Source organism: Halocola ammonii, assembly GCF_049334165.1.
Taxonomy (GTDB): domain Bacteria; phylum Bacteroidota; class Bacteroidia; order Flavobacteriales_D; family Sanyastnellaceae; genus JBEGHD01.
Map to the genome: position 1 here is coordinate 230,687 of NZ_JBEGHD010000003.1, position 57,671 is coordinate 288,357.

Below are 57,671 nucleotides of genomic sequence, written 5' to 3' on the forward strand. Positions count from 1 at the left end.
CTTGGCTAACCTTACTTTTAAATCCATGCTTACTTAATTGAATTTCATCCAGCCATATCAACTTTCGGATCTTGACAAGATGCAGTCGCTCGTGGAGCACCGCAACAAGTTCAATCTTGATTTTTGTGAGCTGAATGTTTTCGAAACGCGCCAAAAGGCCAACGACTTTAAGTTGCAGTTTGGCGGTTTCACCATCACCTCGATGCTTCGTGGCAAAAAAATCATGCACCTCGAGGGGTTTGACGACTTTGAATACAAACCCGGAGAAACGGTTCTCGCTCCAGCGGACACGCTGATGAGGATCGACTTTCCCGAAGCGGAAATTGAAACTCCTACGCAGTGCACTGCCCTGGTGATTGACAACGACTATCTCGTGAAACAACTCGACAACATTAATGCTTCATGGAAAAATGAGTCTGAACATAGATCAGAATGGAAGATTGACCCAAAAGAACTGATCTTAAAAAACAACAATGCCATCGCGCAAATCAGCACCCGACTGCTGAGTGTTTTCACCAGTGACGACCCTTTTAAAGAATATCAAATTGATGTGATTTTGCGCGAGCTGGTTTTGAATATGCTCCGTCTGCAAAACCTGAATGTGGTCCGGAAAGAGCACAAGCTGCTTTCGAATAGGTCGCCTTTTCACGCAGTGTTGAACTACATCTCGAGCCAGTTGAGTTCGGATATTCGCATCGAAGACCTTTGCCGGGTGGCTTGCATGAGCAAGTCGAGTTTTTACAGAGCTTTCACTGAAGAGTACGGAGTCACTCCGGTTCAGCTTATTTTGGAAGAACGCGTGAACTACGCCAAACAGCTACTACACAACCCTGAACTGAGTGTAAAGGAAGTGGCTTTCGCTTCTGGATTTAACGACCCAAACTACTTCAGCCGCATGTTTAAGAAGCTGACCGGTAAAGCACCAAGTGAATTTAGAAGCTAACTTACTCTTCCGACAACCGTCTTCTTGTCCTTCTCTCGTTAAATTTCTTCTTGTTATACTGCTCCGACTTCCCCTTAGGAATCGTCAATGCATGCCAGTCTTCTCCGGCTACCATTTTTCCGATAAATACTATTTGCCCAATGTGATAGCTGTAATGCGCCAGCTGCCTGTTGATGGCTTCAGTCACTGTGTGTGGTTCGTTGCGGATAAGCACTTTTTTCGCTAGATCTTTATGCGCCAGTGAATCGAGCGTTTCAAGAAGACAGTCCCAACCTTTTTCCCAAATCTCGAGCAACTCTTCTTTCGATTCAATGTCGTTTTCAAATTCAGAATCTCTGTTACGCCAGCTTTTTTCACCATCCGATTCGAGAAAGTCGGTCCACCGTGAAAGCATGTTTCCCGACAAGTGCTTCACGATCGTGGCTATACTATTGCTCTCTTCACTGGCTTGCCAAAAGAGCATTTCTTCGGGAATTTGATCGAATGACTTTTCTGCGATTTTCTTGTAGTGCTTAAATTGGAGTTGCACACTGGTAAGGTAGTCGTTCATGGTTTTTAATTTTGGTCGTAGATGTTCGAAAAGCGTTTTTCATCGTGCGCTTTCAAACTTCTATTAAGTTAAGTCTATTTTTGCGATCAATCCAAAAATGGAAATGAGTAAGTCGATTTCGCTTCGTACGGTCAATGTTACGCGCTACATCACGCCTTTGCGTGAAGGTGGCTCCCTGCCTGCTTTGGCAGAGGCTGATGACGACTTCAAGTACGTACTCAAATTTCGCGGAGCGGGCCACGGAGTGAAAGCGTTGATAGCCGAATTGCTCGGTGGAGAAATCGCGCGAGCACTCGGTTTAAAAGTTCCTGAGTTGGTTTTCGCCAACCTCGATGAAGCTTTTGGCCGCAGCGAAGGAGATGAAGAAATCCAGGATTTACTCAAAGGCAGTCAGGGATTGAATCTCGCATTGCACTTTCTTTCCGGAGCCATTACTTACGACCCGGTGGTGAATTTGATTGAACCAGGGCTGGCGTCAAAAATAGTTTGGCTCGATGCCTTTACTACCAACATCGACCGGACCATCAGAAACACCAACATGCTGATGTGGCACAAGGAGCTTTGGCTGATCGATCACGGAGCGACTTTCTTCTTTCACCACTCTTGGGACAACTGGGAAAAGCATGCGGTGAGCCCTTTTGCCTACATCAAAGAGCACGTACTCTTGCCGCAGGCATCTGAGATTGAAAAGGCGGATGAGTTTTGTAAATCTGTGCTCACAGACGAAAAACTCAAAGAAATAGTGGCTTTGATTCCCGTGGACTGGTTGCAGTGGGAAGACGTGGATTTGGATCCGGAAGAAATTCGCGAGGTGTACCTCCAGTTTTTGCTTCGCAGAAAATCGCATTCTGAAACCTTTGTAAAACAAGCACGAGATGCCCGGGAAATACTTGTATGAATACGCAGTGATTCGACTGGTGCCGAAAGTCGAGCGCGAAGAGTTTCTCAACGTGGGTGTGATTCTCTTCAGTAAGCAGGCAAAGTATATCAGAGTGCTCTACAAAGTAGATCCGGAGCGACTTAAGGCCTTCGATTGCGAACTGGAAATTGAAGAAGTGGAAAAGAACCTTCAATCGTTCGACAAAATTTGCTGTGGAGACAAGGATGCCGGCCGCTTTGCCGACTGGGACCTGGCCGATCGATTCCGCTGGCTCACGGCTGTGCGGAGTTCTTCAATCCAGACCTCCAGACCGCACAACGGTTTTAGCTCAGACCTCGACAAAACACTCGAAAGGCTCTTTGAGGAGCAGGTGTTGTAAATTCCAATAATCTAGTCGAGCAATGAATCTGTTGCGAAAAGCAAAAAAAGGCCGCTCTAGTGAGCAGCCTTCAAGTAATCCTCTTTTCCAAATGTTATTTAATCGAATGGAATTCTAATTCCAGCATTTAGTTGCAGACCCGGATCAATGTTCACAGCTACAACCTGACCATTTACATTGTTCGGAGGCAACATAAACTTGAAATCAGCAAACAGGTATCCGAAGTTAATGTCGAACTCAGCACCTATTCCCAGATTTAGCGTTAAACTACTGACCTTTTCTTCATCCTCAAGCCTCAATTCGTAGGCATCCTCGTCATACTCGGTGAGTACTTCAGATTTTACAGTTCCGGAAATAAATCCTATTCCAGCAAATCCATAAAGGTTAAAGTCATCTTCATAATCTCCAGTAAAGTAGTACTTCATTCCTGCATGAACGTGAAACCAGGTAATTTTACCTTCCACTTCAACATCGATATTGCTAGGTGTCGTTTCAGAACTCAGTGCATGAGCATTAAATTCATAAACCGGTGTGTATGGGAGATAATAGTCGAAGCCTACTACGACTACCTTTTCATCATCAACAGCATATTCACCCTTCAGTCCAAGACCGAGGTGTTTCACATCACTACCTTTCATAAACTTCAAAAAGGATAGTTGACCGCCAGCACTAATTTGAGAGTAAGCATTACCCGAGAGTAGGGACAATAGCGCGACAAGGCTTAATAGCTTGATATACTTCATCTTAATAAGATTTTAATAATTATTTAGGTTATGGTTAAAAGAGAATTCAAATTTATGATGCCACTTTTGAGCAATGAACTTTCATAGTTTTTGAGAGGAAGAATAATTCATTCAGACAGCAGCATTAGTTTTTTAAGTCTTGAGCGCAATTTATAAAAATATGTTAAGATCAGGAGTGTCAAAGTAGCTGTGATCACCTATCGACTGGTTAAAAAGGCGATAATTAAATGATCAACAATGTTTTACAAACTACACTGTTTTAAATATTCATTTTTTGTGTAATTGATACTACTAAATTGAGGTTTTCACGTAAATACTTAATTTCCAGAGACCAGAAAGAATTAAAGCAATCCTAAACCGAATTTTGTATCTAAATTGATATCACAGGAAATAACCATCTAAATAGTGCAATTCTAGTTTCATCAAAGTCGGTTGACATTTAAAGTCTTCCAATAATTAAGAAGTATTTCAATCCAAGTCAGAATTTTCTTTGGTGTGAGACGACAAGAAAAATCTCACTCGTATTTCAAGCCAAAAACGAGGTAGCTCAATTTTGCATAGTTGCTGGCCCTCGCCAAAATCGGGTAATTTCGTCTACGACATTCAACCCTTCAGGTGAATAAGAACAAGCGCACCTTATTGATTTTTAGCGCACAGAAACCTCGGGAAGCATTTTTGTTCTTTCAGTCTTGAAAACAAAAACTAAAAATTATGTCAGCTACAGAAGAAAAAAACAAAGGAAAACAAGGAGGAGGTGCAAACACCAAAAACCCACAGACGGACGAGCACAAAGGAAAGAAAGGTGCTCACAACAGAAAGTCCAAGTACGCCAAAGAGTCTAAAAACTAGGATTCAGAATGATTCGCGAAAACAAAATCGTACTAAAAAAGCCGCTTCAAGATGAAGCGGCTTTTTTAGTAACAGGTGTTGTAAGTCTTCCACTCCAGAAATTCGACTTTAGCTTTTTACTTTATCTGAACAATTAACATAAAAAAACCACGCCTGCCATTTCTGACAAGGATGGTGACTTTAGGGACAAAAAATATTTCACAATTTGCAACTACATTAGATTTTCAAACCTAATGTCAATTGCACCCATTGATTCTTGTAACGCGGGGTTGATGTTGTTCCATCTCCATCATTGTTTTGCAAATCCCAACCAGCTCTTGCCGATATTACAAGGTGAGAAACAATGACATCTACTCCACCAACCAAACCCAGCACGTTCTTACGAATATTGTCATTTTCAAATTCCTGTTCCTGAGCTGTGCTGGAATTTCCAAAAGAATAGGAATCCTTCTGATGAAGGAGGTAAGAATACTGAGGACCAGCAACGAAGGTCAAATTCTCTGTAGGCTTCAACTGTAACTGAAGTGGAATATCGAGGTAAGTTGTTGTTCTGGAAAAAGAATAAGGGGCATCGAACAGCGTTCCTGAGCCTTTGAATCCTTTTTGCGAAATCAATATTTCGGGTTGAAACCCGAGAAACTCTCCAACGGGAACACTGAGGAAGAGTCCTCCAGCGAATCCCAGTTTGCCATCGGCTTCAAAGTCCTGACCGCGTTCGTCCCAAACACGTGAGAAATTGACACCTGCTTTGGCTCCAAATTCTAAGTTTTCGCGGTGATCACCGTCTGTGGCTTGGGCCTGAACGAAGGTCGCTGATGAAATTAGAATGATGCTCAGTATAATTGATTTTTTCACTTTGATTCTAAATTAGATAGTGAATGATTTTTCACTTAATCAAAGGTGATGAAGTTCTATGCATTTAGTAATACATAAAAAGCACTAAAGGTTACACATATCACACATCCCGCTTTTATTACTGATTGAAGAGAAGGACTTACAAAATCCCTAATCGATCTTCAGATCAACGCAAAAGATTCAGCGAAGAAATCGATGGCGTTAAAACCTAATTTTCAGCTAATTAATTTGTATTTTCACCTAAAGCAGAATTGAGTTTCTAAATGGAAAATCACCTCTGTAGAGACCTTTTACTTTTATGATTATACACATCAAATATATGGTGAGCCTCCGATGCAAAATGTTGGTTCGTGAAGAGTTGAAAAAAATCGGCTTGCACGCAGTGGCTATCGATTTGGGGAGGATTGAGATCATGGAGGACATATCTGACGGTCAACATCAATTGCTGAAGGCAAATTTAATGAAAGCCGGCCTGGAATTGCTCGATGACCACAAGAGCATTTTGGTGGATAAAATTTGCAATGTCATAATAGAGATGGTTCATCATTCTGAAGTGTTTCCGAAGATAAATTTTTCGGACTATATCAGTAAAAAGCTGGACTACGACTACACCTACCTCTCAAATCTTTTTACAGAAGTAAAAGGCACCACGATTCAACAATACATCATTGCTCATAAAATAGAGAAGGTAAAAGAACTGATCTTGTACGATGAGTTTAACCTAACAGAAATTTCTTACATGCTTCACTACAGTAGTGTCGGACACTTGTCTAACCAGTTTAAGAAGGTTACCGGACTTTCACCAACCTTCTATAAAAAGCTGGGCATCAAGAGAAAACAAAACCTTGAAGACGTTTATCCTGACCTGGATATTGAAGCCAATGTCGATCTAAAGAAGAGATGAAGTCTGAAGAGTTAAATACCGTTCGATTTGCACCCAGAGGAAAAGATAGTTTCCACCAGGCTGTCATTGGCGCAGTGCGCGAGTATTTTAAAAAGAATGAGATTTCTCCTTATGCAAATGCCGAAATGTGGATCAAGACAGTTGTCATGCTTGTGCTCTATTTCTGCCCTTACACCCTGTTGGTTACAGGATTGGCCGCCAACAACTTATTTCTGTTCTTCAGTATGTGGTTTCTGATGGGCCTGGGTATGGTCGGCATAGGCACCTGCGTAATGCACGATGCTAACCACGGAGCATACTCCCCTAAGCGAAAAGTGAATAATTTCATCGGGCATATTCTTGAAATCATTGGAGGCTATTCGGTCAACTGGAAAATCCAACACAATCAGTTGCATCACACCTACACCAACATTGCCGGACTCGATGAAGACATCGATTCTATGGTGTTTTTGAGATTCTCTCCGAATCAACCGCGTCATTGGTTTCACCGCTATCAACATGTTTATGCGTGGTTCTTTTACATGATAATGACGCTCTACTGGATGACTGCTAAAGATTACCTTCAGATAATTCGTTACAAACAGCACAATCTTTTAAAACAGCGTAAACTGCCTCTCCCACGGGCCCTGTTCAGAATTACTGTCTACAAGGTTATCTATTACTCTTACGTTCTGGTGCTGCCTTTGATTTTCTCAGGACAACCCTGGTACGCTGTGCTTCTAGGGTTCTTGCTCATGCATTTTACTGCGGGTTTCATCCTTTCTTGCATCTTTCAACCCGCGCACGTGATGACTACCTCTTCTTTTGCTCTTCCAAAATCTACTGACGGAATAAAAAAGATGGAAGATACCTGGGCGCAACATGAAGTAGCCAATACCACCAATTTTGCCACAAAAAATCGTTTCCTTACCTGGTGCATTGGTGGGTTAAACTATCAAATAGAGCATCATCTATTTACAGGCATTTGCCATGTTCATTATCCGCAACTGGCGCCAATAGTGAAAGCTACGACTTCGAAATTCAACATTCCATACAATGTGGAACCAACCTTTTTTAGCGCTCTTGCCGGCCATGCCAGAATGTTGAAAAAACTTGGCAGAGAGTAGTTTATCGAAAGTTCCCCAAACCGTACTTGAACGAAACGCTATACAATCGCCAGAGACTTCAGGTCAAAAAACAAACTCTTTCTCCCGAGAATCCAAAGAGAGCTGAAAATGAGTAAGTTTAAACGATTGCCTATTAATCTGGCTACATCGAACGAATTACACTAAAGCAAATGAATTTATCTTTCAAAAACATCTTCTTTGCCCTCGGTTCCATTTTTCTGATTTTGCTATCGCTCATTTATGCGAGAACCCTACTTATCCCCATTGCGTTTGCTTTGCTCATTTCATTCATATTGCTACCTCTAGTCAACAGACTTGAAAAATGGGGTGTTAATCGAATTATGGCTGCAATTTTCTCGCTGGTTGCAGTAATACTGATATTAACTGCCACAGTTGGCTTTATTTCCAGTCAGTTACTGCAACTTTCCCAGGAACTGACTACTTTCCAGGATCGACTCATCAAGATTTTCACTGAAGTCTCAGTCTATTTCAATGAGCATTTTAGCTTTCTGGGCGAGTTGAGCAAAGAGGATATTTATCAGCGAATTAAAAACCTTCTTGAGAGCTCTGCCGGCTACCTTGTAGGACAGACTTTTTCGAACACAGCCAGTTTTGTTGCCGGACTCGTTGCCACTGTCATTTACGCCTTTCTAATTCTGATTTATCGCAAGGGGCTGACAAATGCAGTAGCACACTTTTACACTGAAGAAAATCGTCCCAGGGCCATTTATATGTTTAAGAAAATTCAACAGGTTGGCCAAAAGTACCTGGTCGGCATGCTCACTCTCATTATCATTATAGGTGTGGTTAACAGTGTGGGACTGTGGATTATTGGCGTTGATAGTCCGTTCTTATTTGGATTCCTGGGAGCCTTGCTTTCCGTAATTCCTTATGTCGGTACCGTAATGGGAGCCGTCATTCCCATCCTTTACGTGTTCATTGCTCAGGATTCTCTTGGAAAAGCCATTGCCGTGGCCATTTTGTTTTGGGCTGTTCAATTGGTCACTGACAATTTCCTCAGTCCAAAAATAGTTGGTGGCAATTTGCGGGTGAATGCGTTGGCAGCAATCTTAAGTCTGATTATTGGAGCCCTCGTGTGGGGCGTGGCCGGGATGATTTTGTTTCTACCTTTTACAGCAATGCTTCTTATTGTGAGCGAAGAATTCAAAGAGCTCAAACCTTTGGCCCTGATGATTGGCACCTATGAATCGGATAAAAAGGCGCAAAGCGGCAACGCAGTGATTTGGATAAAAAAAATCATTTCCTGGGCCAAAAAAGTTTTTACTGGTCGATAGGAAAATTGAAAATCTAAGTATGGATTGGGTTTTGCTTCAAAACCAAAAAAAGCCACTTCATTTGAAGCAGCTCTTTCCAGGTAAGTTTAAAATATTTATTCTTAAGCGTTCACGCCAAGCACTTCTGCCATTTTCTCACCGATTTTGGCCGGAGAGTCAACAACGTGAATGCCGCATTCGCGCATGATTTTCTTTTTGGCTTCTGCCGACTCGTCTTCTCCTGAAACGATCGCACCAGCGTGACCCATGGTTCTTCCTTTTGGAGCCGTTACTCCAGCGATGAATCCAACAACCGGTTTAGTCGCGTTGTCTTTGATCCACTGTGCGGCCTTCACCTCGAGGTCTCCACCGATCTCACCGATCATCACAATTCCTTCTGTGTCGTCATCTTCCATGAAAAGCTTGATGGCTTCGAGAGTTGTAGTCCCAATGATTGGGTCACCGCCAATTCCGATGGCAGTAGACTGGCCCATTCCGGCTTTGGTGATTTGATCAACAGCTTCGTAAGTCAGCGTTCCCGACTTCGATACAATTCCGATTTTTCCAGGTTCGAAGATGAAGCCCGGCATAATACCAATTTTAGCTTCTCCGGCAGTGATGATACCCGGGCAGTTTGGCCCGATCAACGTGCAGTCCTTGTCGCTGATGTATTCTTTCACCTTCACCATGTCGAGCACCGGAATGCCTTCGGTGATAGTAACGATCACTTTGATTCCAGCCTCAGCTGCTTCCATAATTGCATCGGCAGCAAATGCCGGTGGCACGAAAATTATCGACACGTCAGCTTCGGTTTCTTTTACCGCATCAGCTACTGTGTTGAACACTGGCTTGTCGAGGTGAGTTTGTCCACCTTTTCCGGGAGTAACTCCACCAACCACATTGGTACCGTATTCTATCATTTGACCGGCATGGAAAGTTCCTTCACTACCGGTAAAACCCTGTACTATTACTTTTGAATCTTTGTTGACTAAAACGCTCATGGTTTCTATGCTATTATTGTCATGTTTTTTGGCCCGCCAAAGTTAGGTTTTTAAATTGTGGATGCAAATAATTTGGCCGACTTGCGAAGCAGACTGAAGTGCCTCCAACAAAGCTCGCAAGGCTGAGGACTTTTACTTGGACTCTCCTGCTGTTTAATAGCAATCGGCAAATTCCAAATCGCAAGCTCCAAATGCCAAGTCCCGCTCTGAAATTCCAAAATTCAAATCCCAAAACCCAAACGGGCTCCCCAACTCCTCAATTCCCAATTCGCAATTCTTCATTCGTAATTCGTAATTCATAATTGATCATTCGTAATTCTTAACTAACGCTCTCCTTTTGGAATCACTAATTTTGCGGACATGAATTTCGCCAAACAGGACGACACCATCTGCGCTCTTTCTACTGCTTCGGGAGTAGCAGCCATCGGAGTGATTCGCATTTCCGGAAAGGAAACTTTTCCGATCACCGAAAAGCTGTTTTCTAAAAAGCTATCGGACAAAAAGAGCCACACCGTTCATTTTGGTGTGATCAAAAAAGAAGACCGCGTAGTCGATGAAGTGGTGATTACCATTTTTAAAGGTCCGAACTCCTTCACCGGAGAAGACACAGTGGAAATTTCTTGTCACGGTTCGCCCTACATCGAAGAGCAGATCTTGCAGGCCTGCCTCGACACCGGTTGTCGAATGGCCGAGCCGGGTGAATTTACCATGCGCGGATTCATGAATGGCAAGATGGACCTCAGTCAGGCCGAAGCTGTTGCCGACCTCATCTCCTCCTCTAGCAAAGCTTCTCACCAACTGGCGATGCATCAGATGCGCGGTGGTTTTTCGAAAGACATTTCCGAACTGCGTGAAAAGCTGATCCACTTTGCCTCCATGATTGAGCTGGAGCTCGATTTTTCTGAAGAAGACGTGGAGTTTGCCGATCGCGGTGACCTCAAGGAATTGGTTGATGAAATCCGGAAAGTACTTCGCAAACTCGTGGATTCTTTTGCCACTGGTAACGTGTTGAAAAACGGAGTCCCAGTGACCATTGCAGGAGCTCCCAACATGGGAAAAAGTACCTTGCTCAACGCACTGCTGAACGACAATCGCGCAATCGTTTCTGAAATTGCAGGAACTACCAGAGATGTGATCGAGGATGAAATCTCAATTGGCGGAGTTGGCTTCCGCTTTATCGACACGGCCGGAATTCGCGAAACAGCCGACACCATCGAGACGATGGGAATTGAAAAGACTTTCGAAAAGGCCAACCAGGCCAGCATCGTGGTTTACATGGTGGATGCTGTGGACAGCACCCGCGATGAAATCCTCGAAGTGATTGAGCAGTTCAAAGAAAAGATCACCGACAAGGACAAAAAGCTGGTAATCGTGGCCAACAAAATCGACAAAGCCGAAAATGGCAGCGATGTGAAGACGAAGTTTGCGGGAATTGAAAACGTGATTTTCATGTCGGCACTCACCCGCGACAACCTGAGTGCACTTGAAGAAAAGCTCCTGGAAACCGTAAACACAGGAGTGCTCAACCGCGAAGAATCCATCGTCACCAACGCCCGTCACTACGAAGCTCTGAGCAAAGCCCTCAACTCACTGGACGATGTCCGCACCGGCCTCGACAACAACATCACAGGCGACTTCCTCGCCATCGACATCCGCAAGTCGCTCCACCACCTCGGAGAAATCACCGGAGAGATTACTACGGATGATCTGCTTGGGAATATTTTTTCGAAGTTTTGTATCGGAAAGTAATTACTTTTCTTTTGTTTGTTATACCCTTGCTATTACTGGGTTTCAACGATATTTCACTTCTTATTTTTGTTGCCCAACCCCTCTTTTTTGCTTATATTTGATGTACAGTTGTTGCCCATCATTGTTGCCTTTGTTTCTGGGCAACAGATTTTAAGGGGGTAGAGAAATCTTGCTACATAGAGCAACAAGTAGCTACTCCAGGCAACAGCCAGCGACATCAAGCAACATGAGCAGTAATATCCGAATAGAGAAAACTTGCCACCACTGCGGTGAGACCTTTGTTGCCAAAACAACGGTTACAAAGTTCTGCTCTGACCGCTGCGCGAAGATGAACTACAAGAAGCGCAAGCGCGAAGAAAAGCTGCAAAGTGCCATTGAGCGGGAGCAACACAAAGCCCCCGTTACCGGTATCGTTTCCAACAAGGATTTTCTGAGCGTAAAAGATGTTTGTGTGCTATTAGGTGCCAGCCGCTGGACCATCTACCGGATGATCGGAAACGGCCAGTTGAAAGCAGCCAAAATCGGCAGGCGCACCATCATTTCAAGAGAAGCCATCAACCAATTGTTTAAATAAGCAGCCATGAAAGTAACATTAAGACAACGGAAGAAAGGAGACAAAATCAGCCTTTACCTTGATTACTACCACCAAGGCAAACGCTCTTATGAATACTTGCAACTGTACCTCCACCCTGAGCCGGAGAAAGGAAAGCTCACCAAGGAGCAGAAGAAGGAGAATAAAGACACCCTCAGCCTGGCAGAGACAATCCGGGCGAAGCGACATTTAGAGGTGCAGAATGGTGTTTATGGAATGCAGGACAGCTCCAAACTCAAGGGAAGCTTTATCAAGTATATGGAGCACCTGATGGAGAAGCGCAAGGACAGCAAAGGCAATTACGATAATTGGGATAGCTCATTGAAACATCTGAAGAAGTTTGCCAAGCATGATGTTACTTTCTCAGAAATTGATAAGCAATGGTTGGAGGATTTCAAGGACTACTTGAAGCATGAAGCCGAAACACCGGCCAAGCGAAAGCTTTCCCAGAACTCCTGCTATTCCTACTTCAATAAGGTAAGAGCCGCTTTAAAGCAAGCTTTCAAAGATGGAATCATTGCCCGTAATCCTGCGGATCGGGTCTCAGGCTTTAAGCAAGCGGAGCCCCAGCGGGAGTTTCTTACCCTGGAAGAATTGCAAGCGGCTGCAAATACAGAATGCGAAATCCCCATTATCAAAGACGCTTTTATTTTCAGTGCGCTTACCGGCCTTCGCTGGTCTGATATTAATAAGTTGATTTGGTCTGAGGTGCAGCACTCCGAGAAAAACGGCTGGTATATCCGTTTTCGCCAGAAGAAGACCAAAGGAGCCGAAACACTGCCTATTTCGGAGCAAGCCCGAAATATCCTTGGTGAAAAGGGTGAACCAACAGAGCGCGTGTTCAGAGGATTACAGTACAGTGCCTGGCACAACCTGAAATTGCAACAATGGATGATGAAAGCAGGAATCTCCAAAACCATCACTTTCCATTGCGCCCGCCACACCTACGCTACTTTACAGCTTTCATTAGGCACTGATATTTACACCGTTTCAAAACTACTTGGCCACCGCGAGTTGAAAACCACTCAGATTTATGCTAAGATTATTGACGAGAAAAAGCAGGAGGCCGCCAACCGAATCAAATTAGACCTATAGATGAACCTCACAATATTTAACAGCATTCTACGGGGCGACTTGCGCCCCTGGAAGAACCAGCGAACAGAGAAATATTACCGACAGGTAATGACTAAACTTTTCTTCCAGCCTCAAAACTCAATGGATGAGTTTTTCGCTGTACTCAAAAAGATCTTCAGTGAGAACCCCGATCTGTTGAAGGATGAAAAGCTTACAGTTTATCTCCAGCTGCCACCCGGCAAGCTTGAGTTTAATATTACAGAGCCACTCATTGAAATTGACCTCCCGGAGCCATTCGACATTACCTCGCGATTTTATCACTACTTAATAAAGAACGAGACGACACGAACCACCGCCAACCTATTCAACGCAATTACCCGCGACCTGGACGACACCGACCGTCACTATTTAATTAACTCACTTCGTTCCGGAGTAATTGACAAGCTCCGGGACTTGGCAGAAATAAAATCAGACTTACAGGACGATCAACTTTCTGCTTACGTGCTGGACGTTCTGAAATGGTCGCTCATTCGCTTACTGCTTGAAACCGACAAACTCTACCCGCAATACGTTGACCCAATACCGGCCACTGATTCAGAAATCTTTGCCGAATATCTGAGAGAGCCAGTCCCTGAGTTTGACTACATCAAATCAACTGTAAAGGTGGATCAGCTTCGTGAACAACTGCAGGAAGTCATTAATCAGGAGGACAAACCCAAAAAGCCAAAACCTACCCTGAGAGCCAACGATGATTTTAGCTTTGGTTACATCGGTGACCCTAAGAAGCTTGAAAATGTAATTAAGCAACTGAACCTGAAGGTTGAATTGCTAAAGGATGGCAAGACCACACCGGAAGAACTTCTGCATGTGCTAACTGCAAAATCACTGACCTCCACAGCACCAGAAATTCACCTGGACTGTGAAACCACCCAATTCCGATACATTTTAGACCGCTTGGAGCCTCACTTCACCAATTTAAAGCCATCTACAGTTGATAAGGCAGGTAACTTTTACTCCAAGAAAAACACGCGGATCAACAAACAAAACCTCTACTCCAACAAGATCGCCAACCCTAAAAATCAACCCACTATAGACGACATTCTGAAAGAACTGCAATAAAAAACAGTGAGTTCAGGGAGCTAACTCAGTGAGATGTAAATATCTCACTGTTTACGGCCTCTCTATGCGCTCAATTTGCTCTTGATCATTCGCCTGAAACCAGTGCCTTGTTTCGGGCGAGTGAAAGGCACAAAAGAAACCCTTTTGTAAACTTTTAAAATCAAGAGTACCATGAACACTCAAGATAATATCATCGAAAGACTCGACAAGATCGAGCAGTTGATTGTTGAGCAGGGAATCCTTCAAAAAGAAGTCCTCTCCTTCAACGAAGCAAGCCAATACCTGGGGCTCAGTCAGAGCCACCTTTATAAGCTCACCAGCACCAAGGCTATCCCGCATTTCTGTCCGCAGGGCAAACGCCTCTATTTCAACCGCAAGGAACTGGATGAATGGTTGCAGCGCAACCGCCAAACCTCAGCGGATGACATCGAGAAGCGAGCCGCTGACTACTTGGTAACCAAAGGACGGAGGGGTTAGCCATGGAGAAGATCGAATTAAGCGACAGAGCTTTTAAAGCAATCATGGACCGCCTCAAAAACATTGAGGCGGCCCTTCACACCAAGCAGACCAATCTTAATGATGTCTTTCTCGACAATCAGGAATTTCTGCAACTCATGTACATCAGTAAGCGCACCGCTCAGTCCTGGAGGAATGAAGGGGTCATTGCTTACTCGCAGATCGGCAACAAGATCTACTACCGCATGAGCGACATCGTGAAAATGCTGGAAGAACACCGACAGCCTTCCAGAGCAGGTATTAACGCAACTTCAAAATCTTGAGACATGGCAACATCAACTATATTCAAGCACTTCACCCAAAAGGTGGAGGATAAATCAATTGTACTGATCACTAAAGACATCCAGGAAGGTGTTTATGAAGATCAAATTCACGAAATCCGCAAACTCCTTTACAGCGGAGATCGGGAAAACGCAGACCTTCAAAAGAAAAAGCTTCCTGCATTCACTCCTTCGGGAACCTTTGAAGGTGGCCGCGCAGCAGACAAGCTGCTTCGCTACAGCCAGTTCATCATTCTCGACCTCGATAAGCTTTCCGATCAGCAGCTCTCAGAAGCTTTTGACAAAGCTTCCGCTGAACCCTACACTTTCTGCTGCTTTCGCAGCCCAAGTGGCCAGGGCTTAAAAATCCTTATTGAAGTGGACAGCGAACAGGAGCACCACTCAGAAGCTTTTGAGCAAGTGGCCACTTATTATGAAGAGGCTCTCCAGCTAAAGCTGGATCGCTCCGGGAAAGACATCCCGCGCCTTTGTTTCTTTTCTTCTGATCCTGAATGCTACCGTAACTTGAATCACAAAAAGTTTCATGTTGAACTTCCGGGAACTGAGGCTGAAGAACCTGCGGTTCCACATCAGCCCACTCCGGTAAACCATCAGGAACAACCGGAAGAAATCACCACTTCCTTTGAGAATTGCATCCAGTTCACCGAAAAAAAGATGAGCTATGCAGAAGGCAACAGGAACAACTTCGTTTACCTGTTGGCCTCCAACTGCAATCGTGCCGGAATTGAGGAAATGGAAGCACGGGAACTGATCAGAAACCGCTATGATCTGAGCTTTAAGGAAATTGAAGCGGCTGTCAAAAGTGCCTACAATCACCATTCCCACGAGTTTGCAAAGTTTGCAAACGCTTCAAATGGTGTAAACCACGCCCGGCAGCAGGAGGAAGAAGATTACCTGCTACAGTCCCCTACCATTCCCGATGAAGTCTATCAGGCTTTGCCTGAAATCCTTCAGGAAGGAGCTTCCGGCTTTTCCGACTCTCGCGAGCGGGATGTCTTTCTGACCGGGGCACTCTGCATTTTGAGCGGTTGTTTGCCGAATGTCACGGGAATCTACGCCCAGAGAACGGTTCATCCGAACCTTTTCTCTTTCATTATTGCCCCAGCCGCAAGCGGCAAAGGCTCTTTGCTGTCCGCAAAGAACCTGGGCGACCGCATACATGAACACATGAGAACAGCCAGTGAGCAACGAATGAAAGATTATGAGCTGGAACTGGAAGATCACAAGATGGAGCAGAAAAGCAGGAAGAAAGGCGAACCGGCAACCGAACCACCGGAGAAGCCACAGTATGAAGTGCTCTATATTCCTGCCAACACCAGCAACGCCAAAATCCTTTGGCACCTGGAAGAAAATGGTGGCTCAGGTATTATTTGCGAAACAGAAGCCGACACCATGGGCAACATCTTCAAACAGGAATGGGGTTCATATTCGGATATGCTGCGCAAGGCTTTCCATCACGAGAAAATCTCATGCAGCCGAAAGACCAATAATGAATACGTGGAGGTGAAAGCACCGCAACTATCCGTTGCGCTTTCCGGTACGCCCAGCCAAGTGCCTAACCTCATCAATTCTGCTGAGGATGGTCTCTTCAGCCGCTTTCTATTCTATGCTTTCAAGACGCAGCAAATTTGGCGGGATGTATCGCCATTTGGTAATCAGGTAAACCTGACAGAACTGTTTGAAAGGCTTTCGAAACGCGTATTTGATATGCACCAGTTTCTGCAAGGTTCCGACACAGAAGTTCAGCTCTCCCGCGAGCAATGGGACCAGCTCAACGAGACCTTCGGTCTGTGGCTGAAGGAAGTGGATAACTTCATCAGCGATGAAGCTACCAGCGTAGTAAAAAGGCTTGGCCTCGTTTGTTACCGCATTACTATGATCTTTACTGCACTCCGCAAATTTGAAAACGGAGAACTGACCGTAAAGCAGGAATGCCTGGACGATGATTTTCAAGCTGCTTTGCAGCTTTCAAATATCTATCTGAAACACAGCCTTTTGATGTTTCACAACTTGCCCAGGCAAGAAGACCCGGAGCCCTTTCGCGGAGGCGATAACAAGCGAAAGCTTTTTGAAAAGCTCCCCTCCACTTTCAAACGGATGGAAGCCGTGGAGTTGGGCAAGCAATTAAACCTCAGTGCACGGTCAGTGGATTATTTTCTCAAGAAGCTCCAGCCCGATTATGTGGCGTGCCCGAAGACGGGATATTACAAGAAGGTGTAAATCTCTGTTGATAAGATTTGTTCTTCTTTAGCTGTTTTTCCCCTTTTATTTTCTTATAATTGTCAAATACTGACAAGTCAATAATTTGGAAGTAAATAGTCGTTTTGGACAGCGTATAAAGCAATTGAGGGAGGAAAAGAGCTTATTGCAACGGCAGGTAGCAGTCAAGCTTGATATAGACACTCCTATGCTTAGTAAACTTGAGCGAGGCGAAAGGAAAGCCAAGAGAGAACAGGTACTCAAGCTTGCTGAACTCTTTAAAGTGAACAGTGATGAGCTTTTGACTCTCTGGCTTGCTGATAAGTTGTACGAAATCATTAAGGACGAAGACTTGGCTACAAATGCTTTAAGAGTAGCGGAAAGTGAAGTCAGGTATTCAAAAAGAACTAAAGCACAATAGTGTTACAGCGTATTATGGAATTAGAAACCCTATATAGTCAACCATTACCTTCAAACCGAAAAGGAGCATTGTATAATGCATTTCCGTATCCCACCAAAATTTCACCAGAGGCGATTGCAATATACATAGCTTGTCATACAGAGGTAGGTGACAATATTTTAGATCCTTTTGCCGGTAGCGGAACTACTGGACTGGCAACCCTTCTTTGTGATACCCCAACTGAAGAAATGATTTCCCAAACTGAAAAACTGGGAGTCAAACCAAAGTGGGGCAAACGCAATGCAACACTAATTGAACTTAGTACCCTGGGGGCTGCTGTGGCTGAAGCAATGTGTAATCCACCTGACCCCCAAGCCTTTCGAAAAGCTGCTTTTCAGATAATTTCTGAAGTTGCTGGGGACTTGGGTGATATTTATTCAATAAAAGATCCGGAGGGTAATGTAGGGCATATCAGATATGTTATCTGGTCGGATGTCCTCAATTGCCCGAATTGCAAATCATCGACTACTTTCTGGGATGCTGCTGTAAACCAATCCCCTCTTTCTATTAAGGATCATTTTGAGTGTCCGAATTGCGGCTTCACTCAGCAAATGTCAACTATCAAAAGGATCCAAGAGAAAGTTCATGATCCAGTTCTGAACAAAACAATCACACGGAAAAGGAGAAGACCTGCTTGGATATACGGCAAGACAGGGAAAAAAACCTGGAATAGAGCTGCTGAACCAAGAGACTATAAGTTACTTCAGGATAAATTAGGTGCTCACTCTTTAGCTAATGTTCCTACCCATGCGATGAATTGGGGCGTACTGCATAGAAAAGGCTACCACTCTGGTATTACCCATCTTCATCATTTTTATTCAGACAGAAATCTTTTGGTTTTTTCTAAACTATGGGAAAGAACCCGGCAATTCCCTGACTCTTTAAAGTCAGCTCTTCAGACATGGCTTTTGAGTTATAATGCATCTCACTCTACTTTAATGTCTCGTGTAGTGGTGAAGAAAAACAGTCGGGACTTTGTAATAACCGGAGCGCAATCCGGTGTGCTCTACATTAGCAGTTTACCAGTCGAAAAAAATATTCTTGAAGGAGTAGAGCGTAAAATCAAGACTTTCTACAATGCTTTTGGAATGGTAAAGAAAAGTAACAGCAAGGTAACTGTTATAAATTCAAGTAGCACTGCCATTCCTCTCCTGGATGCCTCTCAAAACTACATTTTTACCGATCCTCCTTTTGGCGACTATATCCCATATTCTGAAATCAATCAAATAAATGAAGCCTGGTTAGGTAGAGTTACTGATAATAAGGAGGAAGTAATAGTCAACACCTCCCAGAAGAAGACAACTACGCAGTACGGAGAGCTTATGACACAAGTTTTCTCTGAGGCCAGCAGAGTATTAAAGCCCAGTGGATCCATGAGTTTAGTTTTTCATTCTGCTAAAGCAGAAATATGGCAAGCATTAGTGAAGTCTTTTCAGGAGAATGACTTCATGGTATATTTTTCTAACATTCTGGATAAAATGCAGGGAAGCTTTAAACAAGTTACATCAACGGTAAAGGTGCAAGGCGATGCATTGGTTCTCCTTAAAAAATCTGAAATGAGGGATGACGAGGAAGTATGTATAGAGTCAGAGAAGGAAGTTGATTTGATTAGACGGATTATATACAACTCACTGAGCAATGGCAGCAGTCATGATGAGAAAAAGCCGGAGAGAGTATACTCAAGATATGTTACCGCTTGCTTAAAGTCAGGTATACCCATTTCCATGGATGCCAGGCAATTTTATGATGTTTTAGCACAAGAAGCCCCTCAGGTATAAAAAGGATCAATTAGTTGAATGGAGTTAGCAGAAACCAGCATAAAACGACAAAAGCACCTCGGTCAATATTTTTCTGGCCCGTTGGTAGCTTCTTTGCTGGCATATTTGGCCAAACATTATGAAGCTAAATCAATAATTGATCCTATGTGCGGAACAGGTGATATGCTCAAAGCCTGTAATCCTACAAGTAATCCTTATAAAAATTTTGTAGGGGTTGAGATTGATAGCTCCGTTTCTGAGTATGCTCAAAGTCGCTTTGCTTCTGCGTCCAACGTCCATATTACTAATAGTAGTGCTTTCGACAAGGATATTCTCAAGGGGATCATGTCTTCTGAGTTTGACTTGGTAATTACCAATCCTCCATATGTTCGTTACCAAACCATCGCAGAAAGCAAGTCTTTAAACGAGGAAAGCCAGTCCACATCTGAAATAAAGCAAAACTTACTGTCAGCTTTGCTTTGCCACTCCAATTTACCTCCCCGGGAAAAAGATGTTTTTAAAAGGATAATTTCCAACTACTCTGGTTTAGCAGACTTGGCAGTTCCATCATGGATTTTATGCGCCTTACTTGTAAAGCAAGGCGGGAGAATTGCTATGGTTGTGCCTCAAACCTGGTTGAATAGGGATTATTCCGAGGCTATTCACTACTTACTTGTGAAGCTTTTTCAAATCGAGTTTATTATTGAAGATGCTAACTCCGTCTGGTTCCCTGATGCACAAGTTAAAACCACCCTACTCATAGCCAAGAGGATTGAAATCAAAGAATCCATTCTGGATTGGACTAATGAGAGCTTTTCTTTCTGTAGGATCTTTTCATCTGCCATATCTCGAAATAGCTTGGTTGGTAAGATTTTTCCAGATTCTTCAAATCCTGAAAAAGAGTTCTATAATGCGCTTGAATCTAATCAGTCCAAAGAAGGCATTTATTCAAACCAAAAGATATTAATAAATCATTTTTCAACAGACGCGGGCAAAAGACTTCAAAACTCAAAATGGTTCAATTTACTTGAACCCAACATTGATAGGCGTACGCTGAAAACAGCACATCTAAAGCCTTCCTCTTTATTATTCAAATGGCTGGAGGGCGCAACTCCAGATTTTTCTTGCCTACAGGAGTTAGGCATTAATGTCTCTCAAGGGCTTAGGACTGGAGCCAATTCTTTTTTTTATTTTAAGCTATGCTCTGAATCACCGGAAGGAGTAGAGGCCATGCCTAGTAAATATTTTTTTCAGTCCCCAATTACTATTCCCTCAGGATCTTACCGAAAAGTAATTACAAAGCAAAGTGAGGTCAGTGAGCAATATAGTACTGCTTATTTGAAGCCATTGAGTGTAGTGCTTTATCTTCAGGAAGCGGTAATTAAAGGAGATTTTGAGAACAACCTAAAAAAGGATATAGATTTAAGGAAGTGGTATACAGTTCTACCCGTACAGCTTTCAGCACATGTTGAAAATGCCCAGAGCATAAACGTTGGCACAATTGAGAAACCTAAGAGATACCCCCATCTCTCAGCAGTAAGCCCAAATATTAGGCAATGGAATCCATTGAAGCCAAATACCCCTCCCCGTTTTTGGTATATGCTTCCCAAATTTACAGATAGGCACTTACCTGACTTATTTATTCCCCGGGTAAATAACCTACACCCTCAAACAAGGCTTAATCTTAGACAAGAATTTGTTATTGACGCCAACTTTTCAAGTTTGTGGTTGGGGGAGAATAATAATAGGCATACACTTCATTCACTGTTGGCAGTACTTAATAGTAGCTGGGCGCACATTGCAATGGAAGAGTTTGGCACAGCCATGGGTGGGGGAGCATTAAAATTAGAGGCTACCCAGCTTAAAAAGCTACCTATCCCTCGATTTACAGCGATTGAAATTGACAAGCTCGATAGGCTGGGACGAAGACTTGCTCTATCCCACGAGTCACATGAAAAAGTGCTTAGTGAATTGGATAAATTTATAGTTTCCAAAATGGGCTTCGAAGCTAACCTAACCACGAAGTTGAATGAGCTGAACTCAATAAAACAGACGCTTCTAAATTACAGACAGAGTTAATGAAAGATATTACAGTTGACATACCAGCAGCGCAAAAGAGCATAGAAGATAGTTTAGCCCTGATAGTCGAAGGCAAGAAAGAGCAAGTTATAAGGGATAGCTTTACATCCTTCCTTAGGAAAATATTCCCTGAGCAACCTGGATGGGTAATAAGGCATATTCAAGGAAGTGAAGCATCCGTCAAGGTCTCTAAAGGTGAAAAGACAGGTACTGGCTTTGTAGATAACCTGGTGGATCTTACTGCAATAGAGTATGAAGGCAATTTAACTTCAAAACCAAAATTCGACACAGGCTATGGTCAAGTTCAGGACTACTGTGCAAGCCTAATCAATGATGGTCATGATCCAGAATTAGTTATTGGAATCCTTTCTGATACAATCAGGTGGTATGCCTACAAAATAGATGTTGAAAATCTTCCGGAGGGAAAAGTAGAAAGATCAAATATTCCACTGATTCAAATCGATTCAGTGGACTGTTCAGCTGGTACAGTAAAGGACGCTAAAGATTTGGTGAATTTTCTCATTAAGTATTTGGCTAGAGTTGGATCACGCACCGTGACCGCAAATGCAATAGCTAAAGATCTTGGTTTTGAAAGTCCTTTTGGCCAAACACACGTGAAATCTCTGACTGAGAATGTTGTTGGAGCATTTAAAAATAACCCGAAATATGCTGATCTCATTTCCGAGCTTTGGTGCAGCTTTGTAAGCTACCTCAGAGAAGAAGGCGTATCTGATCAATTCGATCTCACAACTTACGTTGACGAATACTATATCTTGACCCTTGGTAAACTTCTTTGCGCTAATTATATAGAAGGCCAAGCACTTAGCTCTGACAGAGATGAACTAGCTTCAATACTCGATGGAAGGTTTTTTGAAAACCGAGGACTTGTCAATTTTGTGGAATATGATTATTTCGGCTGGTTAAACTCTACGCCTTACATCGAAGAATTAATACCCGTAGCTGAAGCTATTCAGCAGGACTTGGTTGCCTACAACTTTAAAGAAGCGCCTAATGAGGACTTATTTGGTCGCCTCATGGCTCAATTAGCTCATAGATCTCAAAGGCTTCTTTTAGGTCAAGAATGGACACCAAGTTGGCTTTCGCACCAGTTGGTCAGTAATGTTGTAGATCAAATACCTGAAGGGCAAAACCTTTTTCTCCTTGACATGTGCTGTGGTTCTGGTTCAATGATTGTCGAAGCAATAAACATTGCTAAGAGCCGGATCACAAAAGATGAGGATGAGTTATCCAGTGAAGGAAAATTAAACTTGCTGGTACAATCCATAACCGGTTTTGACATAGACCCATTAGCTGTAATGCTGTCAAAAGTGAACTGGGTATTGACCACAATGGATTGGCTACAACCTCTGGGTTCGCATCAGGTCACAATACCAGTATATCATGCTGATTCTCTTTTTGCCATTACTCCTATTTCCCAAAATACAAATGATGAAGAAGACCCCGTTTTCTCCTTAAAAATTGCTGAGTATACCATAGATCTGCCGGACTTTCTTGTCTCCCCCGATTTTAAGTCTCTATTCGATGCGCTTATCGATATTACTTACAGGATCGTTATAGATGCCGCAGGCCAAGATCAATTAGAGTTAAGTGCCAGTGAATTAAAGGACTATTATGATGAATTAGTATCGCATGTTGAAATAGAAATCTCAGAGGATCAGGAATCTCAAATTTTAGGCTTCCTGGGTAAATTGATTGAGGCTATTGACAAACTCAATAGAGATGGACGGAATGGCATTTGGCCCTATATTCTAAGAAACAGTTTCAGGCCGGGACTGGTAGCTGGTCAGTTTAATGGACTTGTATCAAATCCTCCTTGGCTTGCCCTCAGTAAGGTTGCTAATAACCCTTATCAGGCGGTTCTTAAACGAAAAGCAATCAGCTATGAGATCAAGCCGCCCGGTTCGTCTCACCTTCATATTGAGCTTGCAACGATCTTCTTGCTACATGCAGTTGAAAAGTATTTAACCGAAAATGCGAAAGTTGGATGCATCGTGCCTGAAACGGTCTTGAATGGCCATCATCAGAACCCATTTCGGAAATTTCAGTTCTTCAACTCTCCCCAGGCAGTATCACTTGATATAACAGAGATATGGAAAATTGAGAAGCATGTTTTTAAGAACAATGCTGTAGTTCTATTTGGTGAGAAATCAAGCCCCAATCCAGATTCAACAGAACCTATCCCTGGCAAATTGGCTCTAAGCAACGGAAGCTTTGAAGACATTGTATTTTACCGAAACAAGCAAGGTGAAAGAACCGCTTGGAGCGAACAGGAGATTTCAGAAGAGGCAACCGGGTTTTATACTCCGGCCAATTTTAGACAGGGAGCTGATATAATGCCTCGCAAGCTTCTTTTTTATGAAGTCTCTCCAACACCAAATCCTGCTTTTGTTAAAGCTAAATCTATTGATCCTATTAAGAGCCCTCTTGCTTTTACGGTAAAAGATGCCAAGAAGAATAAAGATTTTAATCTCACAGAAAGGGTTCTGCAAACTGAATTGATCTTTGATGTAATCACCTCCAACCTGCTGACTCCATTCAATCTCGCTGATGTACAAAAAGCTCTCTTACCCATTAAAAAGGACGATACAGGTCATTGGGAAATGATTTCAGAAAGAGAGGTCAGACTTAAAGGTGCGCCAACTCGAAATACCTTTAGGGCAATTTGCAATGAACTTGATACCGATAACGCTTCTATCTCAGATCTTTTCGATTTAATCAATGAAAGAGGTAAGCTGGTTCAGCAGGTCCTTGAAAAGACGGGCTACTTGGTATTTACAGGAGCTGGGGGCGGTAGAGTGTGTTCTGCATATTTGAACATAGAAGATTGTGATTTCGAAAGGCTTGTCCTTGACCAAACCGTTTATTGGGCTCAGGTTGAGACCGAAGATGAAGCCATTTACCTCACAGGTTTGCTAAACAGTGAAGCCATTGGTTCAATAATAGAGGACTTTCAGCCAAGAGGTGCCTTTGGAAAGAGGCATATCCACAAATTACCATTTGGAGTAACACCACCTTTTGACCCATCTCAGGCTGGTCATCAAGATGTAGTCAATTGCACTCGTTCATTACTTAAAGAATATGAGGGAATAAAGGCAGGGCCGGCCGATCTTGTAAAGGCCCTTGACCCAAATTCGGCACCACTTCACATCAGGAGAAAAAAGATATGGGAATACATTAAAGAATTAAACTCTTATGAGGAATATGAAGAAGCTTGTAAAGCACTGTACGGTGTATAAAACCCTGTTTTGTATGTAATAAGAAAAACGATCCCTGCCTATGCCAGACCAGAAACTAAAGCTCAACATATTAAACTTTGAACATCCACAGGAGAAGATTGAAGTAAGTCTCTTTCGAGAGAAAGCTGAAGGGCTATCCCCTATTGCGAAGTATGAAGTTCCTTTGGAGATATATGATTCGAACCCGGAGCTAAAGGATGACGAGTTTGAATACTTGTACTCGGATTTCACCAACCGTGAAAATGCCGACTACTCTGTTACCGTTGATTTAAACAATAGTATCCGCTTCGCTAAACATTACTACACCTGGCGCATCAAACAATACTTCCGGGGAGTCGCCAGCATCACTACACCCAATTTTATTAAAGACATTGAACTTTGGTTTAAGGATCCTCAACGCAGCAACAAGCAGTGGACTACATTTAAAAAGTTTGCGCTAAAGGTTAACATTGGCCGGATTACCAAGTTTCCTGAGCTTTCTATTTCCTTCGAAAGCCATTCAAGGGTTTATAATACCAGTTTATTAGACCTCGATGTAGATACCGATCTGTTTAAGTGGATCATTTACAAAAGGGAAAAGATCAAGTTTGAAGAAAGACCCGAAGAAGTAAATCTGGACATGGACCAGGTTTATCCTGTTCTGAATAACCCTTTGAAAGCCGCATTAAACATAGACATCCCTTACGAACGGGTGCCCAATAAATATGAGCGTTACTACAATTGTATTTCTGATTTTTATGCCAATTACTTAGATACACCAGAGTTTCGCTCCATTATTCCCATTACATCTAACGGCTTCATTCCAGTCAAAGATTTTCGGATAGGCTACACCAGCAAGGGCAGCAATCAATTGATCTTTGGCAGGGACAAGCCAGGAATCCGCCCATTTGATGGAATCAAACAGTTTGGGCCTAACCACCCATCCCCTTTGTCGCATGTAAGGATGTTTTTCATCTGTCATGAAGACGATGCCCAGGACTCCGCCAATCTTCTTTATAGCCATTTACAAAATGGCTTTAAAAGTTTCCGTGGGCTGAAACGCTTTGTGCGTTTACCAATAAGCATTAAAAAAGATGAACAGATCACTTTTACTGATAAAGATGATCCTCTAACCGAGATCAGGCAGCATCTTACTCAAAAGACACTTGATCCACAGGTAAGCTATCTTGCCATGTATATTCACCCGCGGTCTAAGGAAGAACAGACAGAAGCTGACCGAAGAGCTTTTTACCAGGTAAAAGAGGAGCTACTGAAATTTGGTATAACATCCCAGGGAGTGGTGAAGAATACCATTTCCGACCCCGAGGCTCAGTTCAGCCTTTCTAATATTGCGGTCGCATTGCTTGCAAAGTTGGATGGTATACCCTGGCGATTGGAGAGATCAACCTACAGCGAGTTAATTGTGGGTGTAGGAGCATTCAAACCTCGCAGTGCGCAATATCGCTATGTGGGTAGTGCTTTTTGCTTCTCTAATGATGGACGCTTTCAGGGCTTCGAGTGCTACTCGGAAAACAGTACGAAAATGCTCGCAGGTTCCATTCGCAAGGCGGTAAGAACCTATTCCTCTGTTCACCCTGATGTGAAGCGGCTTGTGATTCACTTTTACAAGAACATGAGCAATGATGAATTGAAACCAATTCTGAAGGCACTCCATGATTTAGGTTTAGATATACCGGTAATTGTAATCACTATAAATAAGACTACTTCAAAAGACATGGTGGTATTCGATACTAAATCGAAAGGTCTAATGCCAGTCAGTGGCACTTTTGTAAATGTTGGTCGAAATCAGTTTCTGTTGTGCAACAACACCAGGTATTCTGAAAACACTGCAAAAATTGACAGTTTCCCATTTCCCGTTAAAATAACCATCCAGGCAGATAAATCAGTCCTGAATGATCAAAAAACGGTTCGCAACCTCATTGATCAGGTGTACCAATTTAGCCGGATGTACTGGAAGTCTACTAAGCAGCAGAATCTACCCGTAACCATCAAATACCCAGAAATGGTAGCGGAGGCTTTTCCCTATTTCAAGAGTAATCGTATCCCGGAATTTGGAGAAAATAATCTTTGGTTCTTATAAAATGCCTGACCAGCTCAGACCATATCAGAAAAACGGCATTACCCAAATTTTTGAGGCTTGGGACCCGAAGCGCAAGAACCTCATGAACGTTCTATTCCAGATGCCTACCGGCACTGGAAAGACTCATGTGTTTTCTGAAATAGTCAGGAAAGCCCATCTAAAAAAGAAGAAAGTACTTCTTGTAGTCCATAGGAAAGAATTGGTAGAGCAGATTGTTGAAAGGCTCCAGGATAAGTTTGAAGTGGAAGTTGGGGTAATTCTGGCCGGAACAAAGCCTGACCCTGATAAGAACATACAGGTTGCCAGTATTCAAACCCTTTCGAGACGCAAATTTCCTCCTGCGGATATTGTCATTATTGACGAATGCCACCACTCAAAAGCCGCCACCTACAAGAAGCTCTGGGAAATTTACCCTGATGCACGATTTCTTGGAGTGACTGCTACTCCTGTCCGATTAAACGGTGAAGGCTTCGATGATCAGTACCAAATTCTTATTCCTCTGGGCAAACTCAGTTACTTTTTTGAAAAAGGATATTTAGCCAGAATCAAACATCTCGTGGGAGCTATTCCTGATCTCAGTAAAGTGAAAAAGAAGATGAGGGATTACGACCTTCAGATGCTGAGAAACGTAATGTTAGCCAATCACTTAATGGCTGACTTGGTGAAGACTTACAAGAACAAAGCAAACGGAAAAAAGACTATCGTCTTTGCTGTTGATGTCGAACATAGCAAATCCATTGTACAGCGTTACAATGGCGAGGGTATTGCCGCTGCCCATGTGGATGCTAATACACCAAAAGAAGAACGAAAGTCTATTCTCGAGAAATTCAAAAAAGGGGAAATCCTCATCCTTTCCAATGTCGATATCGTGTCTGAAGGGTTTGATGTTCCTGATTGTGAAGCCGTGCAGCTTGCCCGGCCAACAAAATCGTTAGTTCTCTACCTTCAGCAAGTAGGACGGTGTATGCGCCCTGCCCCAGGAAAGGAATTCGGACTTGTTCTGGATAATGCTGGCTTATGGCTTGAACATGGATTAAGCTACGTAGACCGCGAATGGACATTGGAAGGAGTTAAAAAACGGAAAGGCACAGCTGCTTCCAAAGAAATTATAGTAGAGGATGAAGAGGGGATAGTCCGCAAAGTAAAGGCCCCTCATGAAGCCGAAGGCTTAGAATTGATGGAGTTAACAGAAGAATTAGAGCGGCTCCTTATTTTTGAAAGCTCTATCAGCTTTGCCAAGAGCAAGGATCATAAGTTGATCTCAGCCGTTTACAAATACCGGGAATACCTCATTGAAAGAAGGTTGGAATTGTCCGATACAGAGGCTTCCTATTGTCACAAACGCTTAGCCACCTTAGGCAACCCGGTCAAGAAAGGATTTTGGTATCACTTGAGAAAGGATATTCGCGAAGAAATAAAAGCGTCTCTAAAAGTTGAAGAAACCTCATTCTGAGACCTTCGGGCCTCCAGCAGCTACTTTTTGAAATCTCAAGACCTTTTCTTATTTTTGCCGACTGTGAAATGGCTATGCTACATATTGGCAGTTTATTTTCTGGGTCTTTCGTTCATAACCTGTGCGGATGATCTTAGCAATAATCCCTCTACTGAAAATCAGCAGGTTGTGATGAACAGTGATTCCCATTCCGGGCACGATAACGGGTCATCTTCCAATGATTTATGTAATCCAATATGCTCCTGCCATTGTTGTCATATCCATGTTATCTTCCCCAATGCAATGAGCAAAGCCAATCCACTTGGCAATCCATCGCATTACCCTTTTTATCATCAAAATTTCAAAAGCCTCGACCTCTTCGAGCTTTTTATTCCTCCAAGAGCCTAAACCCGGGCAATTTCAGGATAGTTATGCCTTTTCATCTCCTCAGAGGAGCTGATAGAGCAGCTATTTCAATAATCCTGATTTCATAAGCCTTTTTTGTGTCAGGCCGGAAAACGGCATTATCTGTAGCAAGAATTTTTAATTCAAGAAAAGGGCAGTTGAGTAAAAAGAAAAAAGGCAGCGAGAAAGTTACCTGGCAAAAAGTGCTAAAGTGGTTCTTAATTGCCATTGGTTGTATAATCCTGCTCTTAGCCACTATCGAACGGGTACATCATTACTTCACTGTCCATTTAAAATAACATCAAAGCATTATGATAGACAAAATCATTTCCTTTTCCATAAGGAATAAATTTATTGTGGGCCTGCTCACATTGGCCCTCATAGGAGTGGGTATCTACTCCATGTCCACGGTTAACCTAGGTTCGGTGCCGGATATCACCAACAACCAGGTACAGGTAATGACCGTATCCGAAAACCTGGCTACCGAAGATATCGAGCAGTTTGTCACTTATCCGGTGGAACTGGCCATGGGAAATCTTCCCGGAGTGGAAGAAATCCGTTCCGTTTCAAGGTTTGGCCTGTCGGTCGTCACCATCGTTTTTGAAGACGATATGGGTACTTATCTGCCCCGCCAACTGGTACAGGAAAAACTGAATGAATTACAGGAGACCATCCCCGAAAAGTTTGGCGACCCAACTATGGGTCCTATTTCTACAGGCTTGGGCCAGATCTATGAATATACCATCCAACCGAAACCGGGTTATGACACTGTCTACAGTCCAATGGAACTGCGAACCATTCAGGATTGGATCGTAAAAAGACAACTCACCTTGCTTAATGGTGTGGTGGAGGTCAACTCATTTGGTGGTTACATCAAACAATACGAAGTGGCTATTAATCCTGAAAAGCTCAACGCCATGGATGTGAGCATTTCAGAGGTTTACGGTGCCCTTGCCCGAAATAACGTAAATACTGGCGGTGCTTACATCGAAAAAAACCGGATGTCCAATTTCATTCGCGGGGAAGGACTGGTGCGCTCTCTGGACGACATACGGAGTATTGTAATCCGAAACGAAAATGGCATTCCCATCACCATTGATGACGTGGCCGAGAAAGTTCATTTTGGTCACCAGGTGCGCTACGGGGCTTTCACCCGTGATGGTAAAGAAGCCGTAGGAGGCATAATAATGATGCTGAGGGGATCCAACCCTAATGCCGTTATCCAAAACGTGAAAGAGCGCATGGAGGAAGTAGAAAAATCGCTTCCCGAAGGGCTCACGATTGATGCTTTTATCGACCGTAGCGCACTTATAGGGAGAACCACTGATACGGTAAAGAACAACCTGATTGAAGGCGCACTGATCGTAATATTTGCACTGGTAATCCTCCTGGGAAGTTTGCGCGGGGGTCTCATTACGGCCACTACCATTCCGCTTTCTCTGCTCTTTGCCTTCATTTTGATGAAGCAGTTTAACGTTTGGGCCAACCTGATGAGCCTGGGCGCTATTGACTTCGGGATTATCATTGACGGGGCAGTGATCATTATTGAAGGAACAGTTTACGAAATCCAGAAACGTATTCGGTCAGGGAAAATCAAGTTCAACCAGAGTGTAATGGATGAGGTAGCTTATGAGTCCGGCAGCACAATGATGGGTTCAGCCTTTTTCGGACAGATTATCATCCTGATTGTATTTGCCCCTATTCTTTTCCTCACAGGTGTGGAAGGTAAAATGTTCCAGCCCATGGCTTACACCTTTGGGTTTGCCATGATAGGTGCTATAGTCTTGTGCCTCACTTACGTTCCCATGATGTCTGCCCTTTTCATGAAACCCATCCAAAACAGAAAGAACTGGTTTGGGCGATTTGAACGCTGGCTGGAAAAAATCAGTGATAAAATCATTGGTGGCATTCATGGGGCCTATCTACCCTTACTCAAAAGTGCACTCAGGTTTAAAACAATGGTAATTATCGTTGCTGTTGTTCTGCTCGGCATAGCAGGCTATACCTTTTCCCGAATGGGAGGAGAATTTGTGCCCCAACTGGATGAAGGTGATATCGCCATGCAGGCATTGATAAGGCCGGGAAGTTCGCTCAGTGAATCTACAGAATTATCCTATAAAATTGAAAACCTCTTACTGGAGAATTTCCCGGAAATCAAAACGGTAACAGCCCGCATTGGAGTGGCCGACATTCCTACCGACCCTATGCCAATGGATATTGCCGATATGTACCTCATTCTGGAAAAAGACCGGGATAAGTGGACTACGGCAGAAACGAAGGAAGGGCTTATTGACGAAATCAAGGAACTGCTTGAAGAGCGGTTGACTGGTGTCAACCTTGTGTTCACACAACCTGTGGAACTTCGATTCAATGAACTACTGGAAGGTGTGCGTGAGGACATTGCTGTCAAGCTCTATGGTGAAGACCTGGATGTACTGGCTACCAAAGTGCAGGAAATGGCCGATATTATTGAAACCGTGCCGGGTGCTGGTGATGTAAATCCCGAACGGACTTCGGGTTTGCCTCAAATGACCGTGCGCTATAACCGTAAGAAAATGGCGCAATACGGCTTGGACATTGAAAAGGTGAACGAGTATATCAGTTCTGCTTTTGCAGGTGGAAAGGCAGGGGTGATTTTTGAAGGCGAAAAACGCTTTGATCTGGTCATCCGTTTTGATGAGGCCCACCGCCAGGGTATAGACGACCTGCGCACCCTGTATATCGACCTTGAGAACGGAACACAAATTCCCATCAAAGAAATAGCTGACATAAGCTACCAACCAGGCCCGATGCAGATTAGCCGCGACAATACCTACCGTAGGACTTACGTAGGTGTAAATGTGCGAGGCCGGGATGTGGAGTCGGTAGTGAATGATATACAAGTCAAATTAGATGAACAGCTGAATCTGCCATCTGGCTATTATATTACGTATGGTGGCGAATTTGAGAATTTACAGAGTGCCAAAAAACGGCTCACTATTGTAGTGCCCATTGCACTCTTTTTGATATTCGTGCTGCTCTATTTTGCACTAAAGTCATTTTCGCAATCCATTATGATCTACATGGCCATTCCCCTGGCAGCCATAGGGGGCGTTTTTGCCTTGTGGATGAGAGATATGCCATTTAGTATTTCAGCCGGTGTTGGATTTATCGTGCTGTTTGGTGTAGCTGTATTGAATGGTTTGGTTCTGATCAACCGCTTCAATTCCCTCAAAGAAGAAGGGGTGACCAGCTTAAAGGATCGAATTTTGACCGGTACCAAAGAAAGGATTCGCCCCATCATGCTTACGGCAACCACGGATATATTCGGTTTCCTGCCTATGGCTTTCTCGGCATCTGCCGGAGCGGAAGTGCAACGGCCTTTGGCCACCGTAGTAATTGGCGGTATGCTGTCGGCTACACTTCTTACGCTGGTTGTACTGCCTGTACTCTATACCTTCGTTGAGAAACGCAGGGAAAAGAAAATCGGAAACCAGGGGCATAAAACAGCTCTGAACACCATCGTTCTACTTATTGGTTTAGGTAGTTTTCTCGGGTTTTCCCAATCTGCAAAGGCGCAAGGAATAAACCCGGATACCTTGCAAAGCATTTCCCTTAAAGATGCCCAAAATCGGGCTGTTGAGTATTTCCCTCAGATCAAGGCCAAAAGGCTTCAAATAGAAAGCGAAGCAGCGCTGAAGAAAACAGCCTGGGACTTTGGGAACACCCAAATTTTCACGGGAGCGGAAGAAGCAAGCAGCAATACTGATGGAGTTTATACGCGGATAGGGGTTCAACAACAAAATATTGATGTTTTTGGAATTGCTCCACGACTGCGCTTGCAAAAGGAACGGGTAGCCCTTGCCGAAAGCGCTCTCGACCTGTCATTAACAGAGCTTAAACGAGAAGTGAAGTTGGCCTGGGGCCAGGTTTACACCGCTAAAAACACCTACCAGGTGTACAACCGTTTGGATTCGCTCTTTACCGATATAGAACGAGCGGCAGATGTGAGATTGGAAGTAGAAGAAACTTCTAAACTGGCCTATTTGGCCACTAAAAACCAGGCCAATGAAGTGCGCATCCAAAAGGAACAGGCCTATCGCGATTACCTGGGCGCTTTGCAGCGGCTCAACTTATGGCTGGTCAGCGATACCCTTTATACAGTACCGGATGTGCCCAGTGAGCAATTGACCGGAATCCTTAATTATGACTTGGATTCCCTAAGTACTCACCCTTTGCTTAATGTGTATCAACAGCAAATAAAAGTGGCCGATGCTCGAATAAAGGAAAGAAGATCGGAGTTTTTGCCCAAGTTACAAGGACAGTATGGCTGGCAAGAAGTTGGGGGGCAAACCGGGTTTTACACCTACCAAATAGGCATACAAATCCCCTTGTTTTTTGGGCCCGAGCTGGGCCGTACGCAAGAGGCTAAAATCCAGCGCGAAATTGCCACGGAAAATCTCAGGCAAAATCAGCTACAACTCAATGCCGAGTACCAATCCATGCGGGAAGAATACCTGAAATGGCGTAACTCATGGATTTACTATCGAGACCAGGCATTGCCGCTGGCACGCGAGCAAAGACAAGGTTCGATAACGGCTTACCGAGAAGGCGCAATAGACTATGTAAGTTTTTTGCAAAACATAAGGGACGCTATCCGCATAGAAGTGGATTCATGGAATGCCCTGGGCAATTACCTGGACAGCCGCTATGAACTCGAATACTATTTACAAACAACAAACTAAAACCGGTAACGGATAAAAATAAACGACATGAAAAATCAGATCATAAAATTATTTGCACTGCTATTTATAGCAGGTTTTGTTTCGGCCTGTGGCAACGAAACCGATGGCGATGGGCATAATCACGAGGAAGGTGAGCAGCACGAATCGCACGAAGGCCACGGTGAAGAAGACGGCCATGAGGGGCATGGCGATGAAGAAGGCGGGCACGAAGGCCACGGGGAAGAAGGCATGGGCGAAGTTCATTTGTCCAACTTAAAATTTAAGAGCCTGGGGATGAAAGTGGACACTATGCCCACTCGCCCCATATCGGGCGTGGTAGAAGCCAATGGCCAGTTGGAAGTGCCACCACAACACGAGGCCACCGTTACAGCGATAGTTGGAGGCAATATCACTTCCATCAAAGTGATAGAAGGGGATAAGGTCAGTAAAGGCCAGGTGCTGGCATACCTGTCTCACCCTGATCTAACCGAGATTCAAACCAAGTACATCACGGCCTACAACCGCAGTGAATACCTTGAGCAGGAATACAACCGGCAAAAGAAGCTGTACGAAGAAGAAGTAGGTTCCGGCAAAACCTTTCAGGAGACCAAGTCTGACTATCAATCCATGAAAGGAGAAGTAAAGGGCTACGAAGCCCAACTGCGCCAGTTGAACCTGAAGGTAGAGAAAATCAGGAATGGTGATGTATATGAGCAGGTGCCGGTGGTAAGCCCCATAGATGGCTACATTGAAAAAGTGTTGATCCAGTTAGGTCAGTACATTCAGCCGCAAACGGGAATGTTCAAAATTGTCAATACCCAGCACATCCACGCAGATTTAATGGTATTCGAAAAAGATGTATACAAAGTGAAAGAAGGGCAGAAAGTTTCTTTTACTGTGGAGTCCGTGCCCGGTTCACGCCTTACAGCCGAAATTTATTCGGTAGGGAAACAATTTGAACAAAACCCCAAAGCGGTTCACATCCACGCAGAAATTGAGCAAAAGAAGGAATTCCTGATACCAGGGATGTACATCAACGGAAAAATCCACACGGAGAATAAAGCTGTAAACGCCCTGCCGGAAAGTGCCATTATCGAGGAAGAAGGTAAACCCTATATCTTCATAGCTGAACAGCACAATGAGGATGGTGAGACGGAGTGGGCATTTAAACCCGTGGAAATACGAACTGGTGTTATTGATGAAGGTTGGGTGGAAATAAACCTGCTGGAACCACTTCCCAAAGGAACTAAAGTAGCCTGGAACAATGCCTACTACCTTATCTCAGAGATGAAGAAAAGTCAGACATCGCATAGTCATTAAAATGAAAAAATCCACTTTCATAATTTCAAAAATGGACTGTCCCTCAGAAGAACAGATGATCCGTATGAAGCTGGAACCTTATAATGAAGTAAAGCAGCTTTCATTTGATATCCCCAATCGCAAACTGGAAGTATATCACACAAACGAAGTGGATAAGATCCATCAGGCCATTAGTGAACTTAAGCTCAGTGACCACTTGGAAAGTACGGAAGATGAAGCTGAGTTGCCGTTGGCTACTGACGACTCCCAACAGCGAAAAATACTTTGGTGGGTGCTGGCTATCAATTTCAGCTTATTTGTAATAGAAATGACTACCGGATGGATTTCCAGTTCTATGGGCTTAATAGCCGATTCTCTGGATATGCTGGCAGATTCCATCGTTTACGGTCTGAGCCTATTTGCTGTAGGTGCTGCCATGTCTCGTAAGAAAAAAGTAGCTAAAATCAGTGGCTATTTTCAGATGGGACTGGCACTATTAGGCTTTTCAGAAGTATTGCGCAGGTTTTTCAGCGAAAGCGGAACGCCCCTGTTTCAGTGGATGATCATCATATCAGTACTGGCACTCATAGGCAATCTGGTTTCGCTTTGGCTGATCAATAAAGCTAAGAGCGATGAAGCTCACATGCAGGCCAGTGCCATATTTACTTCCAACGACATTATTGTTAATGGCGGAGTGATCCTGGCCGGTGTTATGGTTTATTTTCTAAACAGCAAATGGCCGGACCTGTTAATTGGTGGAATCGTGTTCGCCTTTGTGATGCGGGGAGCTATTCGCATTTTGAAACTTTCTAAATAGTAACGACATGATACAGATAGAAGAAAATATAGACAAAATTTACATGGTTGCTACAGGCAAACTTGATGATACCGATTACGATAAAATGTTACCACTACTGTGGCAGAAAATTGAGCAGCACGAACAAATTAGCTGGTACTTTGAGATGCAGGATTTTGAAGGCTGGTCAGCAAGCGCTCTTTGGCGCGATGCGAAGTTTGATCTTAAAAATAAGGAGCATCTTAAAAAAGTAGCCATTGTTGGCCAAAAGAAGTGGCACGAACTCATGACAGATATCATGAAACCTTTTACCGATGCAGACATCCGGTATTTTGATGAGGAAGAAGCTGAGGAGGCGAGGGAGTGGATTAATAGCAAGTAACTTCTTATGGAAAAGGAAAGAGGAAAATATCTTAGAAAGGCCCGTAAAGTACAGGTTTACAATGTCATTTACGACACCATTGAAGTAGTTGTATCTCTCATTGCAGGTTTCTCTTCCGGCAGTGCAGCTTTGATCGGTTGGGGCCTCGATAGCATAATTGAAGTAGTGTCGGCAAGTACCTTGTGGTGGCGGCTTAATGGTGAAGTGAAAGGCATCAGTGAAAAGCGCGTTCGAAAAAGGGAAAGAGCCACTCTCTATGTTATCGCCATTTCATTTTTACTGGTAAGCGCCTTTATTACCTATGATTCTATTTCAAAGCTGATAGCTCAAAACCCTCCTTCCTGGAGTACAGCCGGAATTGTAATACTCGTGATTTCTCTCGTGGTAAATCCGATCCTGATTTGGTACAAATACCGCTATGGCAAAAAGCTGGACAGCAAGGAGCTAATTGCAGATTCCAAGGATACCTTTGTATGCCTTTATCAGACCATTGCAGTCTTAGGGGGTCTGCTTGCTGTTCGTTATCTGGATTGGTGGTGGGCCGATCCTGTTGCAGCATTTCTGATCGTGCCCTATGCTCTTAAAGAGGGTTGGGAAGCTTTTCAGAACGGAAGAAAGATTGATGTTTAGGTTTGTTCTATGATGTAGCTAAAGCAAACAATATGAAATTCAACACTATTAAGCCTTCCAGGTTGCAGCCATACTTCGAGCAGGAGCTTAGAGTATATCGGGCAGCTCTGGAAAAGGATCAATTTAGAATTGCCTGGAGACATCTTGAAAGGGCACATATAATCGGCCAGTCTTGCCCCTGGGAACACAGCTATTTGCATTGGAAGATGCTTCTCTTTGGTATCAGAATTAAAAGTGCCAAAGAGGTGATCGGTCAAATACCACGGTTACTGGTAGGTGGGGTAAAGTCTTTTGTTGGGAAAATTCCTGTAGGTAATACAGGAGGAGCCAAGGTTCCACCTCTAAAATCAATGGAAATACCTCCGGATATTCAACAATTAATTAACAGTGTGAAATGATTACTATCCTTAAATCAATGGTTCTGTTTGTATTAGCCGGCTTATTCGAAATCGGAGGCGGTTATATGGTTTGGCTCAGCTTAAGGGAAGGTAGGCCCTGGTGGATTGGCGTTTTGGGTGGTCTTATTTTAATAGGCTATGGAGTGGTGGCCACCTTTCAACCGGCAAATTTTGGCCGGGTGTATGCAGCCTATGGCGGCATTTTCATTGTGATGGCTATTATCTGGGGCTGGAAGGTGGATGGAGTTGTGCCGGATAAGTATGACCTTATCGGTGGCACTGTTGCATTGCTTGGTGTACTGATTATTATGTATGCTCCAAGATCAACGTAGTACATCCTTATCTCATTCCGTGTAATGTACAAGAGCGCAATTAAGCTTTTGGCGAAAAATATTTTCTATTACATTTAATCATTTGCTTAAATGACAACAGTAATGTACCTTTGTGGTCAAAGTGAAGCAGAATGTCAAAAGCAGATCCCATAAATTGCATACGTGCCGAGGCAGACCAGGCGCAAATTGTAAGAGGAAGGTCCGAATTGGAAAATCTCCAGCCTCAGGTAAATCAGTTAGCCTCTGTGCTTGCTTTGGCAGGAAATGAAGTGCGCCTGAAGATGCTTTACCTCCTCTTTTTAGAACGAGAACTTTGTCCCTGCGACTTAGCCGACATCCTACAAATGAGCGTTCCGGCTGTTTCGCAGCACCTGCGGAAAATGCGAGACGGACGGATTATTATTTCAAGAAAAGAAGGCAAGACCATCTTCTATTCGCTGGAAAATGAAGCATTAAAAGATTTGAAACCAATGCTGGAAAATCTTCGGGTTCCATCCATAAAAGAAGCTACACAATGAGTGAAAGTAAATCATCCAAAGGACTTTTAGGAACAGGGATAGTTGCTGCGATTGCAGCATCACTATGTTGTATAACACCGGTGTTGGCTCTGATCGCAGGCGCCAGCGGTGCAGCCTCAACTTTCTCATGGCTTGATCCTGCACGGCCCTACCTGATAGGCATTACCATACTTGTTTTGGGCTTTGCCTGGTATCAAAAATTAAAGCCACGTTCTAAAGAAGAAATTGATTGTGCTTGTGAGGATGATGAAAAGCCGTCTTTCTGGCAATCCAAAAAATTCCTGGGCATAGTCACCGTTTTTGCTGGATTGATGCTGGCATTTCCGCTCTACGCAGATGTTTTTTATCCCAAGCAGGATCGACAAGTGATTGTTGTTGATCGGCAAAACGTTCAAACAGCAACCTTTTCTGTAAGTGGCATGACCTGCACAGGGTGCGAAGAACATGTCAGCCATGAAGTGAATAAATTGGATGGTATCGTGGGCGTGAAAGCTTCTTATGAAAATGAAAATGCCATCGTACAGTTTGATTCCTCTAAAACTTCAGTCGGTGAAATTGAAAAAGCAATCAATAGCACAGGTTATAAAGTGACCGACATAAAAAATCAATAACCCATGCAGCATTTTGATGTATTTATAATTGGCGCTGGAATGGCAGGTATCACTGTCGCAAATAAATGTGCTGCTTCTGGTTTATCGGTAGGCATTACCGATGAATTACCTTACGGAGGCACGTGTGCGCTGAGGGGTTGCGATCCAAAGAAGGTATTAATCAGTGCCACTGAAGCAACAAATATGGCAGAGAATCTCCAGGGAAAAGGAATTACCGGAAAGCCGGAAATAAACTGGAGCGACTTGATGCGCTTTAAAAACACCTTTACGGAACCAATGCCTGCTAAAGTAGAAAAAGGCTTCCGTAAAAATGGGGTAAAGTCTTTTCATGAAAAAGCTGAATTTATTGGAAAGAACAAACTTCAATTAGGAAATGAGCAGATAGAGGCTGGAAAGATCCTCATAGCTACCGGTGCTCAACCACGTCCGCTGGGAATACTGGGGGCAAATTATGCATTGACGAGTACAGACTTTCTGAATCTTGATGTATTGCCTGACTCCATCTTATTCATAGGAGGCGGTTATATTGCCTTTGAGTTTGCCCACATTGCGGCCCGGGCAGGCGCAGAGGTTACCATTATTCACCGTGGAACTCACTCCCTGGAGAATTTTGACCCAGACATCGTGAAACATCTACAGTCGGCTACAGAAAAATTAGGCGTTAAAATCCATCTGAAAACTGAAGCATTAGAAATTCACAAAGAAGAAAACACACTAATCGTTAAAGGCCGACAAGATGAAAAGGAGGTGCATTTTCAGGCCGAAGCTGTTTTTAATTCCTCCGGTCGAGTGCCGGCCATTGCAGATTTAGCCCTGGATAAAGCCGGAGTTTCCCATGGCAATAATGGTGTTGAAGTAAACCGGCACCTGCAAAGTGTTTCAAATCCGCACGTTTATGCGGCTGGCGATACAGCTGATACTGATGGTTTGCCACTGACTCCGGTTGCGGTCATGGAAGGTCACGTTGTAGCCTCTAATATCATTAATGGAAATAAAAAATCTGTTAATTATGGTGCAATTCCCTCGGTGGTTTTCACCCTTCCTTCCATTGCTGCTGTGGGTCTAACGGAGCAGACTGCTAAGGCAAAGAATATCGATGTGTCTGTAAATTACCAGGAAGCCAGTTCCTGGTTCAATGCAAAACGGCTAAATGAAAATCAGTACGCTTTTAAAACCATCACTGATAAAAATAGTGGTCAGTTGCTGGGAGCACATCTGATTGGCCCAGAGGCAGCCGAAACCATTAATCTTTTTGCGATAGCCATTACAGCCGGATTGAAATCAAAGGATTTAAAAAAGATGATCTATGCCTATCCAACCTTCGGTTCAGATCTCTCATACATGGTTTAAGAATTACGAAAAGAGTGAATATGAAAATTATATCAACGTCAATCATTACTTGTCCAAAATGCGGTTTTCAGAAAGAAGAAACCATGCCTACGGATGCCTGTCAATACTTCTATGAATGCGAGAACTGCTCCAAAGTATTAAAACCCAAAAAAGGTGACTGCTGCGTCTATTGCAGTTATGGTACGGTAAATTGTCCACCGATTCAGCAGGACAAATCTTGTTGCAATTGAAAGTACACATTTAATAAAGCAATATGCCTCCAGCAGGTTCCTTCCAGTCGGTCGTTCCTCCCTTCTTGCAGTCACCAGCTTCCGTCACCGCGCAGCAAGAGTAGCACCTTCTCTTCATTCCGCTAAAGCTCCATTCCGTTCAGTTGCCACACTTGCTTAACCAGCCGCACAAAACGCAGGAAAAGCGGTGTTCGTCTTCCTCCTTCGGCAAAGTATCATGCCAGGCCGTTTCTACAGCCTTCCACTAAGCGTTAATTTTATAAGGTGTTCCAGGCAGTATCACGCCCTACGGGTGCCTTTCAGGCAGCCTGTCATGCTACTTGCAGCTCAGTCGTCATCCTCACGGCAGCCTACTCTGTCCTGCTGTCCCGCTTCTTTACATTTCGTTGCGAGCCCTCACTTCATTCCATTCAGCCGGTCAGCAGTCCACCGGCTGCCCATAATTTTGCTCGCCTGCGGGTCGCTGCGGGCTGCGGGCTGTCATGTTTTTTGTATTCAGGGCGAATAGATTGATTTTCAAAGGTTGCCCTGAAATGCAACAAAAAAACACGCCAGCCCTTGTGTAAGTCCTTCCTCAAGCCTCGGCTCATTACGGTCTCCGCTAAAGCTCCGCCCTCCAATCGCCTCCATTTTCGTCAGTCCACATATGTCGCCCAGCCGCCTTCGTACCTCAGGCTTTAACTGTTCTCCACCCTTGCTCCACTCGCAGGTCGGCTCGCTAAAGCTTGTCTGGCGGTCCGCAATCCGTTCGTTCCTCACTCATTGCAGCCGCCAGCCAGCCGTTTGGCCGCAGGCGCTTTTTCCTGCGTTTCCCCCCAGACTAAGCATCTTATAGAATCACTAAAGATTTGTTAGAAGATCTATACTCCAAAGGTTTTAAGAAGCCTATCCGTTGAAATTAATACTCCTTACTTTAAAAGACAATCCCCTTCCTTCTAAGTACTGCACTTGTTCTCAGTCGGTTTTAAAGTATAGACTCCTGATTGAAATTCAGTTACAATTTGATTTAAAAACATTAAGCAAAGTTACACAGTGCGGAGATGAGTGCATCAAGGGTTCGCTTCGCCTGGGAATAAAAAAATCTCCAGCCCTTACGGGTAGTATTTTTTCTCCCAGCCCTGGCTGCAATCACTCCTCCTGTGAGTAGAGGCATAATGTTTAATCAAATTCTATCATTATGTTCAAGTCAATCTTCAAAGTTCGTCTAGGCAGTCGCTGGCTGTTCGTTGGTTTCCGCACCTCTGGTCATCCCTTCTTTTGTGGTGTTGTCCGGTCAGGTGTTGTAGATTATGTTTTCCGTTTCCTCTGGCTAGAGGTCTCGTTGTCAGAGCTTCCGTTTTAGGGGGCTCTTTTTTTGGAAAGCTTAATGATCTCTAAATCAATAGGAGGATAATCTTCCCTATTTTGCAACGATTGCAAAGTTTGCAAACCTTGCATTTTGCTTATTTCAATTAGATATGCCTGTTGATTCCATAGCTTTTGAAGCTGACATTGTCCAAATAATTAAGGAGCGATTTGCCAGATGGAATCTTCGTCCTCCAAAGAAAAATGATTTATCATCCTTGCTCACGGATTTCCTGACTATAAACGAAAAGCTCATCCGGTCAGTACCTCGTGAAGTGCTTTATAGTCCAGGCTTTCATGAATACCTTCAAACACTTCCTTCCCATCAAAAAGGGATCATCCAGTCGATTACAAAAAGACTAAAAGCAGGTGCTGACATAAATTACCATCAAAGCAAAAAGCTTCTACAATCGAAATTTCACGATCACCTGGTGTATGAATGGAAGATTCATCACCTACATTTATCCAACACCCGAAAAGCCAAATCTTACTTTGTAAAACCCGGGGATCAGTTGCTTTTTGTGTACATCGATGACAATATGGCCATCTTTTTAGGCATTGACCGCCATCGTCCAGGTGTTTTTGCTGACGCCAAATGGATTGAAATACTTCACGACCATTTTCCCGATACAATAGCTCATCTTAGACTTGATCACATTTCTGATGTGAATCCTAAGGTCAACGCGGAAGAACGTCAAACTCTTTGGGATAAAGGTTACACTCTAGGAATGACTAAAGTTAAAGACACTGTATACTGGAGTTCAGGAGTGGGAAGATCTACATCAGGCCATAGTATGATGGTGATGAAGCATGTCGGTCAGATTCTACGTTGGCACTGGAAAATAAAAGAGCAGTTCACCAACCACTTTGATTTAATCTGCGACTCTTTCAACTTCAACCCTTCAAAATCACGTTTCAAGGTTATCCTTGGCCAACAAACATTTGAGGTAGTTGAAATAACAACTCGATCCTCCATTCTTACTTGCCCAACATTCTTTGATATTGAGAATGAATAATTTTCTTGAAGGAGAAAAAACAAAAAGAGGCAAGCAAAAGTAGTCGGGCTCCGCACAGCCCCTCGCTTTGGTCTGCCAAGGTCAAGCCCTGCGGGTTTTGGATGAAAAATCTCCACCCTGCGGGTAGTATTTTTAATCCAAAAACCTTGTCAGTCCAGCCCCGCCCGCCTGATGACATGGCTTCTCTTTTCTTTTTTCGGTTTTCTTTTCTCTTAAAAAAATATTGATGGGGTTGATGCGGTGATGTGCCGCGGCCTGATCTCTGTAGCCACCTTTGAAGCTTCCGCAAACTTTGCAGAAATGCAAAAAGAGGGTCTTTTATAGTTGTTCTCCGTTTGCTCTTGAATGCCAAATAAAGCAAGGTTCGGCAGACGGGCGCAACCCACTCTCAACCAGCACTCTTTACCGCAATTTCACGTCATATTTGTAGTAAGGACAAGGCCGTACCAAGTCCGTGTCAAGTCCGAAAAATTTGTTTAACCCCATAAAAATTTAAAAGCCATGGGAAAAATTAATCAAGGAATCTTGGGAGGTGTGTCCGGACAGGTAGGAAACGTTATCGGTGGTACCTGGAAGGGCATTGACTACTTACGTATCAAGCCCTCAAGTGTAGCAAACCCTAAAACCCCCGATCAGGTCGATCAGCGAACCAAGTTCGTGACCGTATTGCGATTCTTACAGCCAATTACTGAGTTCCTCAAGACTGGCTTTAAGAAGTATGCCAGTGGTATGACCCAGTTTAACAGCGCAATGTCATACAACTTGAAAAACGCAATCACCGGAACTTACCCGAACTACTCCATCGACTACCCGAATGCGCTGGTGAGTCGAGGAAACCTTGCCGGAGGTGAAAACGGTGGAGCTGCTTCCACCAATGCCGCAGAGGTAGATGTGTCCTGGGATGACAACTCAGGCTCTGGAGGCGCTCAGGCAACCGATAAGGCACTTATCGTGATCCTGAACCAAACCAAGGGAGAAGCAGTGTACACCACTGCAGGAGCTGCCCGATCAGCCACCGCAGAAACCCTTACCGTGCCTTCTAACTTCACCGGTGATGATGTCGAAGTGTTCTTAGGCTTCATCTCTGAAGATGGCACTAAGGTCTCCAACAGCGCTTATTTAGGATCAGTAACTGTTGCTTAATACTGGTTGATGTTGCAGATGTCGGGAACCGCTTCCACTTGGAAGCGGTTCTTTTTTTGCCTATTATTGAAGGTAGAAGCTCTTTTAAAATATTTCGTGCTCTCAGGTCAATTGTGGCAATTGAAGGTTTCCAGCTTTCATACTGGATTCAAAAAATAAATCAATTGCTTATGGACAATTTAATTCTGACTTGCATTCTTACAGCGGGGCTCTTCGTGCGGAAACCAGAGAATGTTACAAAAGACCTTTGAGCGGAATACGAATGAGCCAGGGGGTGCAACTCCCCCTACCTCCGCGCCATTTCCCACTAATTTCCTTTCTTTACCGTGTGTTTTCTGAAGGCATCCCTTTTTTTGTTGCCCAATTGTTGCCCGTTTCAGGAAATTCGCTCTGAACGGCTTATATAACAACAGGTTCAGAAAACTCGTTACTTTTTGTATCGGGAAGTAAGACTCTGACTCATATGCTCTTATTCGTTTCGGTTAGTTAAATTGTCACGCGATGAAATCGCGCGCTGGCTGGGATGGGAAACAATTATTTATACCATATAAAATGAGAAAGCCAATACCCGATGATAAAATTCAAAAAATAGATAAGCCATGGTAGATGTTATAGAGATAAGGAGGTTGCACAAAGATTTGATCAAACATCTTTCCAGTCGAGATGAGGAGCCACTAGTGAAAGACTATCTTGATTACGTTGAATACGAATTAGAAGATTACATTGACCCTTCTGAGTCGAGCAACCTGGACTTTGTGAGCGAGGTTCCATTTAGATTAAATAGGTATTTACAGGAATTCAATTTCAATGAAGAGCTTACTCATGAAATCAAATTTTATATAAAGAAAATGATGAAATATATCTAAACACTTATGAACTAACAGATTCTTCTTAGGTAACTCCTAAGATTAACCAACCAAAACATTCCCAGGGAAGAGATACCATTCGGAGACGACTCGTTCGGAAACAATTTCACAATCTCGACCAGAGAAGAAGACTATGGCAAAGTCTATTATTGGGAAATGGATGTAGGTGAGCTTAGAAAAAGTTTAGCTGGAAACTCTTTGGAAGAGTCCTTTTGAAGTTTTGTGTCAGATTTCTCTTCTACTCTGGCAATGATTTAGCACGCGATGAAATCGCGCGCTAGCGGGGGCTTTCTTCTTATAAATTTGGAAAGCAAATGGATAAGGGATGGATAAAATCAAGATTAGAAAAACTAATTGGTGACGACTTTATGCTACTTGATGAAATTTCCAATAATGAAATTACTCCAATTTTGGCAAAAGTTAATAAGGACGGAAAAATACTTTACCAGCAATTAAATGATGAAGCAAAAATTGTAAATACTAATCTAAACTTATGAGAGATACTAATTTGAATTACGATTATTTTCTGAAAGCACTGAAGAAGAAAGTGAAATTCATAAATGGTTATGAGGAAATGGTTTCTCAAGACGAGAATGAGAAGAGAAACCCAAATAGGTACTATTATTTAAGAAAGTGGTATTATGATCAGTTTATTTTAGAGTATTCTATGGGAATGTTTCAGTTCTCTTTTAGTTGGCCAAGATATTTCAAGGCTTTTTTGAATATGAGCCCGGATTTAATAAATTATAATACACTTCTTCAAAGTATTGCTTTAGGTGTGCTTTTCCAAGCTCCATTAGAAGAACTTTTAAAGATAAAGGAAAAAGCCATAGAAAGACGAGAATACGATGATGCATTAAGGCTTTTAACTTCACTAGATCCAAATGAAACTTCTCAAATGCGGGCAATTATACCTGAGAATAATGATCTGATCCAGGGAATGGAGACAAAAAATCCTCAATTCATAATGAACTACTTAAATTCCTGGTATAGAAGTAATGAAGGTGAATATTGGCACGGTGAACACACGGATCCTGAAGGATTGGCCTATATCGGGTATTGGTGTATTGAAGCCGCAGCTGCCGTGAAGAAATTCAATATTCCGTACGATTTAATTCGCAACCACAAATATTTTCCAGTGGATATGGTGGAGATGTAGGTAGATACTGTTTAAAGAGGTGCAATATGGCGCCTCTTTCATTCTCCTTAAGTCAGGAAACCATAACATACTGTCCTCATATTGTCCCGGAAAACCCTTTCAACACTGTATTCCAGTAGCATACACTTATTGTATCGGGAAATAAGACACTGACTCATAATGTCTTATTCGTTTCAGTTAGTTAAATTTTCACGCGATGAAATCGCGCGCTAGCGGGGGGGAATTAACCAAAGAAATGTACGTTTTTAATAAAGTGATTGAGTCAAAACAGAACTTCACTAGGGCTGAACTTAAACATGCCCTGGAGTATATTAATGAGGGAGTCCGTGAAAAATTTGGCCTTGAACCTGTTGAATTATCTTTGGAAGAGATTCCAACCGTCAGACCGAAAATTAAAATTGAAAAAATCCTAAATGCCAAATAAATGATATCAAAAGAAAAAATACACAGCATAGCTCTAGAGTACTTAAGAAAGAAGCAAAGATCCTTTCTTGAATTAAGCAAACCGGAGGAAGTTAGGCTTAGAGAAGATCATGAAATACTTTATGGTGACCGAGCTGGTGAGCGTACAGATCTATTCATCGTAGAATATACTGTACAAGTTGGCCTTTCGGAAGAGGGTGTACTAATTTATATCGATGCCTACACTGGAGAAGTGCTTTATTCAATGTCTGCCACTTCCTGGATTGAAGATATTGAGAGATCAAATGAATAAAGTTATAAGTTACGTAACGTTAACTATCATTTGATATTCAGGAAGAGTACTTTAAATATGTCTTGGAAGAAGAAGTTTATGAGTTCATTCAGGATGAGGATCTAGGTGAGGCCGAAAAGCTCGCTGAAGCACTTTCAGAAAAACTCGGTGAGGACTATATCGTTACAGCAAAGCTTGAGGATTGGTAGACCTTGAGGTTGTAAACTCACAGTTTTCCTTTATAGAGCGAGAAGTGAATAACTAAGAAGAAATCATATAATAATTTACGGCTTGACTGTGAGTATAGAGGTCAAATGTTTTTCAGGAAATATCTCCATTTGTCCAATATTGTTGTAGACAAACAAACAGTCAATCGTTCCTTTTTTGTCCCTCTAAAATAACTACCCCCTCATTTTCAAATATCTACATTTATTGTATCGGGAAGTAACACTCTGACTCATACGCTCTTATTCGTTTCGGTTAGTTAAATTGTCACGCGATTAAATCGCGCGCCAGTGGGGAAGCTGACTCCTCCACAATCCCAATCTCCTCCTCCGTCAATCCATAAAGCTCATAAACCATCTCGTCAATTTGCTCACCGCAGATTTAATTTTCTTGACCTTGTCAGCGAATCTCCCTTCACTCCCACTTCCTCCACCACTCTTCAAAAGTTTGAGTGCTGTCTTTTAGGTAAACCATTTCTCCGATTTTGGGGGTCATCACTGGGAGACTGGCTTCTTGTTCAGCGATCATTTTTAGCGGTTCGTTCCAGGGATGGGCAGCCAGCGCAAACTTGGAGTTGTGCACAGGAAAAACCCGATTCGCTGAGAGCTCACCTGCTGCAGTGAACAACTCCGTGGGATGAAGGTGAATGTTCTGCCACCTTTTGTTGTACTGCCCCTGCTCGAGAATGGCCAAATCAAACGGTCCGTATTTTTCACCCAGCTTCTTGAAAAATGGATCGTGACCGCCATCGCCTCCAATGAACATTTTGAATGCATCCGATTGCAAAACATAGGAAGCCCACAGCGATTGATTTCTCTTCAGTCCTCGACCGGAAAAATGGCGTGCCGGAGTGGCTGTCAGTTTCATCTGGTCACCCAGGTCGATGTCATCGTACCAGTCGAGCTCGGTGATCATGGAGTTGTCGTAGCCCCAGAACTCGAAGTGCTGCCCCACGCCCAATCCACAAATGACTTGTTTCACTTTGCCGTTAAGCTTCAGAATTGTCTGGTGGTCGAGGTGGTCGTAGTGATCGTGCGAAATGATCAGGTAATCGATTTCGGGCAGGTCTTCTGTGACGTAGAGGTCGGTACCTTTAAACGCTTTGTTGGTAAAAGAAAAAGGCGCTGCATAACCACTAAAAACCGGATCTACTAAAAACGTTTTCCCGTCCAGTTGAATGTAGTACGAAGAATGGCCAAACCAAATCAGCACGTTTTCCTGTCTGCTCAAACTTTTGATGTCCGACTTTTCGAACTCGAGGGAATCGTCCGGATTGAGATTTTCCTTTTTGGAAAAGGCGAAATCGAGCATGGTCATAAAACCACTTTTGTCTGATGTGAACGTAGGTGTCTCACTCAGGTTTTTAAACTCTCCATCCCGATAATTTGGCGATGCTTTTATTCGCTCCAGCCTTTCGCCCTTTGGCAACTGCCCAAACTGTGGTTGATTTAGGATACCGATCATAGCTACAACTAGTAAAATTGCGAAATCCAACAGCAGAAGAAGAGCACGTTTCCATTTGCGAGATTTCATGACGTTAAATATCGTTTTTAATTATTGGCTCTGGTAGTTCATTCACAAATATTGAGTCTAAACTATCGTCCGGTCACAATGTTAACTTTGGCACCTGAAGAACCAGAAAAAATTTAAACCACAGCATGAACAAAATAGCACTTGTAACCGGGGGCAGCCGTGGTCTTGGGAAAGACATGGCGCTCAACATTGCCAAAAAAGGAATCGACCTCGTTATCACTTATCACAACAATGAAGAAGGTGCTAACAAAACTGCACAGGAAATAAAAAAACTCGGTCAGGAAGCACATGTTTTTCAACTCGACACGCGTGATGTGAGCAGCTTCGATCACTTCCTCAAAAACATGAGCTCCACTTTGAAGGAAAAACGCGGTAGCGAAAAGATCGATTTCCTGGTCAATAATGCCGGCATCGGGATTTACAAGCCTTTCAGCGAAACCACCGAAGAAGATTTTGACGAATTGATGAACACCAATTTCAAAGGTGTTTATTTCCTCACACAAAAAGCGCTGGAATTCATGAATGACGAAGGCAGAATCATCAACATCTCCTCCGGTCTGGCACGTTTTTCACTTCCCGGTTCTTCGGCTTACGGACCGATGAAAGCTGCGATAGATTCTTTCACGCGCTACCTGGCAAAAGAACTCGCTCCGCGAAAAATCCGCGCTAACGTGGTAGCTCCCGGAGCCATCGCCACAGATTTTGGCGGAGGCGAAAACCGCGACAACGAAAAGAAACGCGAAGTAGTGGCTGCCAACACAGCTTTGGGTCGTGTTGGCGAGCCCGAAGACATCGGTGGTGTGGTGGCCTTCCTCTGCACCGAAGACGCACGTTGGATCAACGGACAGCGGATTGAAGCTACAGGTGGGATGATGCTTTGATTTTCGACAGCATTGACAAAATCCTCAACTCTACAAAAAAAGCGCAGCGGGCTTTCAGCTTAACTGAAATTCCCACTGCGCTTCTAGTCTAATCAAAGGTTGGTCTTATTCGACCACAATAAATTTACCTCTCATCATCATGTAGTGTCCTGGGAAACTACAGATGTACCAGTAGGTTCCTGCTTCGGGCGCAGTAAAGGTGATGGTGTCTTCCTGTCCTCCACCAAGCATTTTGGTGTGGGCAATAATTTGACCCTCCATAGATTTCGGAATGTAGCCATTGTCTGGAGCTTCTGATGCTGCCAGAGCAAACTTGTCCAGATCAGCTCCCTGCTTCATTAGCACCCAGTTGTGCCCCATTGCTTTGATGTCCTGTTTTCCAACGTGCTTCAACGTGAGGGTCACTTCCTGACCAGCTCTCGCATACATTTCGCGTTTGTTGTACTTCATTTCATCGTTGCCTTCGATGGTCAGCTCAATAGCTGGACCCTCGGGAACCTCAACTTTTGGCTCCTCTTCTTTTTTCGGCTCGGCTTTTTCAGTTTTTGCTGGTTTCTGCTGAGTTGTTGTTTCCTCTTTTTTTGCCTTGTCAGATTCCGATGATCCCCCACCACATGATGCGAGAATGAAAGTAGCGCTGAGTGCGGCAAAAAGAAATAATTTCAAATTTTTCATTGCTATTTATTTTTCTTTAAAAAGTTGGTTTCTAAACTTCTGGTGTGGTAACCAGTAAGACTTAGTGATGTTCTTTGAGTTTTCGATGATTCTTGAACACCTAAAAAAGTCTCCGCAGTTACCTGACCTTCTGATTTAATTTAACGCAAAAGTAGAGGGCAACTCTTAAGGAAACACTAACCCAGATTAAGGTAAAACATGACATTGGTCAGAATTGGAAGAAGGATGAATAATGGTAGTGACCAAAAGCCTTTTGAACTCAGCCGCCTTTCATCCAAAATTGATCTTCCCAGCCGTTGTCGCTCACTCCATCGGAGTTGTGTCTTTTTTCGATTTCCGAAAGCTCGTCCTGAGATGCGGCATCCTGAACTTTATTGAAAAGCTTGCGCTCTTCGAACCGAATGTGATCGTTGAGTAAATCGGCAAACTCCAGCAAATGGCTGTAATCCATTTCATCTTCAGACATCATTCTTTCAATCTGGCGATGCTCTTTGAGGGCCCTTTTGACAAGAGGATCTGCAGCACCCAAAACCGGAAAAACCCATCTCTCTTCCATCTGGAAATGGTCGGTAAGAAATTTCTCGTAGAACCAGTTGACGTAGGCTGCTATTCTTTTAGATTCAATGCTTTTAGAAACGCCCTGTTTAATCTTCCAGCTGAGAAGTAATCCGTGGTGGTGCTCTCGGCTGAGCGGCTGCAGTTCTTCAAATCTTTTTATGGGTTTGTTTTTCATAGCCCTACATTTTCAGTGAAGTAGATCTTAAGTTAAAAAATCACCAAAACAATTTTCCATGGATCAGGTAACTTTCACTACATTTCTATTCCTTTGATTGTTGACCTTTGGTAGAAATCAATCCCTCGACCCATGAAAACTCTCGGAATGATCGGTGGCACCTCCTGGCACGCTACTATTGAGTACTATCGATTTATCAATGAAGGCGTGGCCAGGGAAATCGGCACGCAGGGAAATCCCCCACTCATCATCCACAGCATCAACATTGAGGTGATGCGATCTCAGGACAAGGACAGAATAGTTTCGACTTACACAGATGTGGCTAAAAAACTTGAAGCTGCCGGAGCTGAAGCCATTGTGATTTGTGCCAACACCCCGCACCTGGTTTACAAAGAAGTGCAACCGCAGATCACAATTCCCTTTTTGCACATCGCCAGAGCCACTGGCAAAGAGGCCCAAAAACTGGGACTCAAAAAGCTCGGCATCCTCGGCAACAAGCCCACAATGACCGGCAACTTCATCCACAACATTATCGAAAATGAGTTTGAAATTGACCTCATCACTCCGCAGGGTGAGTCGCTAGATCGGTCGCACCACTTCGTTTCAAAAGAGTTGACACAGGGCGAATTCACCAAAGAGGCCCGCCAGTTTTATAAACGCGAAATTGAAAATCTGCAAAGCCGCGGTGCAGATGGAATCGTTCTGGGCTGCACCGAGCTGCCGATTTTATTGAAAGACCAGCAAAGTGAGATTCCGCTCCTTTCAACAACGCACCTGCACGCTCAAATGGCTGTGGATTTTATTTTAGGTCACTGACGGGAAAACAATCTGCGCTCTTAGGACTTGTCTAGTTAAAAGACAAAATCATTATGAGCAATAGTTGGAATTGGAAAGAAGCTCCCCTACAGACAGGAAAAATCGCGGTTGTGACAGGAGCCAACACAGGGCTTGGTTTTGAAGCCACAAAAGCACTAGCAGAAAAAGGAGCCAAAGTAATCATGGCTTGCCGAAACATGGATAAGGCTAAAGCTGCACAGCGCGAACTTCTGTTGGAAAATCAGGGGTTACTCCTGGAGCCTATGGAACTCGACCTGGCGGACTTTGAATCAGTGAGAGGGTTTGCTAAAAACTTCTCATCTAAATACGACAGTCTTGATTTGTTGATCAACAATGCCGGAGTGATGATGCCGCCTTTCACCAAAACCAAAGACGGCTTCGAGCTGCAGTTTCAGGCCAACTACCTCAGTCATTTCTTGCTCACAAGCCTGCTGCTGAAAAACCTCGAAAATGCCGAAAACGCCAGAGTGATTTCTCTGGCCAGCCTGGCCCACATGTGGGGCGACATTCAATTTGACGATTACAATTTTGAGAAAAAGTACGACAAGCAAAAGTCCTATGGGCAAAGTAAACTGGCATGCCTGATGTTTGCTTACGAATTTCAGCGCAGGCTTCAGCGCAAGGGTAGTTCGGTGATTTCACTGGCAGCTCACCCAGGAGTTTCCGACACGGAACTGGCCCGCCACATGCCCAAATGGATGCGCGTAATCATGCCATTGGTGATGCCACTTTTTGCTCAAAAAGCAGATAAAGGAGCGCTTCCTCAAATCCGTGCAGCTCTGGATCCTACGCTTTCAGGAGGAGAATATCTGGGACCCGATGGTTCTGGCGGGAGAAAAGGAAAGCCGGTGGTGGTAGACTCCTCAGAAACTTCTAAGGATGAGAAAAAAGCAGAGAAGCTTTGGGAGCTGTCTGAAAAGCTCACGGAAACAGAAGTGTTTGAAAAAGTGTCAGTCTGAGACCGAAAGCTGACATCAAAAAGTTTCCACAGATCTGTTGACAACAAAGACTTTCAAAAACTATCGAAAATCTTACCTTTTGCGAGATCAAAATGGTAAAGGAAAATGAAACTAAATTTCTATGGAGCTGCCGGTGAGGTGACTGGAAGTAAACACCTCATCACTCTTAGCAGCGGAAAGAAAGTGCTTCTCGATTGTGGTTTTTTTCAAGGGCGTGGTGCCGAGAGTGCACAACGCAATCGCCACTTCGATTTCGAGCCAGAGGAAATAGATTACCTGATTCTCTCCCATGCGCACATCGACCACTCAGGGAACATTCCGCTACTTGTGAAAAATGGCTTTCGCGGTAAAATTTACGCCACTCCTGCCACTTTCGATCTTTGTAAAATCATGCTGACCGACAGTGCGCACATCCAACTTTACGATGTGAAGTTTATCAATAAGCGAAGAGCTTCACGCGGCATGGATCCGATCGAACCACTCTACGACCAGGCAGATGTGGAGCGATGCCTCAATCACTTTGTAACCATTCCTTATCTCGAAGAATTTAAGATTGATGATGAAGTGAAAGTGAAGTTCACAGATGCCGGCCACATCCTTGGCGCAGCGGCTGTTAATCTGACAATCAAAGACAACAACAAAACCAAGAAACTCACCTTTACGGGAGATGTGGGGCGCTATATCAATAAAATTTTAAAAAAACCACAACCGTTTCCTCAGGCTGACTACATCATTTGCGAAAGCACCTATGGCGACCGACTGCATGAATCTATTAAACAAGCGAAGGAAAGCCTCCAGAAAGCAGTAGAGGAAACCTGCGTGATGAAAAAAGGCAAGCTCATTATTCCTGCCTTTAGCATTGGTAAAACCCAGGAAATGGTTTTCACTCTCAACAAGCTCGAGCTGGAAGGAAAGCTGCCAAAAGTCCCCGTGTTTGTGGATAGTCCACTCGCAATCAATGCCACCGAAATAATGCGCAACCATCCTGAGTGTTTTGGCAGAGCCACGTTGAAGTTTATGGAAAAAGACCCCGACCCGTTTGGTTTTCAAAGCCTCACCTACGTTCGAGAGGCTGAGGATTCCAAAAAACTAAATGCCCTAAAAGGACCGGCCATTATCATCTCGGCTTCGGGAATGGCCGATGCCGGAAGAGTGAAGCACCACCTGGCAAACAGCCTTGGTGATCAAAAAAACTCAGTTCTCATAATCGGCTACAGTGAGCCTTCATCGCTTAGCGGAAGACTCCTGAGAGGCGACAAGCAGGTGACCATTTTCGGCAACGAAATAGATGTGAAGGCTGACATCTACAACATCGACTTTTTCAGTGCCCATGCCGACAGCAACGAGCTGATTCAATTCTTATCGTGCCAGGACCCATCTCTCGTTAAACGTGTATTCCTGGTGCACGGCAATCCTTCTGCATTGGACAACTTGCGCGACAATCTCAGAGAGAAAGGATTTTACGATGTCACAGTGGCCGAAAGGAAAGTCACATACGATATTTGATCATTTTTTCTTTGGGAAAATTTGATTGCAATTAGCTTTGCTCTACTTTCACATTTCCAAACCAAAATCAAAAGACATGAAATCGCGTACTTCTTTTTTCACCATACTTTTTGCACTGGCATTTTTCACTTTTACATCTTGCTCTGAAGGTGGCTCTGGCGAATCAGATTCGAATGACGAGTCAACAAAAACAGAAAATACCGAAGCGAGCTCAAAGGAAAAAAGTAAAACAGAAGAAATGCTCGAAAAACTGAGCTCCTCAGAGTATTCTTCTGAAGATATGCAGAGCGACTCCTACGCGATAGTAACTGCATACCTGACACTCAAAAAATCGCTGGTAAGCTCCAATGCAGAATTTGCTCAGGTAGCGGGCACCAACCTTGCTGAAAAAATCGAAGACAATGAAGACCTGGCTGAAGTAAAAACACAGGCAGAAGAAATTTCAAATCTCAAAGACATTGAAAAGCAACGCGAGCTTTTTCACAGCATTTCGCAAGAGATGTATACTTTCTTGAAGCAAAATCCGATTGAGGGCAAAAAGCTCTATCACCAATTCTGTCCAATGGCTTTCGACAACCAGGGTGCTCACTGGATTAGCGAGTCGAAAGAAATTCGCAATCCCTACTTCGGGGACAAAATGATGAAGTGCGGCAAGACGGAAGAAGAACTTTAATCGAGGCCCTGGCGATTTCAAGTGCTGCAATGTTTTGAAGTTAAGTTAAAGCAAACTTTATTTTAACTTTGAGCTGAAACAATTTCAGTCAGCACATGCGTTTGAATACAGTTATGCCTTCTGCTCTGAAGAAACATTACAGAGTGGAGTTATCGGGCTACAAGTTGGCAATTGACAAGAATAATTTTCAACTCGCCTGGAGACATCTGGAGCGTGCTCACGTTCTTGGCCAGGCTTATCCTTTGGAGCATTCTTTGGCCCACTGGAAAATGCTCAAGTTCGGTTTCCGAATAAAAAATACCCGAGAAATTTTGGGTCAACTGCCCCGACTCTTGGTTGGAGGTGTGAAATCTTTCGTGGGAAAAATTCCTGTAGGCAATACCGGAGGAGCAAATGTGCCACCTCTAAAATCGCTACCTATCGAGCCGGACCTTGCAAAAATCTTTCAAGAGGCAGGCGTCCAATAGATTAATTCTCAAAAAACGAAACAAGTCGTAATGAATTTTAACCTCCCAACTTTTTGTCTATTTGTACTTCTACTGTTAAAAATCACCGTTGGCCACTCGCAGGATTATGAGTTTGCGGTAGAAGGATTCACAAAAGAGATGGTTGTAAACTCCAGCGAAGTGGGCTTCCCAAGTGGAATCACCTTTGACGAAAACAACCAGGCTTACATTTGGACCAAGGAAGGGAAGGTCTTTGTGATGACGCCAGACGGTGAAGTTCTCCCCGACCCCATTTTGGATCTCACAGAGGAAGTTGGCAGCAATGGCGATCACGGCTTGCTCGGACTGGCACTCGACCCAAATTTCACAGAAAACGGGCTGATCTATCTCGCCTACAAGGTTGAAAGAAATTATCTGCTTTATTACGGCACTCCCGACTACGATCCGGAAAACACAATTTACGATGCAGCTTCAATTGGAAGGGTCACTCGCTACCAGGCAAATGTGGAAGACAACTTCCAATCGGTGGACCTCAGTTCGCGGTTCATTCTATTAGGCGACTCGATTCACAACGGTGTTCCTCAGCTTCACACCTCGCATGGAATGGGCACGCTCGAGTTTGGTGATGACGGAACATTGCTCATCGGAACTGGTGACGGCTCCACTTACAGTTGGCCCTACACAGGAGAAGGACCGCCCTACAACGGTGCCTTTGTAGAAAGTGCCCTGGAAGACGGCATTATTCCTCCTGAGCAGGAACGCGGCTCCTACCGCGCTCAGATGGTGCAGAGCTACAACGGAAAGATTCTCAGAATTGATCCCGAAACAGGCATGGGGCTTCCATCTAACCCCTACTACGATCCACAAAACCCACATTCCGCACAGAGCAAGGTTTGGAGCCTGGGTTTCCGAAACCCTTACCGTTTTCGCATTCTTTCGGGAACTGGTTCTACAAACCCCGCTGACGGAGATCCGGGAACTATCTACATCGGTGATGTGGGCTCCGGGAAAAGAGAAGAAATCAACATCGCCAACAGACCTGAAATGAACTTCGGATGGCCGCACTTTGAAGGAATATTACAGCACGAAACGTTTGTTTTTGCGCAGGCTCAAAACCTCTATGCGCCAAATCCACTTTACGGAACAGGCAGCTGTGAGCTAGAGTTTTTCCGTTTTGACGATTTGCTAAAGCAAGACCAACAAGGCAATGTAGTTTTTAGTCAGCCCTGCTCCCCGGATGACACCATTCCCTACCCTTACACCTTTGAGCACAGCACGCCAGCCATTACCTACACGAACAAATGGCAGAGCTCAAACACGCAGGGCTACATCCCGCAATACAATTCCGAAGGCGTTGCAGAGCCGCTTTCGATAGCCGATCCTGAAAGTGGAATTGAGTACGACAGCCTCGGTGGATACGCTGCCATTGGAGGCGATTTTTACAGTGGCGAGTCTTTTCCGCAAGACTATCACGAGCTTTTCTTTATAGCCGATTATGATGGCTGGATTAAAGCATTCGAAATTTCGGAAGATGGTGAGTTATTACTTATGCGAGATTTTCTCGATCAGGAAGGATTCGCAATCTATCATATCGAATACAACCCTCACGAGGACGCACTCTACATTTTGGAATTTCCTGGTCACATAAAAAAAATCTATTTCGGGCAAAGTGAAGATCCGGTAGCTGAAATTGAACCCAACACAACCTTTGGCAACAGCCCGCTTTCGGTAACGCTGGATGGCAGTGGATCTTATAGTCCGGTAGACAGCGAACTCACCTTCCAGTGGACAGTAGACGGTGAGGAATACACTGACGAAATTCTCGATCTTGAGCTGACCTCTGAAAGCAGCGACCCTGAAGAAATTGTGGCGAGCCTGGTGGTAAAAGACGAACTCGAACGGAAGGACAGCACCTCTGTGAGCATCTCGCTAAACAACTCACCTCCTGGAGTAGACATCGCTCCTTTCAACGAAGGTGAGTTCTATCCTCTAGATCACCCTTCTTCAATTCCACTCACGGCCTGGGTGAGCGACAGCGAAGAGAGCGAAAGCGACCTGAACCCTACCTGGACGGGAAACCTCCATCACAACACGCACTACCACATCGACATTACCCATGACCTTTTTTCAACGGTTTACAATCTGTCGACAGTCGGCTGCCATGGCCCAACCTACTACTATAGAATTCAAATCGATGTAGAAGATAACTACGGACTGGCAACTACCGAGGAATTGGAGATCCATCCTTACTGCGGGGAGGTGCCTACGCCAGCGTTCACAAACTTCGACTACTCTGTGGTGAACACGGGACCTCTACTCAGCTGGAATTCGACACACCCAGAAAACATCGATAAAGTGATTGTTCTTCGTGGGAAAAATCAATTTGACCTCTACCCTATCGACACGGTACAGGTAAATGGCGACATCAGCAAAAACACTTACCTCGATCACTATCCTCCAGGTCTCACAAACTACTACTCACTAAAAATCATGACAGAGGAAAACGTCTTTCGTTTTTCTAAAGTGAAGAAAGTTATTTCCAGCAATCGTTTCGAGGATTTTACGGTCTTCCCAAATCCGGCCGTGGATCAAGTGAGAGTTCTCAGCAAAGCTTACTCGGGACCGTTTAGAGTTCGACTGATTTCGAGCACTGGCCAACTTGTTTTGGACGAAGAGGGCACTTCTGAAAATAACATCGAGTTCGACCTTTCGGTAAGCGATTTTCAAGCTGGCATTTACTTCATCCAACTCGAAACAAACAGCTTTACTTCGTCCAAAAAATTGATGATCGGCCAGCGGGAAGAATGATTTTTCATTCAGTAGTTTATTAGCTTAGTTTTCTGTTGTTTGGTTACTACTGCAAAACCATCAAGGTGTTGCAAGCAGTGGCCTTCGTAGCTTCAGTTAAGAATGGGTTTCAGCTTGTCCTTTCCTCGAAAGAATAAGGACCTCCAATTAGTTTTCTTTAAAAGGCAATTAAAGAGATTAATTTTTTAAGAAACCTACCCTTTCAGAATCAATCCTATAAATCTTCTTCCTTATTTCGAGGGTAGAGTAAATACTAACCCTGTATGCACAGAAACAAAAAAGGCGGGCTCAAACGAGCCCGCCTTTTCAGATTTATAAGATCAGATCTAAAACTTATTCTTTGATCAATCTTTCTACGTATTGGTTTCCAGCGGCAGATACTTCTACGAAGTAAACACCTGAAGGAAGATCGCTCATATTGATTTCTACCTGAGTAGCTG

The 57,671-nt window shown here is 43.7% G+C and carries 56 protein-coding genes (1 of these 56 cut by a window edge); 48 read left to right on the forward strand and 8 right to left on the reverse strand.

The features are described from left to right. Positions 1-37: 37 nt before the first annotated feature. Positions 38-943, forward strand: a complete 906-nt coding sequence (locus tag ABHV44_RS04740) for a helix-turn-helix domain-containing protein (protein WP_459073514.1) — start codon at positions 38-40, stop codon at positions 941-943. Position 944: 1 nt separating this feature from the next. Here ABHV44_RS04740 and ABHV44_RS04745 read toward each other — a convergent pair whose 3' ends face one another. Continuing rightward, positions 945-1,493, reverse strand: a complete 549-nt coding sequence (locus ABHV44_RS04745) for a DUF1572 family protein (RefSeq protein ID WP_459073515.1) — start codon at positions 1,491-1,493, stop codon at positions 945-947. Positions 1,494-1,596: 103 nt separating this feature from the next. On the opposite strand from ABHV44_RS04745, the gene ABHV44_RS04750 reads away from it, so the two are divergent. Next, complete coding sequence (locus tag ABHV44_RS04750; protein ID WP_459073516.1) at positions 1,597-2,391, forward strand: HipA family kinase; 795 nt, start codon at positions 1,597-1,599, stop codon at positions 2,389-2,391. Beyond that, a complete protein-coding gene (locus ABHV44_RS04755) occupies positions 2,369-2,752 on the forward strand; it encodes a DUF3037 domain-containing protein (RefSeq protein ID WP_459073517.1) in 384 nt (127 codons plus the stop codon). Before ABHV44_RS04750 ends, ABHV44_RS04755 begins: the two co-directional genes overlap by 23 nt. A 98-nt stretch (positions 2,753-2,850) precedes the next feature. On the opposite strand, the gene ABHV44_RS04760 is transcribed toward ABHV44_RS04755, so the two are convergent. After that, positions 2,851-3,495 carry an outer membrane beta-barrel protein gene (locus tag ABHV44_RS04760; RefSeq protein WP_459073518.1) on the reverse strand — a complete coding sequence of 215 codons (645 nt, stop codon included), beginning with the start codon at positions 3,493-3,495 and terminating at the stop codon, positions 2,851-2,853. Between the two features lie 711 nt (positions 3,496-4,206). Here ABHV44_RS04760 and ABHV44_RS04765 point away from each other — a divergent pair. Next, entirely contained in the window at positions 4,207-4,344 is a 138-nt protein-coding gene (locus ABHV44_RS04765) for a hypothetical protein (protein WP_459073519.1), read from the forward strand. A gap of 216 nt (positions 4,345-4,560) precedes the next feature. Here the strand turns inward: ABHV44_RS04765 and ABHV44_RS04770 are convergent, their stop codons facing one another. Continuing rightward, positions 4,561-5,199, reverse strand: coding sequence for a porin family protein (locus ABHV44_RS04770; protein ID WP_459073520.1), 639 nt, complete (start codon positions 5,197-5,199; stop codon positions 4,561-4,563). Positions 5,200-5,497: 298 nt separating this feature from the next. Between ABHV44_RS04770 and ABHV44_RS04775 the strand changes: the two genes are divergently transcribed. The 3 genes from ABHV44_RS04775 (at position 5,498) to ABHV44_RS04785 (ending at position 8,504) form a co-directional block, all read left to right on the forward strand. Continuing rightward, entirely contained in the window at positions 5,498-6,103 is a 606-nt protein-coding gene (locus ABHV44_RS04775; RefSeq protein WP_459073521.1) for a helix-turn-helix domain-containing protein, read from the forward strand. Continuing rightward, a complete protein-coding gene (locus ABHV44_RS04780; protein WP_459073522.1) occupies positions 6,100-7,209 on the forward strand; it encodes a fatty acid desaturase family protein in 1,110 nt (369 codons plus the stop codon). Before ABHV44_RS04775 ends, ABHV44_RS04780 begins: the two co-directional genes overlap by 4 nt. A 170-nt stretch (positions 7,210-7,379) precedes the next feature. Next, positions 7,380-8,504, forward strand: coding sequence for an AI-2E family transporter (locus tag ABHV44_RS04785; protein ID WP_459073523.1), 1,125 nt, complete (start codon positions 7,380-7,382; stop codon positions 8,502-8,504). A gap of 101 nt (positions 8,505-8,605) precedes the next feature. Here the strand turns inward: ABHV44_RS04785 and sucD are convergent, their stop codons facing one another. Further along, positions 8,606-9,484, reverse strand: coding sequence for a succinate--CoA ligase subunit alpha (gene sucD / locus ABHV44_RS04790; protein ID WP_459073524.1), 879 nt, complete (start codon positions 9,482-9,484; stop codon positions 8,606-8,608). 360 nt (positions 9,485-9,844) lie between these two features. Here sucD and mnmE point away from each other — a divergent pair, with 360 nt between their 5' ends. The 34 genes from mnmE to ABHV44_RS04960 all read left to right on the forward strand — a co-directional run bounded on the left by mnmE (position 9,845) and on the right by ABHV44_RS04960 (position 46,164). Further along, on the forward strand, positions 9,845-11,233 hold the full coding sequence (gene mnmE, locus ABHV44_RS04795) for a tRNA uridine-5-carboxymethylaminomethyl(34) synthesis GTPase MnmE (protein WP_459073525.1): 1,389 nt from the start codon (positions 9,845-9,847) through the stop codon (positions 11,231-11,233). 226 nt (positions 11,234-11,459) lie between these two features. After that, complete coding sequence (locus tag ABHV44_RS04800; protein WP_459073526.1) at positions 11,460-11,807, forward strand: helix-turn-helix domain-containing protein; 348 nt, start codon at positions 11,460-11,462, stop codon at positions 11,805-11,807. 6 nt (positions 11,808-11,813) lie between these two features. After that, positions 11,814-12,920 carry a phage integrase SAM-like domain-containing protein gene (locus tag ABHV44_RS04805; RefSeq protein WP_459073527.1) on the forward strand — a complete coding sequence of 369 codons (1,107 nt, stop codon included), beginning with the start codon at positions 11,814-11,816 and terminating at the stop codon, positions 12,918-12,920. Further along, the gene (locus ABHV44_RS04810) at positions 12,921-14,018 is read left to right on the forward strand and encodes a DUF6617 family protein (protein ID WP_459073528.1); all 1,098 of its coding nucleotides are present in this window, start codon (positions 12,921-12,923) and stop codon (positions 14,016-14,018) included. Positions 14,019-14,189: 171 nt separating this feature from the next. Continuing rightward, a complete protein-coding gene (locus ABHV44_RS04815; protein WP_459073529.1) occupies positions 14,190-14,495 on the forward strand; it encodes a helix-turn-helix domain-containing protein in 306 nt (101 codons plus the stop codon). Positions 14,496-14,497: 2 nt separating this feature from the next. After that, on the forward strand, positions 14,498-14,797 hold the full coding sequence (locus ABHV44_RS04820) for a helix-turn-helix domain-containing protein (protein ID WP_459073530.1): 300 nt from the start codon (positions 14,498-14,500) through the stop codon (positions 14,795-14,797). Between the two features lie 3 nt (positions 14,798-14,800). After that, positions 14,801-17,035, forward strand: a complete 2,235-nt coding sequence (locus ABHV44_RS04825) for a DUF3987 domain-containing protein (RefSeq protein ID WP_459073531.1) — start codon at positions 14,801-14,803, stop codon at positions 17,033-17,035. Positions 17,036-17,120: 85 nt separating this feature from the next. Continuing rightward, positions 17,121-17,435, forward strand: coding sequence for a helix-turn-helix domain-containing protein (locus ABHV44_RS04830; protein ID WP_459073532.1), 315 nt, complete (start codon positions 17,121-17,123; stop codon positions 17,433-17,435). A 14-nt stretch (positions 17,436-17,449) separates the two neighbouring features. Next, on the forward strand, positions 17,450-19,252 hold the full coding sequence (locus tag ABHV44_RS04835; protein WP_459073533.1) for a DNA methyltransferase: 1,803 nt from the start codon (positions 17,450-17,452) through the stop codon (positions 19,250-19,252). 18 nt (positions 19,253-19,270) lie between these two features. Then, positions 19,271-21,310, forward strand: a complete 2,040-nt coding sequence (locus ABHV44_RS04840) for an N-6 DNA methylase (RefSeq protein WP_459073534.1) — start codon at positions 19,271-19,273, stop codon at positions 21,308-21,310. Further along, positions 21,310-24,567, forward strand: coding sequence for an Eco57I restriction-modification methylase domain-containing protein (locus ABHV44_RS04845; protein ID WP_459073535.1), 3,258 nt, complete (start codon positions 21,310-21,312; stop codon positions 24,565-24,567). Before ABHV44_RS04840 ends, ABHV44_RS04845 begins: the two co-directional genes overlap by 1 nt. A 40-nt stretch (positions 24,568-24,607) precedes the next feature. After that, a complete protein-coding gene (locus ABHV44_RS04850) occupies positions 24,608-26,647 on the forward strand; it encodes a Piwi domain-containing protein (RefSeq protein WP_459073536.1) in 2,040 nt (679 codons plus the stop codon). Position 26,648: 1 nt separating this feature from the next. Then, entirely contained in the window at positions 26,649-28,100 is a 1,452-nt protein-coding gene (locus tag ABHV44_RS04855; protein WP_459073537.1) for a DEAD/DEAH box helicase, read from the forward strand. Between the two features lie 63 nt (positions 28,101-28,163). Then, on the forward strand, positions 28,164-28,487 hold the full coding sequence (locus ABHV44_RS04860; RefSeq protein ID WP_459073577.1) for a DUF6660 family protein: 324 nt from the start codon (positions 28,164-28,166) through the stop codon (positions 28,485-28,487). Positions 28,488-28,795: 308 nt separating this feature from the next. After that, a complete protein-coding gene (locus tag ABHV44_RS04865) occupies positions 28,796-33,208 on the forward strand; it encodes a CusA/CzcA family heavy metal efflux RND transporter (RefSeq protein ID WP_459073538.1) in 4,413 nt (1,470 codons plus the stop codon). Between the two features lie 27 nt (positions 33,209-33,235). Continuing rightward, positions 33,236-34,507: an efflux RND transporter periplasmic adaptor subunit gene (locus ABHV44_RS04870; RefSeq protein ID WP_459073539.1), complete on the forward strand. Its 1,272-nt coding sequence runs from the start codon at positions 33,236-33,238 to the stop codon at positions 34,505-34,507. 1 nt (position 34,508) lies between these two features. Next, the gene (locus tag ABHV44_RS04875; protein WP_151166741.1) at positions 34,509-35,303 is read left to right on the forward strand and encodes a cation diffusion facilitator family transporter; all 795 of its coding nucleotides are present in this window, start codon (positions 34,509-34,511) and stop codon (positions 35,301-35,303) included. A 7-nt stretch (positions 35,304-35,310) separates the two neighbouring features. Beyond that, on the forward strand, positions 35,311-35,664 hold the full coding sequence (locus ABHV44_RS04880; protein WP_210757725.1) for a SpoIIAA family protein: 354 nt from the start codon (positions 35,311-35,313) through the stop codon (positions 35,662-35,664). 6 nt (positions 35,665-35,670) lie between these two features. Next, positions 35,671-36,294 (forward strand): cation diffusion facilitator family transporter, encoded by a 624-nt coding sequence (locus ABHV44_RS04885; RefSeq protein ID WP_210757724.1) that lies wholly within the window; start codon positions 35,671-35,673, stop codon positions 36,292-36,294. A 32-nt stretch (positions 36,295-36,326) separates the two neighbouring features. Beyond that, positions 36,327-36,692: a DUF3703 domain-containing protein gene (locus tag ABHV44_RS04890; protein ID WP_210757723.1), complete on the forward strand. Its 366-nt coding sequence runs from the start codon at positions 36,327-36,329 to the stop codon at positions 36,690-36,692. Beyond that, the gene (locus tag ABHV44_RS04895; RefSeq protein ID WP_459073540.1) at positions 36,689-37,024 is read left to right on the forward strand and encodes a YnfA family protein; all 336 of its coding nucleotides are present in this window, start codon (positions 36,689-36,691) and stop codon (positions 37,022-37,024) included. The genes ABHV44_RS04890 and ABHV44_RS04895 overlap by 4 nt, the downstream gene beginning before the upstream one ends. A gap of 131 nt (positions 37,025-37,155) precedes the next feature. Next, the gene (locus ABHV44_RS04900; protein ID WP_459073541.1) at positions 37,156-37,542 is read left to right on the forward strand and encodes an ArsR/SmtB family transcription factor; all 387 of its coding nucleotides are present in this window, start codon (positions 37,156-37,158) and stop codon (positions 37,540-37,542) included. Beyond that, a complete protein-coding gene (gene merTP / locus ABHV44_RS04905; RefSeq protein ID WP_459073542.1) occupies positions 37,539-38,153 on the forward strand; it encodes a mercuric transport protein MerTP in 615 nt (204 codons plus the stop codon). Before ABHV44_RS04900 ends, merTP begins: the two co-directional genes overlap by 4 nt. Positions 38,154-38,156: 3 nt before the next feature. Next, entirely contained in the window at positions 38,157-39,503 is a 1,347-nt protein-coding gene (locus ABHV44_RS04910; RefSeq protein WP_459073543.1) for a dihydrolipoyl dehydrogenase family protein, read from the forward strand. 20 nt (positions 39,504-39,523) lie between these two features. Then, positions 39,524-39,733: a GDCCVxC domain-containing (seleno)protein gene (locus ABHV44_RS04915; RefSeq protein ID WP_151166731.1), complete on the forward strand. Its 210-nt coding sequence runs from the start codon at positions 39,524-39,526 to the stop codon at positions 39,731-39,733. 1,457 nt (positions 39,734-41,190) lie between these two features. Beyond that, positions 41,191-42,093: a hypothetical protein gene (locus ABHV44_RS04920; protein ID WP_459073544.1), complete on the forward strand. Its 903-nt coding sequence runs from the start codon at positions 41,191-41,193 to the stop codon at positions 42,091-42,093. Positions 42,094-42,594: 501 nt separating this feature from the next. Next, positions 42,595-43,236: a DUF6266 family protein gene (locus ABHV44_RS04925; protein ID WP_459073545.1), complete on the forward strand. Its 642-nt coding sequence runs from the start codon at positions 42,595-42,597 to the stop codon at positions 43,234-43,236. 599 nt (positions 43,237-43,835) lie between these two features. Then, positions 43,836-44,102 carry a hypothetical protein gene (locus ABHV44_RS04930; protein WP_459073546.1) on the forward strand — a complete coding sequence of 89 codons (267 nt, stop codon included), beginning with the start codon at positions 43,836-43,838 and terminating at the stop codon, positions 44,100-44,102. A 57-nt stretch (positions 44,103-44,159) separates the two neighbouring features. Next, positions 44,160-44,318, forward strand: a complete 159-nt coding sequence (locus ABHV44_RS04935; protein WP_459073578.1) for an SMI1/KNR4 family protein — start codon at positions 44,160-44,162, stop codon at positions 44,316-44,318. Between the two features lie 98 nt (positions 44,319-44,416). Then, positions 44,417-44,599, forward strand: a complete 183-nt coding sequence (locus ABHV44_RS04940; RefSeq protein ID WP_459073547.1) for a hypothetical protein — start codon at positions 44,417-44,419, stop codon at positions 44,597-44,599. Then, complete coding sequence (locus tag ABHV44_RS04945) at positions 44,596-45,261, forward strand: PoNe immunity protein domain-containing protein (RefSeq protein WP_459073548.1); 666 nt, start codon at positions 44,596-44,598, stop codon at positions 45,259-45,261. The genes ABHV44_RS04940 and ABHV44_RS04945 overlap by 4 nt, the downstream gene beginning before the upstream one ends. Positions 45,262-45,457: 196 nt before the next feature. Continuing rightward, positions 45,458-45,685: a hypothetical protein gene (locus ABHV44_RS04950; protein WP_459073549.1), complete on the forward strand. Its 228-nt coding sequence runs from the start codon at positions 45,458-45,460 to the stop codon at positions 45,683-45,685. Continuing rightward, positions 45,686-45,976, forward strand: a complete 291-nt coding sequence (locus ABHV44_RS04955) for a hypothetical protein (RefSeq protein ID WP_459073550.1) — start codon at positions 45,686-45,688, stop codon at positions 45,974-45,976. Positions 45,977-46,038: 62 nt separating this feature from the next. Continuing rightward, positions 46,039-46,164, forward strand: a complete 126-nt coding sequence (locus ABHV44_RS04960; RefSeq protein WP_459073551.1) for a hypothetical protein — start codon at positions 46,039-46,041, stop codon at positions 46,162-46,164. A 430-nt stretch (positions 46,165-46,594) separates the two neighbouring features. Here the strand turns inward: ABHV44_RS04960 and ABHV44_RS04965 are convergent, their stop codons facing one another. After that, positions 46,595-47,713, reverse strand: coding sequence for an MBL fold metallo-hydrolase (locus ABHV44_RS04965; RefSeq protein ID WP_459073552.1), 1,119 nt, complete (start codon positions 47,711-47,713; stop codon positions 46,595-46,597). Positions 47,714-47,838: 125 nt separating this feature from the next. On the opposite strand from ABHV44_RS04965, the gene ABHV44_RS04970 reads away from it, so the two are divergent. Continuing rightward, on the forward strand, positions 47,839-48,594 hold the full coding sequence (locus tag ABHV44_RS04970; RefSeq protein WP_459073553.1) for an SDR family NAD(P)-dependent oxidoreductase: 756 nt from the start codon (positions 47,839-47,841) through the stop codon (positions 48,592-48,594). Positions 48,595-48,699: 105 nt separating this feature from the next. Here ABHV44_RS04970 and azu read toward each other — a convergent pair whose 3' ends face one another. Both azu and ABHV44_RS04980 read right to left on the reverse strand, forming a co-directional pair. Further along, positions 48,700-49,269 carry an azurin gene (gene azu / locus ABHV44_RS04975; protein WP_459073554.1) on the reverse strand — a complete coding sequence of 190 codons (570 nt, stop codon included), beginning with the start codon at positions 49,267-49,269 and terminating at the stop codon, positions 48,700-48,702. 259 nt (positions 49,270-49,528) lie between these two features. After that, positions 49,529-50,002, reverse strand: a complete 474-nt coding sequence (locus ABHV44_RS04980; RefSeq protein ID WP_459073555.1) for a hemerythrin domain-containing protein — start codon at positions 50,000-50,002, stop codon at positions 49,529-49,531. A 132-nt stretch (positions 50,003-50,134) separates the two neighbouring features. Between ABHV44_RS04980 and ABHV44_RS04985 the strand changes: the two genes are divergently transcribed. The 6 genes from ABHV44_RS04985 (at position 50,135) to ABHV44_RS05010 (ending at position 57,231) form a co-directional block, all read left to right on the forward strand. Further along, positions 50,135-50,818, forward strand: coding sequence for an aspartate/glutamate racemase family protein (locus ABHV44_RS04985; protein ID WP_459073556.1), 684 nt, complete (start codon positions 50,135-50,137; stop codon positions 50,816-50,818). Between the two features lie 53 nt (positions 50,819-50,871). Next, positions 50,872-51,798: an oxidoreductase gene (locus tag ABHV44_RS04990; RefSeq protein WP_459073557.1), complete on the forward strand. Its 927-nt coding sequence runs from the start codon at positions 50,872-50,874 to the stop codon at positions 51,796-51,798. 105 nt (positions 51,799-51,903) lie between these two features. Further along, entirely contained in the window at positions 51,904-53,304 is a 1,401-nt protein-coding gene (locus tag ABHV44_RS04995; RefSeq protein ID WP_459073558.1) for an MBL fold metallo-hydrolase RNA specificity domain-containing protein, read from the forward strand. 76 nt (positions 53,305-53,380) lie between these two features. Further along, complete coding sequence (locus ABHV44_RS05000; RefSeq protein ID WP_459073559.1) at positions 53,381-53,977, forward strand: DUF3347 domain-containing protein; 597 nt, start codon at positions 53,381-53,383, stop codon at positions 53,975-53,977. 95 nt (positions 53,978-54,072) lie between these two features. Beyond that, positions 54,073-54,444, forward strand: a complete 372-nt coding sequence (locus ABHV44_RS05005; protein WP_459073560.1) for a DUF3703 domain-containing protein — start codon at positions 54,073-54,075, stop codon at positions 54,442-54,444. 30 nt (positions 54,445-54,474) lie between these two features. Beyond that, positions 54,475-57,231: a PQQ-dependent sugar dehydrogenase gene (locus ABHV44_RS05010; protein WP_459073561.1), complete on the forward strand. Its 2,757-nt coding sequence runs from the start codon at positions 54,475-54,477 to the stop codon at positions 57,229-57,231. Positions 57,232-57,564: 333 nt separating this feature from the next. On the opposite strand, the gene ABHV44_RS05015 is transcribed toward ABHV44_RS05010, so the two are convergent. Then, positions 57,565-57,671, reverse strand: the end of a protein-coding gene (locus tag ABHV44_RS05015) for a T9SS type A sorting domain-containing protein (protein WP_459073562.1). The gene runs 2,638 nt beyond the window's last position; only the last 107 of its 2,745 coding nucleotides appear in the window; its start codon lies off the right edge, out of view; its stop codon occupies positions 57,565-57,567.

Bases quoted from the DNA above. Each gene is read 5' to 3' on its own strand.
- merTP (WP_459073542.1), top strand. From the start codon at position 37,539: ATGAGTGAAAGTAAATCATCCAAAGGACTTTTAGGAACAGGGATAGTT.
- ABHV44_RS04765 (WP_459073519.1), top strand. From the start codon at position 4,207: ATGTCAGCTACAGAAGAAAAAAACAAAGGAAAACAAGGAGGAGGTGCA.
- ABHV44_RS04890 (WP_210757723.1), top strand. From the start codon at position 36,327: ATGAAATTCAACACTATTAAGCCTTCCAGGTTGCAGCCATACTTCGAG.
- ABHV44_RS04870 (WP_459073539.1), top strand. From the start codon at position 33,236: ATGAAAAATCAGATCATAAAATTATTTGCACTGCTATTTATAGCAGGT.
- ABHV44_RS04760 (WP_459073518.1), bottom strand. From the start codon at position 3,495: ATGAAGTATATCAAGCTATTAAGCCTTGTCGCGCTATTGTCCCTACTC.
- ABHV44_RS04800 (WP_459073526.1), top strand. From the start codon at position 11,460: ATGAGCAGTAATATCCGAATAGAGAAAACTTGCCACCACTGCGGTGAG.
- ABHV44_RS04750 (WP_459073516.1), top strand. From the start codon at position 1,597: ATGAGTAAGTCGATTTCGCTTCGTACGGTCAATGTTACGCGCTACATC.
- ABHV44_RS04745 (WP_459073515.1), bottom strand. From the start codon at position 1,493: ATGAACGACTACCTTACCAGTGTGCAACTCCAATTTAAGCACTACAAG.
- ABHV44_RS04850 (WP_459073536.1), top strand. From the start codon at position 24,608: ATGCCAGACCAGAAACTAAAGCTCAACATATTAAACTTTGAACATCCA.
- mnmE (WP_459073525.1), top strand. From the start codon at position 9,845: ATGAATTTCGCCAAACAGGACGACACCATCTGCGCTCTTTCTACTGCT.
- ABHV44_RS04880 (WP_210757725.1), top strand. From the start codon at position 35,311: ATGATACAGATAGAAGAAAATATAGACAAAATTTACATGGTTGCTACA.
- ABHV44_RS04820 (WP_459073530.1), top strand. From the start codon at position 14,498: ATGGAGAAGATCGAATTAAGCGACAGAGCTTTTAAAGCAATCATGGAC.
- ABHV44_RS04875 (WP_151166741.1), top strand. From the start codon at position 34,509: ATGAAAAAATCCACTTTCATAATTTCAAAAATGGACTGTCCCTCAGAA.
- ABHV44_RS04940 (WP_459073547.1), top strand. From the start codon at position 44,417: ATGGATAAGGGATGGATAAAATCAAGATTAGAAAAACTAATTGGTGAC.
- ABHV44_RS04925 (WP_459073545.1), top strand. From the start codon at position 42,595: ATGGGAAAAATTAATCAAGGAATCTTGGGAGGTGTGTCCGGACAGGTA.
- ABHV44_RS04945 (WP_459073548.1), top strand. From the start codon at position 44,596: ATGAGAGATACTAATTTGAATTACGATTATTTTCTGAAAGCACTGAAG.
- ABHV44_RS04920 (WP_459073544.1), top strand. From the start codon at position 41,191: ATGCCTGTTGATTCCATAGCTTTTGAAGCTGACATTGTCCAAATAATT.
- ABHV44_RS04835 (WP_459073533.1), top strand. From the start codon at position 17,450: ATGGAATTAGAAACCCTATATAGTCAACCATTACCTTCAAACCGAAAA.
- ABHV44_RS04895 (WP_459073540.1), top strand. From the start codon at position 36,689: ATGATTACTATCCTTAAATCAATGGTTCTGTTTGTATTAGCCGGCTTA.
- azu (WP_459073554.1), bottom strand. From the start codon at position 49,269: ATGAAAAATTTGAAATTATTTCTTTTTGCCGCACTCAGCGCTACTTTC.
- ABHV44_RS04845 (WP_459073535.1), top strand. From the start codon at position 21,310: ATGAAAGATATTACAGTTGACATACCAGCAGCGCAAAAGAGCATAGAA.
- ABHV44_RS04785 (WP_459073523.1), top strand. From the start codon at position 7,380: ATGAATTTATCTTTCAAAAACATCTTCTTTGCCCTCGGTTCCATTTTT.
- ABHV44_RS04865 (WP_459073538.1), top strand. From the start codon at position 28,796: ATGATAGACAAAATCATTTCCTTTTCCATAAGGAATAAATTTATTGTG.
- ABHV44_RS04755 (WP_459073517.1), top strand. From the start codon at position 2,369: ATGCCCGGGAAATACTTGTATGAATACGCAGTGATTCGACTGGTGCCG.
- ABHV44_RS04985 (WP_459073556.1), top strand. From the start codon at position 50,135: ATGAAAACTCTCGGAATGATCGGTGGCACCTCCTGGCACGCTACTATT.
- ABHV44_RS05005 (WP_459073560.1), top strand. From the start codon at position 54,073: ATGCGTTTGAATACAGTTATGCCTTCTGCTCTGAAGAAACATTACAGA.
- ABHV44_RS04810 (WP_459073528.1), top strand. From the start codon at position 12,921: ATGAACCTCACAATATTTAACAGCATTCTACGGGGCGACTTGCGCCCC.
- ABHV44_RS04915 (WP_151166731.1), top strand. From the start codon at position 39,524: ATGAAAATTATATCAACGTCAATCATTACTTGTCCAAAATGCGGTTTT.
- ABHV44_RS04965 (WP_459073552.1), bottom strand. From the start codon at position 47,713: ATGAAATCTCGCAAATGGAAACGTGCTCTTCTTCTGCTGTTGGATTTC.
- ABHV44_RS04840 (WP_459073534.1), top strand. From the start codon at position 19,271: ATGGAGTTAGCAGAAACCAGCATAAAACGACAAAAGCACCTCGGTCAA.
- ABHV44_RS04990 (WP_459073557.1), top strand. From the start codon at position 50,872: ATGAGCAATAGTTGGAATTGGAAAGAAGCTCCCCTACAGACAGGAAAA.
- ABHV44_RS04970 (WP_459073553.1), top strand. From the start codon at position 47,839: ATGAACAAAATAGCACTTGTAACCGGGGGCAGCCGTGGTCTTGGGAAA.
- ABHV44_RS05000 (WP_459073559.1), top strand. From the start codon at position 53,381: ATGAAATCGCGTACTTCTTTTTTCACCATACTTTTTGCACTGGCATTT.
- ABHV44_RS04900 (WP_459073541.1), top strand. From the start codon at position 37,156: ATGTCAAAAGCAGATCCCATAAATTGCATACGTGCCGAGGCAGACCAG.
- ABHV44_RS04930 (WP_459073546.1), top strand. From the start codon at position 43,836: ATGGTAGATGTTATAGAGATAAGGAGGTTGCACAAAGATTTGATCAAA.
- ABHV44_RS04775 (WP_459073521.1), top strand. From the start codon at position 5,498: ATGATTATACACATCAAATATATGGTGAGCCTCCGATGCAAAATGTTG.
- ABHV44_RS04805 (WP_459073527.1), top strand. From the start codon at position 11,814: ATGAAAGTAACATTAAGACAACGGAAGAAAGGAGACAAAATCAGCCTT.
- ABHV44_RS04910 (WP_459073543.1), top strand. From the start codon at position 38,157: ATGCAGCATTTTGATGTATTTATAATTGGCGCTGGAATGGCAGGTATC.
- ABHV44_RS04980 (WP_459073555.1), bottom strand. From the start codon at position 50,002: ATGAAAAACAAACCCATAAAAAGATTTGAAGAACTGCAGCCGCTCAGC.
- ABHV44_RS04885 (WP_210757724.1), top strand. From the start codon at position 35,671: ATGGAAAAGGAAAGAGGAAAATATCTTAGAAAGGCCCGTAAAGTACAG.
- ABHV44_RS04815 (WP_459073529.1), top strand. From the start codon at position 14,190: ATGAACACTCAAGATAATATCATCGAAAGACTCGACAAGATCGAGCAG.
- ABHV44_RS04950 (WP_459073549.1), top strand. From the start codon at position 45,458: ATGAAATCGCGCGCTAGCGGGGGGGAATTAACCAAAGAAATGTACGTT.
- ABHV44_RS04955 (WP_459073550.1), top strand. From the start codon at position 45,686: ATGATATCAAAAGAAAAAATACACAGCATAGCTCTAGAGTACTTAAGA.
- sucD (WP_459073524.1), bottom strand. From the start codon at position 9,484: ATGAGCGTTTTAGTCAACAAAGATTCAAAAGTAATAGTACAGGGTTTT.
- ABHV44_RS05010 (WP_459073561.1), top strand. From the start codon at position 54,475: ATGAATTTTAACCTCCCAACTTTTTGTCTATTTGTACTTCTACTGTTA.
- ABHV44_RS04855 (WP_459073537.1), top strand. From the start codon at position 26,649: ATGCCTGACCAGCTCAGACCATATCAGAAAAACGGCATTACCCAAATT.
- ABHV44_RS04995 (WP_459073558.1), top strand. From the start codon at position 51,904: ATGAAACTAAATTTCTATGGAGCTGCCGGTGAGGTGACTGGAAGTAAA.
- ABHV44_RS04825 (WP_459073531.1), top strand. From the start codon at position 14,801: ATGGCAACATCAACTATATTCAAGCACTTCACCCAAAAGGTGGAGGAT.
- ABHV44_RS04780 (WP_459073522.1), top strand. From the start codon at position 6,100: ATGAAGTCTGAAGAGTTAAATACCGTTCGATTTGCACCCAGAGGAAAA.